Source organism: Streptomyces caeni (assembly GCF_042678285.1).
GTDB lineage: Bacteria > Actinomycetota > Actinomycetes > Streptomycetales > Streptomycetaceae > Streptomyces > Streptomyces caeni.
The window spans coordinates 13,411-71,081 of the sequence record NZ_JBHUDX010000002.1; the positions used below are offsets into that span (position 1 = coordinate 13,411).

The 57,671-nt window shown below is 72.3% G+C and carries 49 protein-coding genes and 4 pseudogenes (1 of these 53 running past the window's edge); 16 read left to right on the forward strand and 37 right to left on the reverse strand.

What is annotated here, in order from left to right; translation table 11 throughout:
• The coding region (locus ACFSL4_RS00675) for a GntR family transcriptional regulator (protein WP_381076928.1) at positions 1-269 on the reverse strand (269 nt) is incomplete at its 3' end.
• A gap of 70 nt (positions 270-339) precedes the next feature.
• Here ACFSL4_RS00675 and ACFSL4_RS00680 point away from each other — a divergent pair.
• Complete coding sequence (locus tag ACFSL4_RS00680; protein ID WP_381076930.1) at positions 340-1,269, forward strand: GNAT family N-acetyltransferase; 930 nt, start codon at positions 340-342, stop codon at positions 1,267-1,269.
• Positions 1,250-1,750, forward strand: a complete 501-nt coding sequence (locus ACFSL4_RS00685) for a ribonuclease FAU-1 family protein (protein WP_381076933.1) — start codon at positions 1,250-1,252, stop codon at positions 1,748-1,750. Before ACFSL4_RS00680 ends, ACFSL4_RS00685 begins: the two co-directional genes overlap by 20 nt.
• A 9-nt stretch (positions 1,751-1,759) precedes the next feature.
• On the opposite strand, the gene ACFSL4_RS00690 is transcribed toward ACFSL4_RS00685, so the two are convergent.
• Complete coding sequence (locus tag ACFSL4_RS00690; protein WP_381076935.1) at positions 1,760-2,398, reverse strand: class I SAM-dependent methyltransferase; 639 nt, start codon at positions 2,396-2,398, stop codon at positions 1,760-1,762.
• 137 nt (positions 2,399-2,535) lie between these two features.
• On the opposite strand from ACFSL4_RS00690, the gene ACFSL4_RS00695 reads away from it, so the two are divergent.
• The gene (locus tag ACFSL4_RS00695) at positions 2,536-2,670 is read left to right on the forward strand and encodes a hypothetical protein (protein WP_381076938.1); all 135 of its coding nucleotides are present in this window, start codon (positions 2,536-2,538) and stop codon (positions 2,668-2,670) included.
• A 37-nt stretch (positions 2,671-2,707) separates the two neighbouring features.
• On the opposite strand, the gene ACFSL4_RS00700 is transcribed toward ACFSL4_RS00695, so the two are convergent.
• The 3 genes from ACFSL4_RS00700 to ACFSL4_RS00710 form a co-directional block, all read right to left on the reverse strand.
• On the reverse strand, positions 2,708-3,181 hold the full coding sequence (locus tag ACFSL4_RS00700; protein WP_381076941.1) for a GNAT family N-acetyltransferase: 474 nt from the start codon (positions 3,179-3,181) through the stop codon (positions 2,708-2,710).
• A 207-nt stretch (positions 3,182-3,388) separates the two neighbouring features.
• Entirely contained in the window at positions 3,389-4,246 is an 858-nt protein-coding gene (locus ACFSL4_RS00705) for an esterase/lipase family protein (protein WP_381076943.1), read from the reverse strand.
• A 231-nt stretch (positions 4,247-4,477) separates the two neighbouring features.
• Complete coding sequence (locus ACFSL4_RS00710) at positions 4,478-4,924, reverse strand: MarR family winged helix-turn-helix transcriptional regulator (RefSeq protein WP_381076945.1); 447 nt, start codon at positions 4,922-4,924, stop codon at positions 4,478-4,480.
• A 107-nt stretch (positions 4,925-5,031) separates the two neighbouring features.
• Between ACFSL4_RS00710 and ACFSL4_RS00715 the strand changes: the two are divergent.
• A pseudogene (locus tag ACFSL4_RS00715) lies at positions 5,032-5,405 on the forward strand (cupin domain-containing protein).
• A gap of 57 nt (positions 5,406-5,462) precedes the next feature.
• Here the strand turns inward: ACFSL4_RS00715 and ACFSL4_RS00720 are convergent.
• The 4 genes and pseudogenes from ACFSL4_RS00720 to ACFSL4_RS00735 all read right to left on the reverse strand — a co-directional run bounded on the left by ACFSL4_RS00720 (position 5,463) and on the right by ACFSL4_RS00735 (position 13,115).
• Positions 5,463-8,912 carry a DNA polymerase III subunit alpha gene (locus ACFSL4_RS00720; RefSeq protein ID WP_381076948.1) on the reverse strand — a complete coding sequence of 1,150 codons (3,450 nt, stop codon included), beginning with the start codon at positions 8,910-8,912 and terminating at the stop codon, positions 5,463-5,465.
• A gap of 960 nt (positions 8,913-9,872) precedes the next feature.
• Complete coding sequence (locus ACFSL4_RS00725; RefSeq protein WP_381076952.1) at positions 9,873-10,778, reverse strand: S1 family peptidase; 906 nt, start codon at positions 10,776-10,778, stop codon at positions 9,873-9,875.
• A gap of 213 nt (positions 10,779-10,991) precedes the next feature.
• Positions 10,992-11,774, reverse strand: a complete 783-nt coding sequence (locus ACFSL4_RS00730) for a DUF1684 domain-containing protein (RefSeq protein WP_381076955.1) — start codon at positions 11,772-11,774, stop codon at positions 10,992-10,994.
• 146 nt (positions 11,775-11,920) lie between these two features.
• Positions 11,921-13,115, reverse strand: a pseudogene (locus ACFSL4_RS00735) (DUF5685 family protein).
• 288 nt (positions 13,116-13,403) lie between these two features.
• Here ACFSL4_RS00735 and ACFSL4_RS00740 point away from each other — a divergent pair.
• Positions 13,404-13,844 carry a cell division protein SepF gene (locus ACFSL4_RS00740; protein WP_381076957.1) on the forward strand — a complete coding sequence of 147 codons (441 nt, stop codon included), beginning with the start codon at positions 13,404-13,406 and terminating at the stop codon, positions 13,842-13,844.
• A gap of 39 nt (positions 13,845-13,883) precedes the next feature.
• Here ACFSL4_RS00740 and ACFSL4_RS00745 read toward each other — a convergent pair whose 3' ends face one another.
• The gene (locus tag ACFSL4_RS00745; protein ID WP_381076959.1) at positions 13,884-15,074 is read right to left on the reverse strand and encodes an acyl-CoA dehydrogenase family protein; all 1,191 of its coding nucleotides are present in this window, start codon (positions 15,072-15,074) and stop codon (positions 13,884-13,886) included.
• Positions 15,075-15,201: 127 nt separating this feature from the next.
• Entirely contained in the window at positions 15,202-16,815 is a 1,614-nt protein-coding gene (locus ACFSL4_RS00750) for an MFS transporter (RefSeq protein WP_381076961.1), read from the reverse strand.
• A gap of 260 nt (positions 16,816-17,075) precedes the next feature.
• Between ACFSL4_RS00750 and ACFSL4_RS00755 the strand changes: the two genes are divergently transcribed.
• Together ACFSL4_RS00755 and ACFSL4_RS00760 are read left to right on the forward strand one after the other, a co-directional pair.
• A complete protein-coding gene (locus ACFSL4_RS00755) occupies positions 17,076-18,242 on the forward strand; it encodes a glycosyltransferase family 39 protein (RefSeq protein ID WP_381076963.1) in 1,167 nt (388 codons plus the stop codon).
• Positions 18,243-18,482: 240 nt separating this feature from the next.
• On the forward strand, positions 18,483-19,502 hold the full coding sequence (locus ACFSL4_RS00760; RefSeq protein WP_381076966.1) for a phosphatase PAP2 family protein: 1,020 nt from the start codon (positions 18,483-18,485) through the stop codon (positions 19,500-19,502).
• A gap of 106 nt (positions 19,503-19,608) precedes the next feature.
• On the opposite strand, the gene ACFSL4_RS00765 is transcribed toward ACFSL4_RS00760, so the two are convergent.
• Positions 19,609-19,824: an I78 family peptidase inhibitor gene (locus tag ACFSL4_RS00765; protein ID WP_381076968.1), complete on the reverse strand. Its 216-nt coding sequence runs from the start codon at positions 19,822-19,824 to the stop codon at positions 19,609-19,611.
• Between the two features lie 434 nt (positions 19,825-20,258).
• Between ACFSL4_RS00765 and ACFSL4_RS00770 the strand changes: the two are divergent.
• Positions 20,259-20,469: pseudogene (locus tag ACFSL4_RS00770) on the forward strand (aa3-type cytochrome oxidase subunit I); the annotation flags it as partial.
• Here the strand turns inward: ACFSL4_RS00770 and ACFSL4_RS37615 are convergent.
• Positions 20,469-20,629 (reverse strand): annotated as a pseudogene (locus ACFSL4_RS37615) (DNA-binding transcriptional regulator); the annotation flags it as partial. The pseudogenes ACFSL4_RS00770 and ACFSL4_RS37615 sit on opposite strands and share 1 nt — an antisense overlap.
• Before the next feature lie 260 nt (positions 20,630-20,889).
• A complete protein-coding gene (locus tag ACFSL4_RS00775) occupies positions 20,890-21,564 on the reverse strand; it encodes a transglycosylase family protein (RefSeq protein ID WP_381076971.1) in 675 nt (224 codons plus the stop codon).
• Positions 21,565-22,104: 540 nt separating this feature from the next.
• Between ACFSL4_RS00775 and ACFSL4_RS00780 the strand changes: the two genes are divergently transcribed.
• The gene (locus tag ACFSL4_RS00780) at positions 22,105-22,878 is read left to right on the forward strand and encodes a hypothetical protein (protein WP_381076974.1); all 774 of its coding nucleotides are present in this window, start codon (positions 22,105-22,107) and stop codon (positions 22,876-22,878) included.
• Positions 22,879-22,975: 97 nt separating this feature from the next.
• Positions 22,976-23,359, forward strand: a complete 384-nt coding sequence (locus ACFSL4_RS00785; protein WP_381076977.1) for a hypothetical protein — start codon at positions 22,976-22,978, stop codon at positions 23,357-23,359.
• Positions 23,360-23,363: 4 nt separating this feature from the next.
• On the opposite strand, the gene der is transcribed toward ACFSL4_RS00785, so the two are convergent.
• The 16 genes from der to ACFSL4_RS00865 form a co-directional block, all read right to left on the reverse strand.
• Positions 23,364-24,842 carry a ribosome biogenesis GTPase Der gene (gene der, locus ACFSL4_RS00790; protein WP_381076980.1) on the reverse strand — a complete coding sequence of 493 codons (1,479 nt, stop codon included), beginning with the start codon at positions 24,840-24,842 and terminating at the stop codon, positions 23,364-23,366.
• 73 nt (positions 24,843-24,915) lie between these two features.
• The gene (locus ACFSL4_RS00795; RefSeq protein WP_381076983.1) at positions 24,916-25,563 is read right to left on the reverse strand and encodes a lysophospholipid acyltransferase family protein; all 648 of its coding nucleotides are present in this window, start codon (positions 25,561-25,563) and stop codon (positions 24,916-24,918) included.
• Complete coding sequence (gene cmk / locus ACFSL4_RS00800) at positions 25,560-26,252, reverse strand: (d)CMP kinase (RefSeq protein WP_381076986.1); 693 nt, start codon at positions 26,250-26,252, stop codon at positions 25,560-25,562. Before cmk ends, ACFSL4_RS00795 begins: the two co-directional genes overlap by 4 nt.
• Positions 26,253-26,411: 159 nt before the next feature.
• Positions 26,412-27,506, reverse strand: a complete 1,095-nt coding sequence (locus tag ACFSL4_RS00805) for a prephenate dehydrogenase (RefSeq protein ID WP_381076989.1) — start codon at positions 27,504-27,506, stop codon at positions 26,412-26,414.
• Positions 27,503-27,865: a chorismate mutase gene (aroH, locus tag ACFSL4_RS00810; protein ID WP_381076991.1), complete on the reverse strand. Its 363-nt coding sequence runs from the start codon at positions 27,863-27,865 to the stop codon at positions 27,503-27,505. The genes ACFSL4_RS00805 and aroH overlap by 4 nt, the downstream gene beginning before the upstream one ends.
• Positions 27,866-27,961: 96 nt before the next feature.
• Positions 27,962-28,981, reverse strand: coding sequence for an ADP-ribosylglycohydrolase family protein (locus ACFSL4_RS00815; RefSeq protein ID WP_381076993.1), 1,020 nt, complete (start codon positions 28,979-28,981; stop codon positions 27,962-27,964).
• Positions 28,982-29,710: an NUDIX hydrolase gene (locus tag ACFSL4_RS00820; RefSeq protein WP_381076996.1), complete on the reverse strand. Its 729-nt coding sequence runs from the start codon at positions 29,708-29,710 to the stop codon at positions 28,982-28,984. It lies immediately after the preceding gene.
• 115 nt (positions 29,711-29,825) lie between these two features.
• The gene (locus ACFSL4_RS00825) at positions 29,826-30,899 is read right to left on the reverse strand and encodes a pseudouridine synthase (protein ID WP_381076999.1); all 1,074 of its coding nucleotides are present in this window, start codon (positions 30,897-30,899) and stop codon (positions 29,826-29,828) included.
• Positions 30,899-31,570 (reverse strand): SMC-Scp complex subunit ScpB, encoded by a 672-nt coding sequence (scpB, locus tag ACFSL4_RS00830; RefSeq protein ID WP_381077001.1) that lies wholly within the window; start codon positions 31,568-31,570, stop codon positions 30,899-30,901. The genes ACFSL4_RS00825 and scpB overlap by 1 nt, the downstream gene beginning before the upstream one ends.
• Positions 31,567-32,637: a segregation and condensation protein A gene (locus ACFSL4_RS00835; protein WP_417819867.1), complete on the reverse strand. Its 1,071-nt coding sequence runs from the start codon at positions 32,635-32,637 to the stop codon at positions 31,567-31,569. The genes scpB and ACFSL4_RS00835 overlap by 4 nt, the downstream gene beginning before the upstream one ends.
• A gap of 356 nt (positions 32,638-32,993) precedes the next feature.
• Positions 32,994-33,569 carry a hypothetical protein gene (locus ACFSL4_RS00840; protein ID WP_381077007.1) on the reverse strand — a complete coding sequence of 192 codons (576 nt, stop codon included), beginning with the start codon at positions 33,567-33,569 and terminating at the stop codon, positions 32,994-32,996.
• Positions 33,554-34,687: a ParA family protein gene (locus ACFSL4_RS00845; protein ID WP_381077010.1), complete on the reverse strand. Its 1,134-nt coding sequence runs from the start codon at positions 34,685-34,687 to the stop codon at positions 33,554-33,556. The genes ACFSL4_RS00840 and ACFSL4_RS00845 overlap by 16 nt, the downstream gene beginning before the upstream one ends.
• A gap of 418 nt (positions 34,688-35,105) precedes the next feature.
• Positions 35,106-36,230, reverse strand: coding sequence for an alanine dehydrogenase (ald, locus tag ACFSL4_RS00850; RefSeq protein ID WP_381077013.1), 1,125 nt, complete (start codon positions 36,228-36,230; stop codon positions 35,106-35,108).
• 167 nt (positions 36,231-36,397) lie between these two features.
• Entirely contained in the window at positions 36,398-38,464 is a 2,067-nt protein-coding gene (locus tag ACFSL4_RS00855) for a tetratricopeptide repeat protein (RefSeq protein WP_381077016.1), read from the reverse strand.
• 355 nt (positions 38,465-38,819) lie between these two features.
• On the reverse strand, positions 38,820-39,446 hold the full coding sequence (locus tag ACFSL4_RS00860) for an NUDIX domain-containing protein (protein WP_381077019.1): 627 nt from the start codon (positions 39,444-39,446) through the stop codon (positions 38,820-38,822).
• A gap of 85 nt (positions 39,447-39,531) precedes the next feature.
• A complete protein-coding gene (locus tag ACFSL4_RS00865) occupies positions 39,532-41,199 on the reverse strand; it encodes a CTP synthase (protein WP_381077021.1) in 1,668 nt (555 codons plus the stop codon).
• A gap of 469 nt (positions 41,200-41,668) precedes the next feature.
• Between ACFSL4_RS00865 and ACFSL4_RS00870 the strand changes: the two genes are divergently transcribed.
• The 4 genes from ACFSL4_RS00870 to ACFSL4_RS00885 all read left to right on the forward strand — a co-directional run bounded on the left by ACFSL4_RS00870 (position 41,669) and on the right by ACFSL4_RS00885 (position 45,671).
• On the forward strand, positions 41,669-43,471 hold the full coding sequence (locus ACFSL4_RS00870) for a glycoside hydrolase family 15 protein (RefSeq protein ID WP_381077024.1): 1,803 nt from the start codon (positions 41,669-41,671) through the stop codon (positions 43,469-43,471).
• A gap of 140 nt (positions 43,472-43,611) precedes the next feature.
• Positions 43,612-44,352: a hypothetical protein gene (locus ACFSL4_RS00875; RefSeq protein WP_381077026.1), complete on the forward strand. Its 741-nt coding sequence runs from the start codon at positions 43,612-43,614 to the stop codon at positions 44,350-44,352.
• A 190-nt stretch (positions 44,353-44,542) separates the two neighbouring features.
• The gene (locus ACFSL4_RS37660; protein ID WP_465269745.1) at positions 44,543-44,860 is read left to right on the forward strand and encodes a TetR-like C-terminal domain-containing protein; all 318 of its coding nucleotides are present in this window, start codon (positions 44,543-44,545) and stop codon (positions 44,858-44,860) included.
• A gap of 481 nt (positions 44,861-45,341) precedes the next feature.
• Positions 45,342-45,671 (forward strand): DUF3817 domain-containing protein, encoded by a 330-nt coding sequence (locus ACFSL4_RS00885; RefSeq protein ID WP_381077031.1) that lies wholly within the window; start codon positions 45,342-45,344, stop codon positions 45,669-45,671.
• Between the two features lie 119 nt (positions 45,672-45,790).
• On the opposite strand, the gene ACFSL4_RS00890 is transcribed toward ACFSL4_RS00885, so the two are convergent.
• The 3 genes from ACFSL4_RS00890 to ACFSL4_RS00900 all read right to left on the reverse strand — a co-directional run bounded on the left by ACFSL4_RS00890 (position 45,791) and on the right by ACFSL4_RS00900 (position 48,968).
• Entirely contained in the window at positions 45,791-46,960 is a 1,170-nt protein-coding gene (locus tag ACFSL4_RS00890) for an IS630 family transposase (protein ID WP_381077033.1), read from the reverse strand.
• A gap of 241 nt (positions 46,961-47,201) precedes the next feature.
• On the reverse strand, positions 47,202-47,855 hold the full coding sequence (locus ACFSL4_RS00895) for a hypothetical protein (protein ID WP_381077036.1): 654 nt from the start codon (positions 47,853-47,855) through the stop codon (positions 47,202-47,204).
• A 39-nt stretch (positions 47,856-47,894) separates the two neighbouring features.
• On the reverse strand, positions 47,895-48,968 hold the full coding sequence (locus ACFSL4_RS00900; RefSeq protein ID WP_381077038.1) for a DNA polymerase III subunit beta family protein: 1,074 nt from the start codon (positions 48,966-48,968) through the stop codon (positions 47,895-47,897).
• A 169-nt stretch (positions 48,969-49,137) separates the two neighbouring features.
• Between ACFSL4_RS00900 and ACFSL4_RS00905 the strand changes: the two genes are divergently transcribed.
• Positions 49,138-50,511 carry an FAD-binding oxidoreductase gene (locus ACFSL4_RS00905; RefSeq protein ID WP_381077040.1) on the forward strand — a complete coding sequence of 458 codons (1,374 nt, stop codon included), beginning with the start codon at positions 49,138-49,140 and terminating at the stop codon, positions 50,509-50,511.
• Between the two features lie 217 nt (positions 50,512-50,728).
• Positions 50,729-52,369, forward strand: coding sequence for a PucR family transcriptional regulator (locus tag ACFSL4_RS00910; protein ID WP_381077043.1), 1,641 nt, complete (start codon positions 50,729-50,731; stop codon positions 52,367-52,369).
• A gap of 175 nt (positions 52,370-52,544) precedes the next feature.
• Here ACFSL4_RS00910 and ACFSL4_RS00915 read toward each other — a convergent pair whose 3' ends face one another.
• The 4 genes from ACFSL4_RS00915 to ACFSL4_RS00930 all read right to left on the reverse strand — a co-directional run.
• Positions 52,545-53,681 (reverse strand): glycosyltransferase family 4 protein, encoded by a 1,137-nt coding sequence (locus ACFSL4_RS00915; protein WP_381077045.1) that lies wholly within the window; start codon positions 53,679-53,681, stop codon positions 52,545-52,547.
• Between the two features lie 647 nt (positions 53,682-54,328).
• Entirely contained in the window at positions 54,329-55,093 is a 765-nt protein-coding gene (locus ACFSL4_RS00920) for a hypothetical protein (protein WP_381077047.1), read from the reverse strand.
• A 35-nt stretch (positions 55,094-55,128) separates the two neighbouring features.
• Positions 55,129-56,847 (reverse strand): DNA repair protein RecN, encoded by a 1,719-nt coding sequence (gene recN, locus ACFSL4_RS00925; protein ID WP_381077067.1) that lies wholly within the window; start codon positions 56,845-56,847, stop codon positions 55,129-55,131.
• A gap of 178 nt (positions 56,848-57,025) precedes the next feature.
• A protein-coding gene (locus ACFSL4_RS00930) for an NAD kinase (RefSeq protein ID WP_381077050.1) crosses the window boundary here: on the reverse strand, positions 57,026-57,671 show its 3' portion. 260 nt of this gene lie beyond the right edge of the window; 646 of the gene's 906 nt are visible here — the last part of the coding sequence; the start codon falls outside the window, past its right edge; its stop codon occupies positions 57,026-57,028.

Sequence of the window (57,671 nt, forward strand, 5' to 3'; positions counted from 1 at the left end):
GCGGCCGCCGCCTCGCGCTCCGCGGCGGAGCCGGCGGCGGCCACGAACGTTCCGTTGCGCCCGCGCGTCTCGATCACTCCGTCCGCCTCCAGTGCCCGGTACGCCTTGGCGACCGTGTTGGCCGCGAGGCCGAGGGACTCGGCCAGTCCGCGCACGGTCGGCAGCCGGTGGCCCACCGGCAGCACCCCCGACCGGGCCTGCTCGGAGATCTGCGCCCGTACCTGCTCGTAGGGCGGAGCGCTCGCGTCGATGTGAATCTTCAAGGTCACGGAGCGATTCTCCCGCACGGGCGGAAAATGAGAGGCACCCCCCGGCCCCGCCCGCGTAGGGTGCGCCGATATGACAGTGATCGTCCGCGACATGCGCGCCGGTGTCCGGGCCGACACCGAAGGATTCGTGCGGGTCCGGCAACGGGCCCTGCCGTTCATGGTGTACAGCCCCGAGGCCCTGGCTCACGACGCCGCCCACATGCACCCCGACGCCCGCTACCGGCCGCTCGTCGCCGAGGAGGACGGCGAGATCATCGGCACGGCCCAGGTCCACCTCGCCCATGACAGCCGGGAGCCCGGCCAGGGGAACGTCAACGTGTACGTGCACCCGGAGCGGACACGCCGTGGCGCCGGATCGCTCCTCGTCCGCGCCGCCGAGGAGCATCTGGCCGCCGTGGGCGCGACCAGGCTGCTGTCCTGGGTCCTGGACGAGCCCGACAACCGGGTTTTCGCGCAGCGGCACGGCTATCGGGCGAGCCGCTCCGCGCACTTCCTCCGCCTGGACCTGGCGAACGGCGTCCTGCCTCCGCTCCAGGATCCCCCGCCGGGCGTGGAACTGCGCACGGGCGCGGACTTCGCCGACGACCCCCGGCCCCTGTTCGAACTGGACGCGGAGACGGTGGCGGACGAGCCGAGCGACATCGACACGGAGTTCACCGACTACGAGGCCTGGCTCGAGGAGACCTGGCGGCATCCACTGTTCGACCCCGCGCTGACCACGGTCGCGGTGGCCGACGGGCGCCCCGCCGCCTTCACCCTGGCGCGTACCGACGGCGCCGCCGCCTACGCCACCGCGATGACCGGCACCGCCCGCGCCTTCCGCGGCCGCGGCCTCGCCAAGCTCGTCAAGAACCACTCCCTGCACCGCGCCCGCGCCGCCGGGTACACGCAGGCGTTCACGGGCAACGACGCGGGCAACGACGCGATGATCGCGGTCAACACCTGGTTCGGCTACGAGATCTGCGCGACGGAGGTGCGGTATGTCCGCGAACTCGGCTGAACCGGCTGCCATCGTGGAGGTCGTCCTGGTCAAGGCGGGCCGTACGAAGATCCGTTACCCCGCTGAGCTGGTCCACGACGACGGCACCCGGATCGTCGTGCGCGCCCCCTGGGCGGGTGAGGGCGTACGCGACTTCGGCTTTGTGCGGTTCGAGCCCGGTGACGTCTTCACCGAGTCCTACTGGCGGGACCGCTGGTACTCGGTGAAGGAGGTCCGCGACGGGAAGGGTGCCCTCAAGGGCTGGTACTGCGACATCACCCGCCCGGCCGCCCTCTCCGGCGCCGAACTCGTCGTCGAGGACCTCGATCTGGATCTGTGGCGCTCCGCGGACGGCTCGGCCGTGCTGCGCCTCGACGAGGACGAGTTCGCGGCGAGCGGCCTGGCGAGGACCGACCCCGACGCCGCCACAGCCGCCGTGCGGGCCCTCGACAGCCTCGAACTCCTCGCCCGCGAAGGCGGCTTCGAGGCGCTGCTGGTGTGAGCCGGGCGGTCAGTCCGCCGCCACCACCGCATACCGCTCGTCGTCCACCTCCCTCCCCCACAACCGGGCGTCGTCCGACAGCCGCTCGACGCGGACGTCCCCGGCGAGGGGGGCGAGGAGGGCGGTGAGGCGGTCGGCGGAGATGCCGACCGGGCTCGTGGTGCCCCACACGCCTTCGACCAGTACGAGGCGCCCGCCGGGGCGCAGCAGGCCCCTCCAGTGCCGCAGGGCCCGGCCAGGATCGGGCAGCGCCCACAGCAGGTGGCGGACGAGCACGACGTCGAAGCGCCGCTCGCCGACCGGTGGGGCCGCGGCGTCACCCACCAGGAACACGGCGTCACGGCCCGCCAGTTTGGCGCGGGCCAGCGCGATCATGGCCGCCGACAGATCCACCCCCGTCACCCGGTGTCCCCGCTCCGCCGCGAGGAGGGACAGGCTGCCCGTGCCGCAGCCCAGGTCGAGGACGTCGCAGGCCCCCCGGGGCAGCCACGCCTCCAGCCGCGCCGCCCACGCCTCGCGCACCACCGGATCGCGCAGCCCGTGGTCCGGCTCGTCGTCAAAGGTGGCGGAGGCGGCGTCCCAGTCCACCTCCTCGCTTGTGCCCGTCGAGGTTTCGGCCGCCTCGTTCCTGGTCATGTTCCTGGTCATGTCGCCAGGGTGACAGGCACCACTGACAGTCGAACCGTGACAGACGCCACAGACAGGCAGGGGCCGATGAGGAACCCTCGCCGAAAGGGTCTACCTCCGCACAGGCTGCGGTATCCGGTAGGCACAAGGAGGCAGCCATGCGCCGAGTGACCGTGCACAAGCCCCTGAAGAGGACCGATGCCCGCCGCGTGCGGGAGGAGTCCGACGAACGCCCCGCCGGGCGCCCTGAGGTGCGGAAGGACATCGCCCGCGTCTGGTGGCCGGAGGGCTGAGAGTGGCCCGCCCGTCCCCGCGGCGTCGCGAGGACGCTCACTCCAGCCGCTTGCGGTAGTGGAAGCGGTCGTACGGTCCGTCGACGCGGCGCTCCACGACCTCGTACCCGTACCTCGGATAGATCTTCTGGTTCTCCCACATCATCGCGTTCGTGTAGAGCCTGATCTCGGGCAGCCCGAGCGCGCGCGCACGCGCCTCCACGAAGGCGAGCAGCCGCCGCCCCACGCCCCGGCCGCGGGCGTCGGGGTGCACGGCGATGCTGTCGAGGAAGAGATGGTCCTCCAACGCCTCGACCACCACGAGCCCGTCCACGGGCTCCCCCGTCACGAACACACGCCCGGTGGCCACGTTCGCCGCGTGGTCCGCCTCCATGGGCTGCGGCACCACGCCGATGCGCTCGATGTAGGGGCGGTACGCCGCGTCGGTCACGGCCCGCACGGCCGGTATGTCCTCGGCGGCGGCCGGCCTGATCTCCTCGGTCGCCGTGGGCCGCGTCGTGAAGTCCGTCATGACCGCACGGTACGTACCCGAGCCCCGTCTCAGCACTCCCTTAACGCGGCCATAAGGATCCCCTCCGCCCGCCTCCGGCAGGCGATTTCACGGTTTCCTGGGGTGACTCGCCCGGCCTCCGTGGTCCGTCCGGCGGCTCAGGCCGGACAGACCACGGCGAGGGCCGCGGCGGCCGGGGGTCGCCGCGGCCGGGTGGGGGTGCCGGCGTCAGCTGAACGCCGAGGCGCAGGTGGTCGCGGTGGCGTGTGCCGGATCGAGCGCGTTCGCCACCTCGTGGAAGGCGATCCGGTCGAACAGCCCGATCGCCACGTGCTCGGAGAGGTCGAGCGCGCACAGATCCTGCAGCCGGACGTTGTGCACGTCGGATCCGCTCAGGAACTGCGAGCTGTACGGCGTGACCACCTCGTCGTACTTCGTCGCGATGACCGTGTAGTGGACGCCGGCCACGGTGTCGCCGCCCGCGTTGAGCTTCGTCAGGAACGCCGAGCCGGCCACCTGGTCGGCGAGCGCGGGAGTGGCGGTGGAGAGCAGGTTCTCGATGCCCGGGAAGTACGGCAGGAGCCGGGTGAGCCCGTCCAGGGTGGTGCCGTGGTTGCTGGGCGCGATGCCGACGAGGGCGTTCACCTTGGGAGCGCCGCCGAGGAACTTGAGGTAGTAGCGGGGCATCATGCCGCCCTGCGAGTGACCGACGATGTCGACCTTGGCGGCGCCGGTCGCGGCGAGCACCTTGTCGACGAAGACCTGGAGCTGCTCGGCGGACGTGGCGATGGAGCCGAGCCCGTAGAAGACGGGGACGCCCGGCAGTTGGCCGTAGTCGAGCGAGTAGACGCAGTAGCCGCGGTCCTCCAGGTAGGGGGCGAGGGACAGCCAGTTGTCGACGGAGTTCCCGAAGGTGCCGTGGACGAGGACGACGGGGCGGGAATGGGCCGCCGACGGCTTGCAGGTGTAGTCGTTCCAGCCGCTGCTCGGTGCGGCGGCGTGGGCGGTGGCGGCGGGGGCGACGGCGAGCGCGGCGGTCAGCAGGACCGCGGCGAGCGGTCTGAGCATTCGTTTCCAGGGCAGCATCGGGTGATCTCCTTGCGGCTCAGGGGAGGAGGAGGTGCGACGGCCGTGACGACGGCCGTGACGACGACCTTGACGACGCCTTGTGATCCGGATCACGAGGATGCTGTCTGTTCACCCATCAAGTTACGGGCGAGTAGTGAAAGCGTGAAGTTACGCGTCAGTAAAAACTTCCAGCGACGGCGGGCGACGCCATGCGCCCACTGATAAAGACCGGACGAAAGTGACGGCCCATCACCAGGTGGGCCGGATCGGCCCACAGGGTGCGATCCTGAGCAACTGCCGGAACAGCGAGCGGATCTCACGCTCACCCAGCAGTTCGGCCCACGGCCGTACAGCTTCGGCCGCGGCCTCCTCCGCGGCCCGCGCGCAGGCCCGGCCGCGCTCGGTCAGCACGACGAGCCGGGCCCGCGCGTCCTCGGGATGAGGCCGCCGCTCGGCGTACCCCTTGCGCACGATCTCCTCGACGAGCTGACTCGCGGCCTGCTTGGTGACCCCGAGGTGGGCGGCCAGGTCCGTGACGGTCGCACCGCCCGGGGCGAGCCGGGCGAACGCGAAGCCGTGCGCGGGCCGCAGCCCCTCGAAGCCACGCGCCTCCACACCGTGGTGGATGCGCCGGGTGAGTTCACCGGCGACGGCGAGCAGGGCGGCGGACAGGGCCATGGCCTCGGAGTTCTGCACGCAGGCATTGAAGCATCCTTGACAGACCGGTCAAGCACCTTGACCATAAGGGCACCGCAACTCAGTCAAGTAGCTTGACCATCTGAACCTGGCAGCCGGAGGCTCCCATGCCCGTCGTCCGTTCGTCCGAAGCCGTCGCCCACAAGATGCACGGCGCCCGTTTCGTCTCCTACGCCACTCCCCTGACGGGCAGCAGGGAACTGTGCGCATGGCGCGGTGAGATCCCCGGGGGGACCCGGGCCCCCTCCACACCGTCACCCGGGAGGAGATCTTCCACCTGCTCAGCGGCGAGCTGCTGAGCACGCTCGACGGCCGCACCGAGCGGATCACCGCGGGCAACACGGTGATCATCAACCCCGGCGCGGCCCTGGGTGTCGAGAACCCGGCGCCCGACACCGCCGTCTCGTGGGTCACCACGCCCATCGGCCTGGAGGCGGAACTGGCCGACGGCACCCGCGTCGCCCCACCGTGGGCCAACTGAGCCGCCGCGAAGGGACTACGCGGCCGGCACCCCGGCGTCACCGCCCGCGGAAGGCGGTCACCCCGCGCTCCCCGGACTCCGGTGCCACAGTCTCCTCCCGCCCGCCGGGCCCTCGCCGGCGGGACGCGTGTCGGCCCAGGGGTTCATCTCGTACCCCGTGGCCATCCGGATACGGCGGCCCTTCGCCGCGTCGCCGTCGGGCCGCTCCGGCACGGGCTCCGCCAGCCGTGCCGCCACCGCGTCGAGACCGCCCTCGGCACGCAGCTCGATCAGTTCGGCGAGGTTCCAGGCAGCGGCGCCCACCACGCTCAGGCTGCGCGGCCCGCGCCGCTGCACCACCCCGCGCACCAGCAGCAGCCAGGAGTGGAAGACGGTATGGGCGCACGCGTCGTGGGAGTCGTCGAAGAAGGCCAGGTCCACCAGGCCCGTGCCGTCGTCCAGGGTGCTGAAGATGACCCGCTTGCCGGAGCGGACCGGCGGGGTCTGGGTGGCCGCCTTGGCGCCCGCGACCAGTACCGTCTCACCATGCCCGGCTGCGCGCAGCCGGCGCGCCGGCACCACGCCCAGCTCGTCGAGGAACGCGCGGTGATCGTCCATCAGATGGTGCGAGGCATCCATGGAGAGCACACCCAGCTCGGCGCTGAGCCGCTCCGCCGGGGAGAGGCCGGGCAGCCCGGCGGACGCGGTCCCGCGCCCGCCGGCCAGGGGGAGCTGGTCCCCGACCGCGCCCCGGGCACCCCGGTGCAACTCGGCCAGGTGCAGCTGGAGGTCACGGCGGTTGGCGCCGAACGTGTCCAGCGCCCCGACCTGGGCGAGCCGCCCGGCGACGGGACGGCTCGGCCGCGCCCGCTCCCAGAAGTCGAGCAGCGAGGCATACGGCTGCCCGGCCTCGATCCGCTTCGCCTCGGCCTCGCCGATGCCGTGCACGTCGGACAGGGCGAGCCGGAGCCCCCACTGCGTCCGGTCCGGTCCGGGCGGCCCGCCGGACCCCCTTGATTCAGACACCAGTTCGATGCGATGGGCGACACCAGACGTGTTCACGTCCAGCGGCAGGATCGGCACACCCCGGCGCCGCGCGTCCGCCAGCAGCAGCCGCTTCGGGTACATCCCGGGGTCGTGCGTCAGCAGCCCCGCGTAGAAGGCGGCGGGGTGATGGGCTTTCAGCCACGCCGACTGGTAGGTCGGCACCGCGAACGCGACCGCGTGCGCCTTGCAGAATCCGTACGACCCGAACGCCTCGACGATCCCCCAGGCGCGCTGAATCGTTTCTGCACCGTACCCGTTCGCCGCAGCCCGCTGCGCGAACCAGATCCCGATCCGCCCCTGGGACTCCGGATCGGACAGACCCCGCCGCACCCGGTCCGCCTCGTCGCGCCCGCACCCGGTCATGATGTCCAGGATGTGGATGATCTGCTCGTGGAAGACGACGACGCCGTACGTCTCCTTCAGCGGCTCCTCCAGATCGGGGTGCGGACAGCGGACCGGAGCCCGCCCGTGCCGCGCCTCGATGAACGGCCGCACCATGTCGGCCGCGACCGGGCCGGGCCGGAACAGCGAGATGTCGACGACGAGGTCGTGGAAGCCGGCCGGCTGGAGCCGTCCCACCAGGTCCCGCTGGCCCGGCGACTCGATCTGGAAGCAGCCGAGGGTCTCGGTGGAGCGGATGAGGTGGTACGTCGCCGGGTCGTCCGGCGCGAGGGAGTCGATGTCGATCCGCTCCCCCGTCGTCCGCTCCACCTCCGCGACCGCGTGCGCCATCGCGGACTGCATCCGCACCCCGAGCACATCGAGCTTGAGCAGCCCGAGTTCCTCGACGTCGTCCTTGTCGAACTGGGACATGGGAAAGCCCTCGCCGCTGGTCGGCATGACCGGCGTACGGGCGAGGAGGGTGGCGTCGGACAGCAGGACCCCGCACGGATGCATGGCGACCGAGCGCGGCAGGGCGTCGAGGGTCTCGACCAGCTCCCAGAGCCTGCCGTACCGCTCCCGCTGTGCCGCCAGGGCCTTGAGCTCGGGCAGTTCGTCGAGGGCCGCGCGGGCGTCACGGGCGTGGATGTGCGGGAAGGACTTGGCGATCCGGTCCACCTCGGCCGGGTCCATGGACAGGGCCGCGCCCACGTCGCGGATCGCGTGCCGGACCCGGTACGTCTCGGGCATCGCGACCGTGGCGACCCGTTCGGTGCCGAACCGGCCGATGATCGCGCGGTAGACCTCGAGGCGGCGCGCGGACTCCACGTCGATGTCGATGTCGGGCAGGGCCACCCGGCGCTTGGACAGGAAGCGCTCCATCAGCAGCCCGTGCTCGACCGGGTCGGCGTGCGCGATGCCGAGGAGATGGTTGACGAGGGACCCCGCGCCGGAGCCGCGCGCGGCGACCCGGATCCCCATCGTCCGCACGTCGTCGACCACCTGGGCGACCGTCAGGAAGTAGGAGGCGAAGCCGTGGTGGGCGATGATGTCCAGTTCCTCGTGCATCCGCTCCCAGTAGGCGCGCCTGGTGTCGTAGCCGCGCAGCACCATGCCCGCCGCCGCCCGGGAGGCGAGCACGCGCTGGGCGGTGCGGCGGCCGGCGCCGACGAGGTGCGCCTCGGGGAAGTGGACGCTGCCGATACCGAGGTCGTCCTCGGGGTCGACCAGGCACTCGGCCGCGGTGGCCCGGGTCTGCTCCAGCAGCCGGCGGGCGCTCTCGCGCCGGTAGCCCGCGGCCTCGACGATCCGCTCGGCCGCTTCGAGCATGGCCTGGGGGCCCTTGAGCCAGGCTTCCCCGGAGTCCAGCTCCCCGGTGGGGTCGATGGGGACCAGGCGGCGGGCGGCGTCCAGGACGTCGGCGACGGGGCCCAGGCCCGGGTCGGCGTACCGGACGGCGTTGCCGAGCACGGGCCGGACGCCCTGCTCGGCGGCGAAGCCGAGGGTGCGGGCGGCCAGGCGGAGCGAGCCGGGGCCGGTGCCCGTACGACCGTGCCAGACGGCCTCCAGCCGCAGGGCGTCGCCGTAGACCTCCCGCCACGACGCGAGGAGCCCGGCCGCGCGGTCCGGTCGCCCGGCGGCGAGGGCGCGGCCCACGTCGGAGTCGGGGCCGAGCAGAACGGTCAGCCCGTCGGCGTGGTTGCCGGCCCAGGGCAGCAGGGGTGTGCCCTGGGACGAGGAATGGGCGGCGGTGACGAGCCGGCACAGGTCGGCCCAGCCGCGGGCGCCGTCGCGGGCGAGGAAGACCGCACGCGGCGCCGACTCGTCGACGAAGGCACCGCCGCGCACGGGGGTGCGGCGGTGTTCCCGCCGTACGGGTCCTGGCTCCTCCACCGCCAGGTCCGCCCCGAACAGGGGCCGGACACCGGCCGCCGCGCACGCCTTGGCGAACCGGACCGTGCCCGCGAGGGTGTCCCGGTCGGTGAGCGCGAGAGCCTCCATGCCCCGCTCACCGGCACACTCGGCCAGCCGCTCCGGGTGTGATGCGCCGTACCGCAGGGAGAACCCGGAGACGGTGTGCAGATGCGTGAAACCCGGCACACGCACCTCCAGCGCCCCTGAGCCCCAGGGGCTCTCTCATCCATTCAAGCTCTTCCACCTCCACCATACCCCTCACCATCGAACGCTTGTCCGATACAATTCGGGCACCCTCGTGCTCGTCGCAGTGCTGCCTGTATTCGCTCGGGGCATGGCGAGGTGGTGTTCGTTCCAGATCAAGGTCCGGTCGAAGGACGCGGTGGCTGACACCACCGTGCAGGAGCCGGGACCGTGGCCGACGAGATGCCGTCGGCATCGGAGGGCCTGCGTGCGATCAAGACGCCGTCGCCGCCGGGACGGGGCCGCGACTTCCGCCTCGGTCTCACCGTCCACCCCGAGGGCGCCGACTCCGCAGCGAGGTCACGGACCGCCGCCCACCCGACCCCCTCCGGCGGCCCGCACCGGACGCGGGGTCGGGCCGCGGGCTGCTCCCCGCCGGGGCGCTGGCCCCCGCCGGGGGCGGCGTGCGGCACCCCGTACACCAAGCGGGTCCAGCGCGAGGTCGCCCTCGCACGAATGCCCACCTCCAGGTTGCGGGCCCGGCCCGTCAGCATGGCGGCCGAGTCGGGGATCCCCGTCGTCGCGGTCGATCCCGCCTACACGTCCAAGTGGGGCGCGCAGCACTGGCGCAAACCACTCACCAGCACGAAACGGGCCACCACGCGGCACGACACCGCGAGTGTGATGGCCATCGGCAGGCGCGCCCCGGGCACCGTATCCGGCGACGGACGGCACCGCCCCGTACCCACCGGAGTGATGGGTACGGGCATCGGACCGCCCAGGCCGGACACGGCGCCCGGGGCGCGAGGAAAGCCGCCCCGCATTCCCGGACCACGGACACGATCCGATGGCGCCGGGCGCGGAGCGAAAGCGGCCGGCCGGTGTGCCCGACACCGTTCGGGGCACACGGCCGGGCATGAGTCCTGGCAACAGGACTCACTCCCGCTCAGTCCTTGGGAACGGTCAGTAGACGTGGACCCCGTAGGCGCTGAGGGCCTCGGTGACCGGCTGGAAGAAGGTCGTGCCGCCGGAGCTGCAGTTGCCGCTGCCGCCGGAGGTCAGACCGTAGGCGACGCCACCGCTGGAGTACAGCGGGCCGCCGGAGTCGCCGGGCTCGGCGCACACCGTGGTCTGGATGAGGCCGTAGACGATGTCGCCACCGCCGTAGTTGACCGTCGCGTTGAGTGCGGTGACCCGGCCGCTGTGGATGCCGGTCGTGGAACCGCGGCGGTAGACGGTGGCGCCGACCGAGGGCGTGGCCGCCCTGGTGATGTCCACGCTGCCCACGGTGCCCGGCTTCGAGACCGAGCTGTTGGTGTACCGCACGATGCCGTAGTCGTTGCCGGGGAAGCTGGAGCCGGCCGTGCTGCCGAGGGTGGTGGAGTGCGACGAGCTCGACCACCAGGTGCCCGCGCCGTCGGTGCAGTGGCCGGCCGTCAGGAAGTAATAGTTCCCGCTGCTGTCCTGGACGTTGAAGCCGAGCGAGCAGCGCCAGCTACTCGCATAGATGGCGTCGCCACCGGAGACCAGCTTGTTGAAGGTGCCCGGCGTGCGCTTGATGGTGAGGGCGTCGGAGTTGCCGCCGGCCGCCTTCTTGATCTTCGCGATCTCGGCCTGGGAGACCGTGCTGTCGACGGTGACGACGACACGGTTCGTCGTCGGGTCGACGGCCCAGGCGGTGCCGGCGACATCGGACTTGAGCACCGAGTCGCTCGCCTTGCTGAGCTGGTTCGCACTGAAGGTGTGTGCGTCGCTCGCGTTCGCGGTGGGGACGGCGAACGCGGCCGCGGCCACGAGTCCGGCGGCCACGGCGATCAGCCGGGTCCGTCTCGCGAGTCCGCTCGTGGGGGTGGTGCGCTTGATCCTCACTTGTCGTTCCCCTCCAAGGGAAGTCGGGGGCCCACGTGGGGGAGATGGGGCCCGTGAGTCGCAGTCGAGGGCCAGGACGTCCGGATTCCGAACATGCCGTGCCCCTGACAAGCGCTGAAGGGGAGTATTCGGCCGTCGGCTTGCCCGCGCAAGAGCGCCTTTCGGCCGTGCCGTCTTCAACATGCCGATGAACCGGCGCCGATGACGGGGCCGCTACGCCAGTCCCCGCTCCCCCGCCTCGATCGCGAGGCCCAGCGTGTTGCCCGGCGGGGGGAGGGGGCAGTGGAAGTGGTCCGCGAAGGCGCACGGCGGAAGCAGCGCACGGTTGAAGTCCACCGTCGTGTCACCCACGGCGTCGGGCGCGGGCGGGCGCAGGAACCGGAAGCGGTGACTGGTGTACCCGCTGGTGGCGTCGGCGAAGACCGCCCACAACGAACCGTCGCGCCGGACCGACACCTGCAGGGTGAGATCCTGCCCGTCGAGGGTGAAGGCGAGCACCCCGCCCAGACCGAGCCCGCGGTGGCGGCCGTCGGCGCTCTCGACACGTACGGTGCGACGCTCGCCGTAGGGGGTGAAGTGCCCCTCCACCGACCAGCGCGGGTCGTGGGGCGTGGCGTCGATGCCCTTGAAGCCCCGGCGCGCGGGCGCCGCCGGGTCGTAGTCGCGTACGCCCCAGGCCCCCTCGCGCTCCAGGACGACCAGGCGGCGCTCACCGGCCTCGACGCGGGACGCGGTCACGGGCCCGGGGTCGGCGGCGAGGCGGGTCTCACCCGTGAAGGGCTTCCCGTCGACGGTCAGCCCGTCGCCCTCACCGGCCGTCAGCACCACCGCGTCACCGTCGGCCGCCCACTGCCCGGGGATGTCCGGAATTCGCCCCTCCGGATAGCCCTCCAGCCAGTGGGTACCCGTCAGCGCAAGAGGCCCGTAGGGCGCCGACACCCGCGCCGTGCGGCGCTCGTGCCACCGCTTCCACTCGTCGGATGCGTCGGTCGTCATGCACTCAACCCTCGCATACCGGACACGGCATCCCGAGGTGCAGAGCGCCGTGTGCTCCCGGTATTCACCGGACGGCCAGAGCTGCACCCGGATCTGGTCCCGCGTCAGAAGGACGGCACCGTAAGACGGACGCCGTACGGGCCACCTCAGCAGTCGCAGCCGCAGTCACACCCGTCGCAGCAGCATCCGTCACAGTTGCCGCAGCAGTCGCAACAGTCACAGCAGCCACTGCAGTCACCGCGGTCGCCGCAGAGCCCCTCCTTGCGCTCGCGGCTCCACGGGTCGTCGTATGTGCCGCAGCACAGCCGGCAGGTGCAGGCGAGCCCCATCCACACCGCGCAGCCCGCGATCAGTCCACGCCGGTCACGGCGGGGCGGCTGCGGGGGCGGGGGCGGGGGCGGGGGCGGGGGCGCACCGGCCGGATTCCCGGGAGCACCGGGCGCGTACGGCCCGGACGCGCCGAGCGGATGCGGCGGGTGCGCGCAGGAGGTCGCGCCGACGGAACGGTCCACGGAGGTCCGCAGTTCGTGCGCGAGCAGCACATGCGCGAGCCGCCCGTCGGTGAAGCCGACCTCCCGCAGCGCGAGCCGTATCCCGTGCAGCGCGTCGTCGGCGAGGCGGCGGGCCCGAGCCAGGGAGGTGCCGGTGGCCGCCAGCGGGTTCCAGGCGCCCGACGCGGCGTCAGCTTCCCTGTCCTCCACGGCTCCAGCAGATGCGCGAGCCGCCCGAAGAGCCGGCCGGCCTCCGCGAGGGGCTCGGCGTTGCGGGGCCGTCCCGCGAGGACCGCCGTGTGTGCGAAGGCGGCGGCGGTGGCGGTCTCGGCCGGTTCGGTGACCGCGAGGATCGGGGTGCCGAGTCCGGCGACCGCCTCGATCCCCAGCTGCCGGTCCACGGCGTCCACCAGCATGGCGGTGTCGAATCCGACGTCAAAGCCGGTACGGGCACCGGCCCGGTCCCAGCTCATGGCGACCCGGCGCGCCGCCGACGCCACCGGCCGACGCGCCAACAGCCCGTCTCCGTCGGCCAGATGGTCGCGCACCTTGGCCGAGGCGAGCACCAGGGAGACCGCGGCGGCGAGCCGTGCCCCCTCGCCCCGCGCGACCGAGACGGTGCGCATGCCGCGCAGCGGGCAGGGTCCGGCGGTGCGCCGCCCTCCTGCGGCCGACTCGGCCTGAGCCTCCGTCAGGAAGGAGATGAGGAGACCGTCGTGGTTCGTGACGACCCGGGCGAGCTGCCCTGATCCGCGCGCAGTGCGAGGCAGAGCCCGCACAGGTGCGCCGTCCACTGGGGCCGCAGGCCCTCACTCAGCCGGTGCCGACAGGGCCGGTCCATTCCGAACACGATGTTCCCCCGCGCTTCGTACGACGTTGAGCCGCGGCACCGTATCTGCCACCTCGTTCACTCGTACGCACCACCCGTCACCCATACGCCGTCGCAGATAATATTTCACTCTCAGTCAGCAGTCCTATACGGCAGGACCCTTGGGGTACACGGGCTCTCGACGGGCGCGCTGTGCACCAGTACCGTCACAAACCCCCCGCGCGGCGCCTATCCCCTTGGCGCGACATCCGCATCATGGACGACCATGGGGATGCGGACGGCCGGAGACCGCTGTGAGAGGAGGCGTCCATGGGATCGGTGCGCAAGGCGAGTGCCTGGCTTGGCCTCGTCGACGACAACAACGATGACGAGCGCTACTACGACGACGATTACGCCGAGGGCCAGGAGCAGGGCGATGCCTGGGTGACCGACCCGCGCGTGAAGGTCGCGTCCGACACTGCGGAGGGTACCGGCCGCAGGATCGGCACGGTCACGCCGGACAGCTTCCGGGACGCCCGGGCCATCGGCGAGCTCTTCCGGGACGGCGTACCCGTCATCATGAACCTCACGAACATGGAGCCGGCCGACGCCAAGCGCGTGGTCGACTTCGCCGCCGGTCTGATCTTCGGCCTGCGTGGCTCGATCGACCGGGTCTCCACCCGTGTCTTCCTGCTGACCCCCGCGGACACCGAGATCGTCAGCGGCGATGCCGCGAGCCAGCGGGCCGACGGCTTCTTCAACCAGAGCTGAGGCAGGGCCGTCCACCGGCCCTGCCCGCTCCACGGGCCGTCACCGGAAGGCGTCGAGCCCGGTGAGCGCCTTGCCCAGCACGAGCTGGTGCATCTCGACGGTGCCCTCATAGGTGAGCACCGACTCCAGGTTGGTGGCGTGCCGCATCACGGGGTACTCCAGGGAGATCCCGTTGGCGCCGAGGATCGTACGCGCCGTGCGGCAGATCTCGATGGCCTCGCGCACGTTGTTGAGCTTGCCGAAGCTGACCTGTTCGGGACGGAGTCGTCCCGCGTCCATACGCCGCCCCAGATGATGGGCGAGCAGAATCCCCTTGTGCAGTTCGACCGCCATGTCGGCGAGCTTGGCCTGGGTGAGCTGGAACCCCCCGATGGGCCTGCCGAACTGTTCCCTGCTCTTCGCGTAGTCCACCGCGGTCTCCAGGCACGACCGGGCCGCGCCCATGGCCCCCCACACGATCCCGTACCGGGCGTGGGACAGGCAGCTGAGCGGTCCCTTGAGCCCGACGGCACCGGGCAGCACGGCGTCCGCGGGCAACCGCACGTCGTCGAGGACCAGTTCACTGGTCACGGAGGCCCGCAGGGACCACTTGTGCTTGATCTCGGGGGCGGAGAAGCCGGGGCTGTCGGTGGGGACGACGAATCCTCGGATCCCCTCGTCGGTCTGCGCCCACACGACGCCGACGCCCGCGACGGACCCGTTGGTGATCCACATCTTGCGGCCGTTGAGGATCCAGTCCCCGCCGTCCCGCTTGGCGTGGGTGCGCATCGAGGCCGGGTCGGAGCCGTGGTCGGGTTCGGTGAGCCCGAAGCACCCGATGACCTCGCCTGCGGCCATGCGGGGCAGCCACTGCTGCTTCTGCTCCTCGCTCCCGAACCGGTGAATCGCGTACATGGCGAGCGACCCCTGCACGGAGACCAGGGACCGGATGCCGGAGTCGGCGGCTTCCAGCTCCAGACAGGCGAGGCCGTACTGCACGGCACTGGCCCCCGCGCACCCGTACCCGCTGAGCGACATGCCGAGAGCACCGAGGGAGCCCAGCTCCCGGGCCAGCTCGCGGATCGGGGGCAGCTCGCCCTTCTCGTACCACTCGGCGATGTGCGGCAGTACGCGCTGCGCCGCCCAGCCGCGCACGGTGTCGCGGATGGCGAGGTCCTCGGCGTCCAGCAGGTCGTCGATCCCGAGCGGGTCGGCAGGATCGAAGGACGGCGACGTCGGGGACGCGGACATGGAAGCCTCCGTGACACTGAAAACTAGCAGCGCTAGTCAGGATGGGACGGGCCGACGGTACGACGTGCCGCGCCGGGCGTCCAGTACCGGCGGCCCCGGACGCGGGACCGGTCGTGCCGAGACCTGGTCATGCCGAGACCCGGGAGTCCGCGACCTCGCGCGGGGCGGGGACCGCCGTGGCCGAGCCCGCCGGAGGCTGCTCGCAGTGCATGACCCGCGGCAGCCGCAGCGCCATCACCGCGCCCAGCAGCAGCAGACCGGCGCTGACCAGGAGCGTCACATGCAGACCGTGGACGAAGGAGTCCCGGGCCGCGCGGCGCAGGGCCTCGCCCCGCACACCGCCCAGCCGGCCGGCCACCTCGTACGCCTCTCCCAGCGAATGGCCCGCGGCCCTGGACGCCGACGCCGGAACGCCCGGCACCGACGCCGGGCCGGGCGCGTACGCCGCGTTCATCACGCTGCCCAGCAGCGCGATTCCGATGCCCGCACCCAGCTGGTAGGAGGTCTCGCCGATGGCCGCCGCCCCACCGGACTGCGCGGGCGGAGCCTCGCTGAGCATCGACTCGTACGCCCCGAACAGCGTCGTCTCCAGGCCGAAGCCCAGCAGGACGAAACCGAACAGCAGCAGCCCCGGGTTGTCGTGCCCGCCCATCGCGGTCAGCGCGACCACCGATCCCGCCGTGAGAGAGAAGCCGAAGACGACCATGCGCCGGGGGCCGAAGCGGTGCAGCACGTTCGAGCCGACCAGGCCCGCCGCCATCGCAGCGAACGTCAGCGGCAGCAGCCGCAGCCCCGTCTGAAGCGGCGAGAGGTCCAGCACCAGCTGCAGATACTGCGCCGCGATCAGTTCCAGGCCGACCAGCGCCAGCATCGCGAGCACGATGCACCCCACCGAGGTACTGAACGCGGGCCGCGCGAACATCCGCAGGTCGACGAGCGGGTGCGCGCGGCGGCGCTGGCGGCGCACGAAGCCGGCCACCAGGGCGGCGCCCGCCGCCAGGGGCAGCAGCGTGCCGGGGCCGAGCGGCGCCTCCCCGCCGCCGAGCCGCTTCACGCCCAGGACCAGCCCGAAGAGGCCGGCCGCCGCCATGAGCGCGCCGACCACGTCCCAGGGACCGTCGCGGTCCCCCTTCGACTCCGGCAGCAGCAGCCACCCGACCGGCAGGCTGACCAGCATCAGCGGAATGTTGATCAAGAAGACGGAGCCCCACCAGAAGTGCTCCAGCAGGAAGCCGCCCAGCAGCGGGCCCACCGCCGCGCCCACCGCGGCCACGGCGCTCCAGATGCCGATCGCCAGCGCCCGCTCGCGCCGGTCGGGAAAGACCTGGCGCAGGATGGACAGCGTCGCGGGCATGATCATCGCGCCGCCCACGCCGAGCAGCGCCCGCGCCGCGATCAGCACCTGGGCGTCCTGCGCCAGGGCGGCGACACCGGACGCGACCCCGAAGAGGCCGTATCCGAGCAGCAGCACCCGGCGGCGGCCTATCCGGTCGCCCAGCGTGCCGAACAGGATGAGCAGCGAGGCGCAGACGAGCGGATAGGTGTCGACGATCCAGAGCAGCTGGATTCCGCCGGGCCTGAGGTCCTCGGTGACGGCGGGCATCGCGACATGCAGCACGGTGGCGTCGAGCGCGACGAGCAGCAGGCTCACGCACAGGACGACGAGGACGACCCAGCGGCCCGCTCCGTCCCCGGCCGCCCGGCGGCGCAGCGCAGCGGCGGCCGTGGTCGTCCCGGACATGTACGTACCTCCCAGGTGGTCCCTCACTTCGGCGGAAACGCGGGGTGGGGACGCCCCCGCGACGGCGACCGGGAGGAGCGGTGCTCCCGGGGCCCACGCAACGAAGCGAGTGAATCGCCAGCGTACGCGAGTCCCGGCGGCCGTCGCGCGGCGGACCCCTCACGTTCCTCCAGGAGGGGGTGTGGCATGCGCCACTCCTCCCCCGGTCCAGCACGTCGGAGGGGCCCGTCCGGTTCCGTACGGCGCCGATAATCGGGCGCGTGACCGATCTTGCGACGCGCTCGGCGCCGCCCAGCGACGGCGCGGTGCGCCGGGCCGCACCCGCCCTCGCGGGGTACGCGGCCGTCCGCGCCCTGGGCCTGGCCGTGCTGGCGCTGTGGAGCGCGGCGCGCGGCACCAGCCCGCACACCCTGCTGGCGGCCCGCTGGGACTCGCTCTGGTACACCCGCGTCGCCGCGCTCGGCTACGGCCACGAGGTGCGCCTGCCGAACGGCGACGTGCACTCCGACCTCGCCTTCTTCCCCCTGCTGCCGTGGCTGGAGCGACTGGGCGCGGCGCTGACCCCGCTGCCGTACGCCGACGCGGGCCTCGTCGTCTCGGCGCTCGCCTCGCTCGCCGCCGCCTGGGGCGTCTTCGCCGTCGCGGAGCGGGTGTACGACCGCCGGGTGGGCGTGTGCCTGGTCCTGCTGTGGGCGGCGCTGCCGGTCGGGATCGTGCAGTCGATGGCGTACAGCGAGTCCCTCTTCACGGCGCTCGCCGCCTGGGCGCTGTACGCGGTACTGACCGGCCGATGGGTGACCGCGGGCCTGCTCGCCTCGCTGGCGGGTCTGACCCGGCCGGTGGGAGCGGCCGTCGTCGCGGCCGTATGGGCGGCGGCGGTCACGTCGTACGTACGGGACCGGCGGGCGTCCCCGGCCGGCGGTGTGCCGCGCGCCCGCCGTGTCCTCGGCACACTCCTCGCACCCCTCGGCGCCGCCGGCTACGTCCTGTGGGTCGGCCACCGCACCGGCAGGGGCCCCCTGGGCTATCTCGACGTCCAGGCGGGCTGGCGCAACGGCTTCGACGGCGGCTACGCCTTCGCCCGCTTCATCGGGGCCACGTTCACCTCCCTCCCCTCGGTCCTGGCCGGAGTGGCGCTGACCGCCGGGGTCGCGCTGGTCGCCGGGCTCTGCGTGGCGTGCGTGCGGCAGGGGCAGCCGCTGCCCCTGCTCGTGTACGCGGGAGCCGTCACCGCGCTCGCCCTGGGCGCGTCGAGCTACTTCGGCTCGAAACCACGGCTGCTGCTGCCCGCGTTCCCGCTGCTGCTGCCCTTCGCCGTGGCCCTCGCGCGCGCCCGTCCCTCCAGGTCGGCGGCGGTCCTCGGCGGTGTCGCCATGGTCTCGGCCCTCTACGGGGCGTTCTGGCTGAACGGCTCCGGCCCGCCATGATCGGCACCGTGACCGTCCGTGAGCGAACGGGGAATTCCACGCCGGCATTCGGTGAACGAATTGACAAGCGCGATTAAAACGGCGACCGGGCGCGATCGATGAAATTACCGATCGAGCCCCGTCGCCATGAGGGAATCCATGGAAATCGGCGTTCCGTTGAGAGGAATCCCACATCACATCGTCATCACAAAGCCGGTGATTCGGGTGGGCATCGAGCTCACTCGCTGTAACGTCGATTGAGTGCGTACCGAACCAAAGCTGAGGCGTCTGGACCGGGTCTTCGCCCGGCTGGACCGTGAGCCGGAACGGCCGGCCCACATCGACGTGCCCAGGATGAGCCGGCACCGAGTCGTCCTCTTCTCGGGAACCCTGGCCTTCTACGCGGCGATCGTGTGGGCCGTCGTCGTCTCCTCATGGCTGGTCCGGCTCGACTGGCAGGTCATGTTCTTCCGGCCGTACCAGCAGTGGCCGCAGATCCACGCGTTCCTCGACTACTACGTGGTGCTGGGCCAGCGCGGGCCGACCGCGGTGATGGTCGCCGCCTGGCTGGGCTGGCGCTCGTGGCGGCAGCACACCCTGCGCCCGCTGCTCACGCTGGGCACGGCGCTGCTCCTGCTGAACATCACGGTGGGCGCCGCCAAGTACGGCATGGGCCGCCTCGGCCCGCACTACGCGACGGTCATCGGGTCGAACGAGATGTGGCGCGGCGGGGATATATTCCCCTCCGGGCACACCGCGAACGCCGTCGTGACCTGGGGCATCCTGGCCTATCTGGCCTCGACGCCACGGGCCAGGCGCTGGCTGTCCGCGCTGTCGGCGGTGACCTCTCTCGGCGTCGGCCTGACCACGGTCTACCTCGGTACGCACTGGCTGAGCGACGTGCTCCTCGGCTGGGCCGCGGGCCTGCTGATCCTGCTGGCGCTGCCCTGGTTCGAGCCGCTGATCGCCCGCGCCGAGACGGCCATCCTCGCGGTGCGGGACCGGCGTCGCAGCCGCCGCGCCGTCCCGGTGCCCGTCCCGGTCCCGGTCGACGCGCCAGTCCCCACCCTCTCCCCGGTCGCGGCCGCGGAAGGGGAGACAGCACCGGCCCGGGAGCCGGTGGGCGCCGCCCGCGCGCCCCGGGCCCCGGTCTATCTGGCCCCCGGCCCGCACACCACCCGCGCGGAACGCACCCCGGTCACTCCGGTGGGCAGCCGCCGCCCGCCGCACTCGGACCGGGTGCGCGGCACCGCCTCCGCCCGGCCCATGGCGGGCGGCTGAGCGGCCGGCCCAGGGGGAGCGGTACGCACTCAGCCTCCCCGCACGGTGCAGGCCCCGGCTCGGCAGGAGCCGGGGCCTTCGTCATGGGCTGACGGGCCGCAGCCCGTCAGCCCTTCCAGCAGCGCGTGACCCTGCCGCCGTCGACCTCGAAGTTCAGCCGTCCGAAGCGGTACTCCATGGTGATGATGGTGCCCGGCGGCAGCGAGCGGACCGTGCGCCAGCCGCGCTCGCGGGCGAGCCGCTCGGCGCGGTGCGCCTCCAGGCCGACGTACTCCTCCGGGGAGTCCTCGGGTTCCGTGCCGGGGGTGGGAATGGGTGCCATGCGGCCACGTTAGGCCGCGGGGCGCGGCCGTGGAAGTCCGGGCGGTCACTCCTGCCCCACGTCCCTCTACGGTCACGCTTCTGTCACGGATCCACGACACCCTTTCGCCCCAACGGCGTCACACGATCGAGCGGTTCTGCAAGCCCCACGCGCCAGGCTGGGCGGAATTCGACAGAAGCTTGATCATCATTGTTCAGGGGTCCGGACAACCTGCCCCGGAAAACCCGGCGCACAGTTCACGCCGCCCTTTCTCATTTCTTTTTCCCGATGCCCTGCAGCTGACTGCGCATAAGAAATACACGGCTTCGGCACAGAATCCCCGCACACACCCTGTCGGAGGACGGGACGGTGCGCGCATCACGGCGTGAGCCCACGGGACCGCCGCGCCGTGGGCTCCAGCGGGCCCGGGGCGCGACGAGCGAGGGGGGCGAGCGATGGCGACGGGCACCGCGCAGGTGACCAGCCGGACCATGCGGAGCAGGCAGCCGGGGCGCGGGGCGACTGGTCGTCGACCGGCCGACCACCACGGACCACAAGAAGACCGGGCACCTCTGTCTGATCACGTCGTTCGCGTTCTTCCTGGTCGGCGGGGTCATGGCACTGCCGATGAGGGCCGGGCCGGCCCGGCCCGGGCTGCAGCTCGTGAGTGTGCGGCGGGACGGGGTGCTGCTGCGGCCCCGTAGTCCAGGCGCAGTCGCTCCGCGTCCCGGCGCAGATGGGCGAGTTCGGTGAGGACGGCCGGGTCGGTGGCGGAGGGCCCGGGGCCGCGCGGCATCGGCACGGTGAACCGGTTCGTGCCTCCGATCCCGCAGGCGTTGTGTATCAGGAAAGAGATGTGCATGCGCCCCTGGATCCCCTTGTCCGTCCCGCGTGCGTGCCGATTGGACCCGGGGCGCGCCGGCCGGCCGGGCGCCGGGGCCATGTTGCGGCGCAACGGTTGTCGCCTTGGCAGGCGACGACGGGAACCTTTCGGCAGGAAGGGGCACCAGGGCGCCCTTGGGGGCATGGCCGCATGCGTGGGGCCCTGCCGTCGCAGGGGACGGCAGGGCCCGGGGAGGAGCGCGGTCAGACGTCGAGTCGCTGTCCGGGCATGATCAGGTCGGGATCGGCTCCGATCACCGCCTTGTTGCGTGTGTAGAGCCGCTGCCAGGTGGTGCCGTGCCGTTCGGCGATGCCGCTGAGGGTGTCACCGCTGCGCACGGTGTAGTCGCCGCGGGACACACCGCGCGCGGTGTGTCCCGCCGAGTGCTCCGGCGCCTTCGGCACATGCTGATGCCTCGACGGAGTGGACTTGGCTGCGGACCCGGTGGTGGCCGAACCCGAGGACGGGCGGGTGGCCGCGCGGGTCCCCGATGCCGCGGGTGCGCTTCCGTGGGCTCCGGCGCGGGCCGAGCAGACGGGCCATGCCCCCCAGCCCTGCGCGTTCTGCACCTTGGTGGCGACGGTGATCTGTGCCTGCTTGGATGCTTTGTCGGCGGTCGGGGCGTAGGCGGTGCCGCCGTACGCGCGCCAGGTGCCGGCGGAGAACTGCAGTCCTCCGTAGTAGCCGTTGCCGGTGTTGATGTGCCAGTTCCCGCCGCTCTCGCACCGGGCGATGCGGTCCCACACTCCGCTGTCGGCCGCGGCGGCGTTGCCGGTCGCGGCGAGCAGTCCGAGCGGGGCGAGCAGGGCCGCGCCGGCGAGGACCGCCGTCGTACGGGTCGTACGGGCCTTACGGGTGCCATCGGCACATTCGGACATGTAATTCCCTTTCCACGAACCCGGGATCCCCCAGGGCGGGGCGCGTCGGCCTGCGCGTGGGGCGCGGTCGTCGCACGCCGCCCCGTCCGCCGGAGGTGGTGCTGCGCGCCGTCGGTGCGGCGCGACCGGTGGACGTTCCCGGGCGGTGCTCGTTGCACACGGCGGAGGAATCTAGGCAGGTGGGCCGTCCGATATCAACCAACTCCTTGTCATTCCAGGCCAGTTCGATGTTACCGACGGTATCAGCGCTTTTCGGCCACCCATTTCATTCGCTGATTTCCGGATTTGTCGACCAAGGCACTCGGCGATCTGTGAGTCACCTCACGAAACCAACTCCCCTCTCATTCCCGGAGGTTGGCATGGAGTGACGCATTCCGCGCGCGTGCTCACCCTGCGCATCGGATGGTTCGATTCCGTTCGCTTGCGGGCGTGACTCCGGCCACAGATCGCCCGTTGTCTTCTGCATGAGCCGGGGACCCCCGGGCTCATGGGCCGGGAGCCACCCGGCACGCCACGTATCGCATCCCGAGGGAGCCACCCGTGCCGCGCATGCTCGACGTCAGCGACGCCGTACGCGCCGAGATCGGCGACGAAGAAGCCGACCGGCTGCTCACCGGAGAGAACGCCCCGGGCAGTTACGACTGCACGTCCTGCCGCACCCCGGGCGACTCCGAGCAGGAGCGCACCAGCACCGTCCTGTTCGTCGGCGAGGAGACCGCCGTCCTCGCCTTCGCGCACGCCACCTGTCTGCCGTCCCAGGTCGTCCAGGTCACCGAGGAGCAGTTGCAGGGCGCCGTCCGCTCCATCACCGCCGACGAGGACCTCGCCAAGGGGGCTCCCGAGCAGGCAGTGCTGGGCGTCACCAGCGGACTCGTCCTGATCGCCGGGGAGTTGCACCCGGCGCTCGTCGTGGAGCCCACCGCTCCCATCGCGCGCCCGGGCTCGTCAGGCGTCGACGACGACTTCCTTCCCCTGCTCATCGAGCAGGGCTTCACGCCGCTGACCGAGATCGCGTCGGTGCCGTCGGTGCTGCACGGCTGGTCCGTGCTGCTCGCCATGGGCCAGTTGCACGCCGTGCTGCAGCCAGGTGCCAACGGCGGCCAGCCGGTGGCCTGGTGGCAGGCGCACCAGCCGCTCCAGGTCACCGAGGGCTGGCGGGCGGCCGCCAACAAGCACCAGCAGGTGCTGGTGTTCGCGGCCCCGGTGGGTTCTATCGGCCGCCAGCCGCGGGAGGACCTGCTGCGCGACGCACTGGACAAGGCCGCGGCGAACGGGAAGCTCGTGGCCGCCGCCCTGCCGCTGGCGGGCACCTGAGCCCGGCCTGCGGGCACACCGCCCGACGAGGCGCCTGACCTGCAAGGGCTGCGTACTCGACCCGCATCCTGCGGGCGGCGGGGTCGTTGGCACCTACGTGCACGCATATGACGTCCCCCGCCGCCCGTCCCCTCAGCCGATCCCCGCCGCGAGGTCGGCCCAGGACCTCTCCGACGGCTCCTCGGCCACGCCGATCTACGACGCGCTCTACGCCGAGTACGTCCGGTCCTTCCGGGCGTGCCCGGGCGACCGCAGCGGCGAGGAGGACCTCGGCTTCGTCGCCTTCTCCCACCCCTCCCACCGCACCGGCTCGTACGGCGCGGGGACGTACGGCACACGTCACACCCCGCAGCACGCGGTCGGCCGGCAGACCGCCCCGCACGAGCAGACGGCCACGGCGACCCTCTGGGAGCAGGTGGCGCGACAGGCCACGGGGCATCATCTCCCCGCGCTGCCCCCCGCACCGCGCAGGGGGCTGTGAGCGCCTACTTCTTCTTGCCGCGCTTCTCGCGCACGCGGACGGAGATATGGATCGGGGAACCCTCGAAGCCGAACTCCTCGCGCAGCCGCCGCTCGATGAACCGGCGGTAGCCCGCCTCGATGAAGCCGGAGGCGAAGAGCACGAACCGCGGCGGCTTGGTGCCCGCCTGGGTGCCGAACAGGATGCGCGGCTGCTTGCCGCCGCGGACGGGGTGCGGGTGGGCGGCGACCAGCTCGCCGAGGAAGGCGTTGAGGCGGCCCGTGGGGACACGGGTCTCCCAGCCCTCCAGGGCGGTCTCGATCGCCGGGACCAGCTTCTCCATGTGCCGTCCGGTGCGTGCCGAGACGTTCACCCGCGGCGCCCACTGCACCTGGGCGAGCTCGGTCTCGATCTCCCGCTCCAGGTAGTAGCGGCGCTCCTCGTCGAGGGTGTCCCACTTGTTGTAGGCGATGACGAGCGCGCGCCCCGCCTCCACGGCCATGGTGACGATGCGCTGGTCCTGGACCGAGATGGTCTCGGAGCCGTCGATCAGCACGACGGCGACCTCGGCCTTCTCGACGGCGGCGGCGGTGCGCAGTGAGGCGTAGTAGTCGGCGCCCTGCTGGAGGTGGACCCGCTTGCGGATGCCCGCGGTGTCGACGAACTTCCAGGTCTTTCCGCCGAGTTCGATCAACTCGTCGACCGGGTCGCGGGTGGTGCCGGCGAGTTCGTTCACGACGACGCGCTCCTCGCCCGCGACCTTGTTCAGCAGCGAGGACTTGCCGACGTTCGGGCGGCCGATCAGCGCGACACGGCGGGGGCCGCCGACCGAGGTGCCGAAGGTCTGGGCGGGCGTCTCCGGCAGGGCCTCCAGGACGGCGTCCAGCATGTCGCCGGTGCCACGGCCGTGGAGCGCCGAGACCGGGTGGGGCTCGCCGAGGCCCAGGCTCCACAGATACGCCGCGTCGGCCTCACCGCTCGGGCCGTCGACCTTGTTGGCGCACAGCACCACGGGTTTGCCCGCCTTGCGCAGCAGCCGTACGACCGCCTCGTCCGTGTCGGTCGCGCCGACCTTGGCGTCGACCACGAAGACGACCGCGTCGGCCGCCTCGATCGCGTACTCGGCCTGCGCCGCCACCGAGGCGTCGATGCCGAGGACGTCCTGCTCCCAGCCGCCGGTGTCGACGACCTTGAAGCGGCGGCCCGCCCACTCCGCCTCATAGGTGACCCGGTCACGGGTCACGCCCGGTTTGTCCTCGACGACCGCCTCACGGCGGCCGATGATGCGGTTCACCAAGGTCGACTTGCCGACATTGGGGCGGCCGACGACGGCGAGCACGGGCAGCGGGCCGTGTCCGGCCGCCCCGATGGCGCCTTCGACGTCCTCCAGGTCGAAGCCCTCTTCCGCGGCGAGCTGCATGAACTCCGCGTACTCGGCGTCGCCGAGTGCCCCGTGCTCGTCCTCGTGCGCGGCCGAGCCCTCGGGCCTGCTGTCGTCGTTCATGAAGTCCGTACCTCGTTCATCGTGGTGATCGGTGGAGCACCGCGGCCACGGTGATCCACTACTGAAGTGTCGCTCAGCGCCCGGTGAGGCGCCTGGCGTTTTCCAGGTGCGCGGTGAGCTGCTTCTGGATGCGCTCCGTGGCCTCGTCGAGCGCCGTGCGCGTACGCCGCCCCGTGCCGTCGCCCGCCTCGAACGGGTCACCGAAGACGACGTCGATCCGGCTGCGCAGCGGCGGCAGCCCCTTTATCAACCGCCCGCGCCGCTCGGAACTTCCCAGCACCGCGACCGGCACGATCGGCGCCCCCGAGCGGACCGCGAAGTACGCGAGTCCGGCGCGCAGCGAGGCGAAGTCGCCCTCGCCGCGGGTGCCCTCGGGGAAGATCCCGAGGACTCCCCCCTTCCCCAGCACGCCCAGCGCCCGGGTCACGGCCGTGCGGTCGGTGCTGTGGCGGTCGACCTCCAGCTGGCCGATGCCGCGCAGGAAGGGGTCGAGCGGGCCGACGAACGCCTCCTTCTTGATCAGGAAGTGCGTCGGCCGGGGCGCCACGCCCATGACCATGGGACCGTCGATGTTGTGGGAGTGGTTGACCGCGAGGATCGCCGGGCCGCTCGCCGGAACCCGCCACGCGCCCAGGACGCGCGGCCTCCACAGCCCGTACATCAGGCCGACACCGATCCGCCGGCCGACGTCGGCGCCGCGTGGCGAAGGAACCTCGGTCACTTTCCGGCCCGCTTCTCCTCGACGAGGGTGACGACGCACTCGATGACCTGCTGCAGCGTGAGGTTGGTGGTGTCCACCTCGACGGCGTCGCCGGCCTTGGCGAGCGGGGACGTCTTGCGGGTGGAGTCGGCCGTGTCCCGCTTGATCAGGGACTCGCGGGTGGTGTGCAGGTCCGCGCCCTTCAGCTCGCCGTGGCGGCGGGCGGCGCGCGCCTCCGGGGACGCGGTGAGGAAGATCTTCAGGTCGGCGTCCGGCAGCACGGTCGTGCCGATGTCGCGGCCCTCGACGACGATGCCGTGCTCCGAGGCCGCGGCGATGGAGCGCTGCAGCTCGGTGATCCTGGCCCGCACCTCGGGGACCGCGCTGACCGCGCTGACCCTGGAGGTGACCTCCTGACCGCGGATCGGAGCGGAGACGTCCACGCCGTCCACGGTGATGGTGGGCGCGGACGGGTCGGTGCCGGAGACGATCTCCGGCTTGCCCACCACCGCCGCGACCTCCGAGGGATCGGTCGTGTCGATGCCGTTGTTCACCATCCACCAGGTGATCGCCCGGTACTGGGCGCCGGTGTCCAGGTAGCTCAGCCCGAGCTGCGCCGCCACGGCCTTCGAGGTGCTCGACTTGCCCGTGCCGGAGGGGCCGTCAATGGCGACGATCACTGGCGGGGCGGTCCGGGCGCCGTTTTCCACGGGGGGACACCTTCCTGGTGCGGGGTGGCGGATGGGCGGGACGCGAGGGCGCCCCGCACAAGGTTACTGGCTCTGCGGAGCCGGTATGACGGGCCTACGGCCGGGCCCTCCCGCCGTACGGGCACCCCGTCGCCCCGCCCGCCTGCCGGATCCCCCGCCCTACTGGCGGATCGCCCAGCCACGCTTCCGCAGCGCCGCGCTCAGCGTCGGGGCCGCCTTCTGCTCCACCATGAGCTGCACGAGACCCGCCTGCTGCCCCGTCGCGTGCTCGATGCGGACGTCCTCGATGTTGACTCCCGCCATGCCCGCGTCCGCGAAGATGCGGGCCAGCTGCCCGGGCTGGTCGTCGATGAGGACGGCCACCGTCTCGTACGCCCGCGGGGCGCTGCCGTGCTTGCCGGGCACCCGGACCTGGCCGGCGTTGCCGCGGCGCAGCACGTCCTCGATGCCGCCGGCGCCCTCGCGCCGCTTGGCCTCGTCGGAGGACTGGAGGGCGCGCAGGGCCCGCACCGTCTCGTCGAGGTCGGCGGCCACCTCGGACAGGAGGTCGGCGACCGGCCCCGGGTTCGCGGACAGGATGTCGATCCACATCCCCGGGTCGGAGGCCGCGATGCGGGTGACGTCCCGGATGCCCTGGCCGCACAGCCGTACCGCCGCCTCCTCGGCGTGCTCCAGACGCGCGGCGACCATGCTGGACAGCAGGTGGGGCATGTGGGAGACGAGGGCGACCGCCCGGTCGTGGGCGTCGGCGTCCATGACGACCGGGACGGCCCTGCAGTGCGAGACCAGTTCCAGGGCGAGGTTCAGTACCTCGGTGTCGGTCTCCCGGGCCGGGGTCAGCACCCAGGGGCGGCCCTCGAAGAGGTCGCCGGTGGCAGCCAGCGGGCCGGACTTCTCACGGCCCGCCATGGGGTGCGTGCCGATGTACCCCGACAGGACGGCCGGGTCAAGGCCGAGTGCCTCCAGTTCACGGCGCGGGCCGCCCTTGACGCTGGCGACGTCGAGGTAGCCCCGTCCGAGGCCGCGCCGCATGGCGTCGGCCAGCGCGGCTGCCACATGCGCGGGCGGGGCCGCGACGATCACGAGGTCGACGGGCCCCGCCGGCGCCTCGTCGGTGCCGGCGCCGAGCGCCGCCGCCGTGCGGGCCTGCTCGGGGTCGTGGTCGGCGAGGTGCACGGTCACCCCCCGCGCGGCGAGCGCCAGGGCCGCCGACGTGCCGATCAGTCCCGTGCCGATGACGAGTGCGGTCCTCACTGGGCGATGTCCTTGCGGAGGGCGGCCGCGGCGCCGAGGTAGACGTGCGCGATGTCGGCGCGCGGCCGGTCGGACTCGATGTGGGCGAGGACGCGGACGACCCGGGGCATCGCGCCCTCGACGTCCAGTTCCTGCGCACAGATCAGCGGCACGTCGACGATGCCGATCTTGCGGGCGGCGGCCGCCGGGAAGTCGCTGTGCAGATCGGGCGTGGCGGTGAACCAGATGCTGATCAGTTCGTCGGCCGTCAGGCCGTTGCGCTCCAGGATGGCGGTGAGCAGGGCTCCGACCCGTTCGTCCATGTGCCCGGCCTCGTCCCGTTCCAGTTGGACGGCGCCCCGGACCGCTCGTACCGCCACGGTGATGCTCCTCGCCTGTGTGCCGAAACGTCTGCCCCCAGGGTAGTCAGGCCGGAACGCCCCGGTGTGCACCGCCCGCCTGGCGAGACGTCCCGCTCAGGCGTCCCAGAGCGCCCCCAGGGCCTGCAGCTCGCCCCCGTACTCGATCCGGTCGGTCCACTTTCTCGGCCAGGCCCCGGCGCCGAGGCGGGCACCCGCGAAGGCGCCCGTCAGGCAGGCGATCGAGTCGGAGTCGCCCGAGGTGCAGGCGGCCCGGCGCAGGGCGGCGAGGGGCTCGTCGGGGAAGAGCAGGAAGCACAGCAGACCGGTCGTGAGGGCCTCCTCGGCGATCCAGCCCTCGCCGGTGGCCAGGCAGGGGTCGGTCTCGGGCGAGACGGTCCGGACGGCCGCCCGGAGGCGTTCGAGGGCCTCCAGGCACTCGTCCCAGCCGCGGGCGATGAAGTGCTCGGGCGAGGGGTCCTGGGCGTGGGTCCAGAGATCTCCGAGCCACCGCTCGTGGTAGCGGGAGCGGTTGTCGTACGCGTAGGAGCGCAGCAGGCCCACCAGGCCGGTCGGCTCGGCGCCCTGCGCGAGCAGGCGTATCGCGTGGGCGGTCAGGTCGGACGCGGCGAGCGCGGTGGGATGACCGTGGGTAAGGGCGGCCTGCAACTGGGCGGCGCCCGCGCGCTGTTCGTCGCTCAGGCCGGGTACGAGGCCGACGGGCGCCACACGCATGTTGGCCCCGCAGCCCTTGGAGCCGGTCTGGCTGGCCCGCTGCCAGGGGCGGCTCTCGTCCCTCAGCAGGTTGCAGGCCACCAGGCAGGTCCGGCCGGGCGCCCGGTTGTTGTCCGGGGACTGGTACCAGTCGACGAACTCCTCGCGGACCGGCCGCTGCATCCGCGCCGGCGTCAGGGTCCCGCGGCCCATGGCCGTGCGCAGCCCGCGCCCGAGCGCCAGCGTCATCTGTGTGTCGTCGGTGACGATCGCCGGCCGCGGCAGCTCCATCTCCCGCCAGGGGCCGCACTTGGCGAGGATCGACGGCACATCGTTGAACTCGGTCGGGAAGCCGAGCGCGTCACCCAGGGCGAGGCCGAGCAGGGATCCGGTGGCGGCGCGCTTGGCGAGGGCGGTGGTCATTCAGGGCCGTCCTTCCGTGGTGGGGCGGAACAGGGGCGGGTGCAGGGCGGCAGCGCCGCCGGCGCGGTAGAGGGCGGCGGGCTTGCCACGACCTCCGGTCAGCCGGGCGGCGCCCGGGACAGGTTCGACGAATCCCGGGGCGGCGAGGACCTTGCGCCGGAAGTTCGGCCGGTCCAGCGCGGTGCCCCAGACGGTCTCGTAGACCTGCTGGAGCTCGCCCAGGGTGAACTCGGGCGGGCAGAACGCGGTCGCGAGGCAGGTGTACTCGAGCTTGGCGCCGACACGGTCGTGGGCGTCGGCGAGGATCCGGTCGTGGTCGAAGGCGAGCGGCCCGGCAGTGGCGCAGGGCAGCCAGCGGGCCTGCGCCGCGTCGCCGCCGCCGTGCGGCTCGGGAGGGTCGGGCAGCAGCGCGGCGAAGGCGACGGAGACGACCCGCATACGGGGGTCGCGGCCGGGGTCGCTGTAGGTGCGCAGCTGCTCCAGATGGAGCCCGGAGACGTCCGCGAGGCCGGTCTCCTCGGCGAGTTCGCGCCGGGCCGCGTCCTCCGCGGACTCGCGGGGCAGCAGGAAACCGCCGGGGAGCGCCCAGCGGCCCGCGTACGGCTCCTGACCGCGTTCGACGAGCAGCACGTGCAGTGCGCCCGCGTGGATCGTGAGGACGGCGAGGTCGACGGTGACGGCGAAGGGTTCGTAGGCGTACTTGTCGTAGTCCTGGCCGGTGCCCTGCATACCCCCCCTTTAATAGTCGCATTGACTATAAACGGCGGCGGTCCCGCACAACAAGACGGCCGGCCCCCGCCGTCGCGGGAACCGGCCGCTGCGAAACGGTCCTTGAGGAAAAGGCCTAGAGATCGACTTCCTTCATCAGCATGCCGACCTCCGTGTTGGACAGGCGGCGCAGCCAGCCCGACTTCTGGTTGCCGAGGGTGATGGGCCCGAACGCCGTGCGCACCAGCTTGTCGACGGGGAAGCCGACCTCGGCGAGCATGCGGCGCACGATGTGCTTGCGGCCCTCGTGCAGGGTCACCTCCACGAGGTAGTTCCTGCCGGTCTGCTCCACCACCCGGAAGTGGTCCGCGCGCGCGTACCCGTCCTCCAGCCGGACGCCCTCCTTCAGACGCTTGCCCAGGTCGCGCGGGATCGGACCGACGATGTGCGCCAGGTAGGTCTTCTTGACGCTGTACTTCGGGTGCGTCAGCCGGTGCGCGAGCTCGCCGTGGTTGGTGAGCAGGATGACGCCCTCGGTCTCGGTGTCGAGCCGGCCGACGTGGAAGAGCCGGGTCTCACGGTTGGTGACGTAGTCGCCGAGGCACTGACGCCCGTCCGGGTCCTCCATGGTGGAGACGACACCGGCCGGTTTGTTGAGCGAGAAGAACTGGTACGACTGGGTGGCCACGGTCAGCCCGTCGACCCTGACCTCGTCCTTCTCCGGGTCGATGCGCATGCCCTGCTCGATGACGATCTCGCCGTTGACCTCGACCCTCGCCTGCTCGATCAGCTCCTCGCAGGCGCGCCGCGAGCCGTACCCCGCGCGCGCGAGCACCTTCTGCAGCCGCTCGCCCTCCTGCTCGGCGCCAGGGAAGGTCTTGGGCGGGCTGATCTGCTTCCTGCCCGCGTACCGCTCGCGGTTGCGTTCCTCCGTCCGCGCCTCGTACTCACGGGAGCGCGCCGGAGTCGTGCGGCCGCGGCCGCGCTCCTGGGACTGCTTAGGGCCACCCTTGGCACCGCCGCGCGCGGAGCCCCCGCGCCCCGACTTCGGGCCGTCCTGCGGAGCACCCGGCGCCACGTCGTAGCGGCGCTCCTCGGGACGGGGCTTGCGGGGGCGGCCCTGGCCCTGCTTCTGGTCCCTGTTGTCACCGGCACCGCGGTAGTTGCCCCGCCCGCCGTTCCTGCTGCTGCCGCTGCCGCTGCTTCGCATCAAAGTTCCGTCGTCGTGTTCGTCGTGTGATCGCCGTCTGCGTCCGGAGCATCGGGAGCGTCCGGGTCGAACGACAAAGCACCCTCCTGGGTCTCGGCCTCGATCGCCTCCGCCTCCGGGAGGAAGGGCGCGAGCTCCGGAAGCTCGTCCAGGCCGCGCAGGCCCATCCGCTCCAGGAAGTAGTTCGTCGTCCTGTACAGGATCGCACCTGTTTCGGGTTCCGTGCCCGCCTCCTCGACCAGAGCGCGCTGGAGGAGGGTGCGCATGACACCGTCGCAGTTGACCCCGCGGACCGCCGAGACCCGGCTGCGGCTGACCGGCTGGCGGTAGGCGACCACCGCCAGGGTCTCCAGCGCGGCCTGGGTGAGCCGGGCCTGCTGCCCGTCGAGCACGAAGCGCTCCACGGCGGGGGCGTAGGCGGCACGGGTGTAGAAACGCCAGCCACCGGCGACGAACCGCAACTCGAACCCGCGCCCCTGCACGGTGTACTCGTCGGCGAGCTCGCGCAGCGCGTCGGCGATCTGCCGCGGGGGCCGCTGAAGGATCTTCGCCAGGTGTTCCTCGGTGGCGGGCTCGTCCACGACCATGAGGACGGCCTCCAGAGCGGGCTTGAGGTCGAGCCCGGCCACGGTGTCCGGGCCGGCCGGAATCCCGGCGGTCTCCTCGCTCACACCTTCTCCTCCGTCTTCGTGCCGTTGCTGCCGGGCTCCTCGGGCGGCCGGTCGAACTCGTCCGTGACCACCGGCGTCTCGTCCCCGTCCCCACCGGTCCAGCGCACGACCAGCTCACCCAGCGCGGCCTCCTGCTCCAGCGCCACGGCCTTCTCCCGGTACAGCTCCAGCAGCGCGAGGAAGCGCGCGACGACGGTGAGGGTGTCGTCGGTGTCCTCCACGAGGACACGGAAGCTGGCCTCGCCGAGTTCCCGCAGCCGCGCCACCACGATCCCGGCCTGTTCCCGCACCGACACCAGCGGGGCGTGGATGTGGTCGACGTACACCTGCGGCTTGGGCCTGGGCTGCATCGCCTTGACCGCGAGGCGGGCGAAACCCTCGGGGCCGATGCTGATGACGACCTCGGGCAGCAGCTCGGCGTGGTGGGGTTCCAGGCCGACGGTACGCGGGTGACGCCGGGCCTCGTCCTCGGTGCGCCGGCTGAAGATCTCGGCGATCTGCTTGTAGGCGCGGTACTGAAGGAGCCGCGCGAACAGCAGGTCCCGGGCCTCGAGCAGCGCGAGGTCGGCCTCGTCCTCGACCTCGGCGGCGGGCAGCAGCCGGGCCGCCTTGAGGTCGAGCAGTGTCGCCGCGACGACGAGGAACTCGGTGGTCTGGTCGAGGTCCCAGTCCGGGCCCATGGCGCGGATGTACGCCATGAACTCGTCGGTCACCTTGGACAGCGCCACCTCGGTGACGTCCAGCTTGTGCTTGGAGATCAGCTGGAGGAGGAGGTCGAAGGGCCCCTCGAAGTTGGCGAGCCGGACCGTGAAGACACCGTCACCGGCTTCCGCCTCGCCCGGGGCCGCGGCGGAAGAGCCGGCGGCGGAACCCGCGTCCGCCACCGGCGCGGACGCCGGGGAGGCGACACCCTCCGCCCCGGCCGCCCTCACGAGCACCGCAACGGCCCCCTGCTCGGCCACGGCCCCCGCCCCACCGGACACGACTCGCGGTGCACGGCCCGGCCCGGCTGCAACCGCCGCGTCGGCCGCAGTCCCCGGCTCACCACCCGGCCCGGCGGCCGCCACCCCGCCAGGGGTCGAGGTGTCGCTGCCCTCGCGTGGCGCAACCGGCTCGTGTCCCGGCTCGGTGGGGGCGCCGGGGCCGTCGGTCGTCGGCGCGGTGGAGACGGTTCGCCCACCACCTCCAGCGCCGACTGGGGTCCGCGCGGGCGCGGACTGCGCGGCTGCCGTGGGCAGCCGGGGCACCGACCGCGGCGCGCCGTCCTGAGACCCAGGCACCGACCGCGGCGCGTCGTCGTGGGGCCTCGGCTCGACCGGGGGCGCGGCCCCGGGCCCACGCCCCAGCGTGCGCCGGCGGCCGGCGGAGCCGGTGGCGGGAGGGGAGCCGTCGTACGAGGTCATGGCCGTCGCAGGCTACCTGCTCAACGCCCCCGAAGCCGACGCACGAGGATGCTCGCGTCCCCGCGGGACTCCAGATCCGCCAGGACCACGGCGACCGCCTCGCGCACGATCCGCCCGCGGTCGACCGCGAGCCCGTGCTCGCCCCGGAGCACGAGACGCGCGTGCTCCAGGTCCATGAGCTCCTCCGCGGACACATAGACGGTGATCTTCTCGTCGTGCCGCTCCCGCCCGCTGGGCCGCCGCCCGGCCGCGCGCCCCCGCTTGCGCGGCTGGGCCCCGGAGGACCCGCCAGAACCTTCCTGCGGCGCCTGGCGCCGCGCGGGGCGTTCGGCGGTGGCCGCCCGCGTGCGGGACTCCCCGGTCTCCGACTCCGCGGGGTCCGCCGCGACGTGCTCGTCGCCCTCCCCGTCGCCGCCCTGCACGGGCACCGACGGCGGTGCGTCCTCCGCCGCGGCCGTCGGATCGCTCTCGCCCGCGGGGGCCGGCACCCGGGCCTCGCCGTTGGCCTGGCGCCTCGGGGTGGACGCCTGGAGCGCCATTCCCCCGGTGGTACGGAACAGTTCGTCGGCCCCCGGCAGACTCACTCGGCGTGACACCGGGCGAGCACCTCCCTGGCGAGCTGGCGGTAGGCGGCGGCACCGACGGAGTTGGAGGCGTAGGTGGTGATGGGCTCACCGGCGACGGTGGTCTCCGGGAAGCGCACGGTCCGGCCGATCACCGTGTGGTAGACGTGGTCGTCGAACGCCTCGACGACCCTCGCGAGGACCTCACGGCTGTGCACGGTCCGGGAGTCGTACATCGTGGCGAGGATGCCGTCGAGCTCCAGCTCCGGGTTGAGCCGCTCCTGCACCTTCTCGATGGTCTCGGTGAGCAGTGCGACACCGCGCAGCGCGAAGAACTCGCACTCCAGCGGCACGATCACTTTGTGCGCCGCCGTGAGGGCGTTCACGGTGAGCAGGCCGAGCGAGGGCTGGCAGTCGATGACGATGTAGTCGTAGTCCGGCATCAGCGGCTTGAGTGCCCGCTGGAGCGTCGACTCGCGCGCGACCTCCGACACCAACTGGACCTCGGCCGCCGACAGGTCGATGTTGCTCGGCAGCAGGTCCATGTTGGGGACCGCGGTCTTCAGCAGGACCTCGTCCGCGGACATGCCCCGCTCCATGAGCAGGTTGTAGACGGTGAGGTCGAGTTCCATGGGGTTGACGCCGAGGCCCACGGACAGCGCGCCCTGCGGGTCGAAGTCGACGAGCAGCACCCGGCGCCCGTACTCCGCGAGCGCGGCGCCCAGGTTGATGGTCGACGTGGTCTTGCCGACGCCGCCCTTCTGGTTGCACATCGCGATGATCTTCGCGGGGCCGTGGTCGGTCAGCGGGCCCGGGATCGGGAAGTACGGCAGCGGACGGCCGGTGGGGCCGATGCGTTCGCGGCGCTGGCGGGCCGCGTCGGGCGCGAGCGTGGCCGCGTACTCGGGATCCGGCTCGTATTCGGCGTCCGGGTCGTAGAAGTGCCCGTCGGGCAGTTCGTCGTAGTCGGCGAAGTGGTCGTGGACCTCGCCACTTCCGTTGCCGGCCATGGCGTTCACGTGTTGGCCATCCAAGCTCTGGTGTGCTGTCTGAGCCAGGTGGGGGCGCCGGCTCTGGTGGGCAGCGAAGGTACGGACAGCGACGGAGCCGACAGCCTCGAGCCCCGTGGGACCCGCGCCCCGCGTAGGCATTCCTGGTTGACCACCCCCGGGAGTAAATGTCGACTCATTCACAAGTCGTCTTACCTCCTTGGTGACCAGGTAACTTCTAGATAGGTCAGCGTGGCACCATGCCGACGGTTGGCGACTCTATGGCGTGTCGGCGGTCCGCAGCAACACAATCCGCCGGACCCGGCCCGATGTGTCGGCAATGAAACATCCCCCTGTCAAGGGTGTCCGGGCATCGTTCGCCAGGTTTCACCGGTGTGCGAAACGGTTGAAGGGTTACGTTCGAGGCGAGTTGAACGAGTGCCGCAAAGTGACCATACACACAGCCGGCCGGACCTTGTCGGGCAAGGTCCGGCCGGATTCGCCGTGTTGACGAGGTGAGTTGACCTGTCGCCTTGTGGCCACGGCCCGTCGGAGCGGGCCGGCGGCCGCCTGGCCGGGCCTAGCCGATCAGGGACTCCAGGTCCACGTGCGGCAGACCGTGCGCCTCGGCGACCTCCTTGTAAACCACCTTGCCGTCATGGGTGTTGAGACCCCTGGCCAGTGCGGCGTCACGGCGCAGCGCCTCGGCCCAGCCGCGGTTGGCGAGTTCCACGATGTAGGGCAGGGTGGCGTTCGTCAGCGCGTAGGTGGAGGTGTTGGGCACCGCACCCGGCATGTTGGCGACGCAGTAGAAGACCGAGTCGTGCACCCGGAAGGTCGGCTCGGCGTGCGTGGTCGGGCGGGAGTCCTCGAAGCAGCCGCCCTGGTCGATCGCGATGTCGACAAGGACACTTCCGGGCTTCATCCGGGAGACCAGCTCGTTGGTGACCAGCTTCGGGGCCTTGGCGCCCGGGATGAGCACGGCGCCGATGACGAGGTCGGCCTCGAGGCACGCCTTCTCCAGCTCGAAGGCGTTGGAGACGACCGTCTGGATCTTCGTACCGAAGATCTTGTCGGCCTCCTTGAGCTTGTTGATGTCCTTGTCGAGCAGGGTGACGTGGAAGCCCATGCCGATGGCGATCTGGGCGGCGTTCCAGCCGGAGACGCCACCGCCGATGACCACGGCCTTGCCGGCCGGCACGCCCGGGACGCCGCCGGGCAGCACACCCCGGCCGCCGGCCGCGCGCATCAGGTGGTAGGCGCCGACCTGCGGGGCCAGCCGGCCCGCGACCTCGGACATGGGCGCGAGCAACGGCAGGGCGCGGTTCGGCAGCTCCACGGTCTCGTACGCGATCGCCGTGGTGCCGGACTCCAGCAGCGCGTCCGTGCACTCCTTGGACGCGGCCAGGTGCAGATAGGTGAAGAGCGTCTGGTCCTTGCGGAGCCGGTGGTACTCCTCGGCGACGGGCTCCTTGACCTTCAGCAGCAGGTCCGCGGTGGCCCAGACCTCGTCCGCGGTCTCAAGGATCCGCGCCCCGGCCGCCACGTACTCCTCGTCCGGGATCGAGGAGCCGACGCCGGCGTTCCGCTCGATGACCACCTGGTGGCCGTGGCGCACCAGCTCGTGCACGCCGGCAGGGGTGATGGCCACCCGGAACTCGTTGTTCTTGACCTCGCGGGGAATGCCGACCTTCACGTCGATCACGGTCCTTGGCTCAGAGGGTTCTGGGGCTGTGCATGCCCAGGGCGGCACATGCCCGGTCATTGCATGTCATGCCGGGACACAAGGGAGCGCACCGGGAGACACCGCTGGAGAACCGGCGGCGGAACCAGTCTAATGAAGGATTTCTAGCTGTCTAGCCTTTCATTACTTTAATCTTCGGCGGATGTACTGCGGATTTCGCAGGCGTTAGCGTGGTGTTCCCGGGTCGGGGCGCTCTCCTCACACCCGTCTCCCAGCATGCGCTCGGCCACGCCCCGGTGCAGCCGGGCGGCCGCCGGGTCGCCGAGGCGCTCCAGGGTGTCGGCCATCCGCAGCTGCAGCGCCGCCTGCAGCCGGGCGTCCTCCGCGCGCCGCGCCCATTCGACCGCCTGCTGGCAGGTGTGCAGCGACTCCTCGAGCCGGCCCGCGTACTCCTGCACCCTGGCCACTTCGCTCAACGCCCGCGCGTGGGCGGCGACATCGCCGCTCCTGCGGTGCAGGGCGATCGCGGCGCGCCAGTTGCGCAGCGCCTCGCCGTAGCGGCCCGCGTAGGTGTGCGCGGCGGCGATGCGGCCGTAGAGCCGGGCTGCGTCCGCGTCCTCGTCGCGGGCGAGCCGCTGGACCAGGGCGCGGCCGTACCAGTCGGCGGCCCGGTCGTAGTCCCCCGTCTGCTGGTGGGCACCGCCTACGGATTCCATCGCGCGGCCCGTCGCGTACGGGTCGTTCGCCTCCCGTCCGGCGTCCAGGGCGGCCCGGTAGCGGGCCAGCGCCTCCGTCGTGCGGCCGGTCTGCGCGTCCAGGTCCCCGAGGTTCAGCAGGGCCGCCGCCCGCTCGCGGGGCAGGTCGCGCCGCTCGGCGATGTCGAGGACGAGCCGGTGGACGCCGTACAGCTCCGGTGCGGCGGCCCGGGCGCCGAAGTGGGCGACCATGGCCCTCACCAGCGCGGCCAGCAGGCGGCGGGCCAGCGTGTCCAGCTGACCGTCCAGGACCGCGAGCCGGGCCGCCGCCAGCAGCGCGGGCTGCCGGGCGCGCAGCCAGTCCTCGGCCGCCCGGGGGCTCGGGAACCGCAGGGACCGGGGCAGCGCGGCGAGCCTCTCGCGGGCCTGCGGGCTGTCGGTCTCGGTGATCACGCGGCAGGACTGCAGCAGCCGTACGGTCCGCTCCAGCATCCGGGCGCGGGCCAGCTGCAGTTCTCCGGGCCGGTCCTGGCTCTCGGCGAGGGTGCGGACCATGGGCAGCAGACAGCCGGGGACCTCGTACTGCGGCAGCGGCGAGCCCAGGCGCCGCAGGAAACCGAGGGCTGCCAGGTCGTCGAGGACGGTGCGGGCGTCCTCGACCGAGCAGCCGGCCAGTGCGGAGGCGGTGTGCGGGTCGGCGAGGCCGGCGGGGGCGAGGGAGAGCAGACGCAGGAGGCGCCGGGCGGTGCTCGGCAGCCCCTCGTAGGAGAACCGGAAGACGCGGACCAGAGGGGGTCCGTCGTCCCCGGCCCGCAGTTGCTTGGCGAGGTCGGCGACGGCGGCCTTGGGACGGGCGGCCAGCCATCCTCCGGCGAGTACGAGCGCGGCGGGCTGGCCCGCGCACTCCTCGACCAGCCCCTCGGCGGCCAGGGGGTCGACGGTGATGCGCACGGAGCCGGTGTGACGGGTGAGCAGTTCCAGGGCGGACTTGGTGTCGAGGCCGCCAAGGGTGCAGGGGCGGACGTCCGCGATGCCGGTCAGGGGGCCTTCGGACACGGCCACGGCGAGGCAGTCGGGCGAGTCCGGCAGCAACATGTCGACCTGCTCGGCGGCCACCGCGTCGTCGAGCAGGAGCAGTACGCGGCGACCGGCGAGGGCCTCGCGCAGGATCTGGGCCAGTTCGTCCTCGTCGGCGCCGGCCGGGCTGGGCAGGCCGAGGGCGGTCAGCAGCTCGCGGACGGTGCGCTCGACCGGTACGGGCGTCCCGTCGGGTTCGCTGAGACGGGCGCGCAGCACGCCGTCCCCGTAACGGTCCGCAACCTGGCGTACCAGCTCCTCGGCGAGCGCGGTGCGGCCGGATCCGGGCCGGCCCGCGATGAGCAGTACCCGGGCGCGGGGCGCCTTGCGGCCGGCGATGGTGTCCAGTCCGGCACGCTCGATGTCGGCGCGGAGTTCCTTCAACTCCCTTGTACGTCCAAGGAAATGATTCTCCGTGGCGGCGGGAGGCAGCTCGCTCCCCGGCAGCTCGCCGCCGCCTGTGTCCACCGCCTGATCCGTCACGGGCCACACTCCCGTCCCACTGCGCACACGGGCCCGCCGGGCCTAGGGCGGGTCGTTGATCAGAGCCTAGTTCACGCTCTGCGACGATCCCGGCGGAGCATGGCGGGCATATCCCTCGATCGGATCACCTGATGGTACGACCGGGGGTGTCGTGTGGCGGTGCGATCCGCACCGGGCGGGCGGGGCCCGATCCCGCGTCCTCGAAGGGACAGGGCGACGCCGGGTCCGGTACGCGGTCCCGACGGCTCCCGGTACACGGCCCCGGCGGCTCCCGGCGCGCGGTCCCAGACGCCGAAGGGGCGCGCAGGCCCGGCGGCTCCCGGTACACGGCCCCGGCGGCTCCCGGCGCGCGGTCTCAGACGTCGAAGGGGCGCGCAGGCCACGGCGCCCCGGCCGGGCGCAGCGCGTCCAGCCCGTCGCCGTTCCGCGCCGCGACCAGCGAGAGGACACCCACCACCAGGCAGTTGTTGTGCAGGTCGCCCCCCAGGACGCCGCCCACCAGCTCCTGGAGCGGAACGCGGGCCACCTCCATGTCGGCCTCCTCGTCCTCGACCTCGAAGCGCTGCCCGTCGGCCTCCGACAGATCACGGGCCAGGAAGATGCGCACGGCCTCGTCGCAACCGCCGGGCGTCGTGTAGACGTCCGTGAGCACACGCCAGTCCTCGGCCTTGACGTGCGCCTCCTCGTACAGCTCGCGCTGAGCGGCACGCAGCGGATTCTCGCCGGGGACGTCGAGCAGGCCGGCGGGGATCTCCCAGAGCTTGTGGCGCACGGGATGGCGGTACTGCCGGATCACCAGCACACGGTCCTGGTCGTCGAGGGCGAGGACGGCCACCGAACCGGGGTGCACCTGGTAGTCGCGGCGGGCCACCGTGCCATCGGGCATGACCACGTCGTCGGTGCGGACGGAGGTCTTGTTGCCGACGAACGGGGTCTCGCTCGCCCTGACCTCCCACTCCTCGGCGGTGTCCTTGATCGTCATGTCGCCCTGTTCCTCCCACGCCCTCACGCACACCGGGGCACGCCTCCCGAAGGGCGCGCGCCCCGGCCACCGTACAGCCCCGGTGTCACTCGCCGTTCTTCCGCCGCACGGCCGCCCCGACCAGGCCGGCGAACAGCGGGTGCGGCCGGGTCGGGCGGGAGCGCAGCTCGGGGTGCGCCTGCGTCGCCACCAGGTAGGGGTGCACATCACGCGGGTACTCGACGTACTCGACGAGCTTGCCGTCGGGGGACGTGCCGGAGAACACGAGCCCCGCCTTCTTCTCCAGATCGGCGCGGTAGGCGTTGTTCACCTCGTAGCGGTGGCGGTGGCGCTCCTCGACGTACTCCTTGCCGTCGTACACCTCGCGTACCAGGGAGCCCTCCGCCAGCTTGGCCGGGTACATGCCCAGACGCATCGTCCCGCCCATGTCGCCCTCACCCGCGACGATGTCGAGCTGCTCGGCCATGGTGGAGATCACAGGATGGGCGGTGGCCGAGTCGAACTCGGTGGAGTTCGCGTCCGGGATCCCGGCGAGGTTGCGCGCGGCCTCGATCACGATGCACTGCAGGCCGAGGCAGAGGCCGAGCAGCGGGACCCGGTTCTCGCGGGCGTACTGGATGGCGCCGACCTTGCCCGCGACCCCGCGGTCGCCGAAGCCGCCCGGGATGCAGATCCCGTCCACGTCGGCCAGTTGCTTCCTCGCGCCCGCCGGAGTCTTGCAGTCGTCGGACGTGACCCACTTGATCTTCACCCGGGCCTTGTTGGCGAAGCCGCCCGCGCGCAGCGCCTCGATCACCGACAGATAGGCGTCGGGCAGGTCGATGTACTTGCCGACCAGGGCGAGGGTGACCTCGTGCTCGGGGTTGTGGACGCGGTCGAGCAGGTCGTCCCAGGTCGTCCAGTCCACGTCGCGGAAGGGGAGGTCGAGCTTGCGGACGACATACGCGTCCAGGCCCTCGGTGTGCACGACCTTCGGGATGTCGTAGATCGAGCGGGCGTCGGGGCAGGCCACCACCGCGGCCTCGTCGACGTCGCACATCAGGGAGATCTTGCGCTTGATCGCGGTGGGGACCTCGCGGTCGCAGCGCAGGACGATGGCGTCCGGCTGGATGCCGATGTTGCGCAGGGCCGCCACGGAGTGCTGGGTCGGCTTGGTCTTCAGCTCGCCGGAGGGACCGATGTAGGGCAGCAGCGAGATGTGCACGACGAACACGTTGTCGCGGCCGACCTCGTGACGGACCTGTCGGACGGTCTCCAGGAACGGCAGCGACTCGATGTCGCCGACCGTGCCGCCGACCTCGGTGATCACGACGTCCACCTCGTCGGTGGCCATGCGCCGGATGCGATGCTTGATCTCGTTGGTGATGTGCGGGATGACCTGCACCGTGTCGCCCAGGTACTCGCCGCGCCGCTCCTTGGCGATCACCGTCGAGTAGACCTGGCCGGTGGTGACGTTGGCGGAGCCGTCCAGATCGCGGTCGAGGAAGCGCTCGTAGTGGCCGATGTCCAGGTCCGTCTCGGCGCCGTCGTTGGTGACGAAGACCTCACCGTGCTGGAAGGGGTTCATCGTGCCCGGATCGACGTTCAGATACGGGTCCAGCTTCTGCATGACCACGCGCAGTCCCCGCGCCTTGAGCAGCATGCCGAGGCTGGAGGCGGTCAGGCCCTTGCCGAGCGAGGAGGCGACACCCCCGGTGACGAAGATGTGCTTGGTCGTCGTGGCTGTGCTGTTTCGAAAAACAGTGGGCGGCATGGCCAAGAGGGGGCTCCCGTGGTCGCGGTATGGGGTGCGATACGAATCACCCCCCAAAGGGTTTCCGGGGGTGCCGTCGCTGCGGTTCGGGGGTTTCGTGCCCACCGGTCCACGGGCTACCAGGGTATCAGCGCCTCGGCAGGGGCGCTCCCGGCCACGCTCCGCACATGCGTCACCACGTATCCGCGACGGGTCACCCGTGCCCCACTCGTTCGGACCAGTCTCGTTGCCCGGAGCGGCACGCGGATCCCCCACGTGCGTCGTATCCTGCTCGGACACTCACTGCCGAGCGGTCCCGGAAAACGGCACCACCCCCGCACGTGCCGGAACAACAAGGGCTCGTCAGTTCGTTGAACATCGACTGCACCATTTACGAATGGGTCGGTGGGCAACGCGTTTCCCACACACCCCATGACCGCAAGACCGACCGCCCCTGCCAGGGCGACATGGCCGTTCGACTGGAGTTGCATTGGCCGGGCGTATCGAGGACTACGCACTCATCGGAGACATGCAGACCGCGGCGCTGGTCTGCCGGGACGGCACCGTGGACTGGCTGTGCCTGCCCCGTTTCGACTCCCATGCCGTCTTCGCGGGCCTGCTCGGCACGGAGGAGCACGGGTTCTGGCGCCTGGGGCCGGCCCACGCGGCGGACGCCCGGCCGCCGGCCGCGACCCGGCGGACCTACCGCGGTGAGTCCCTGATCCTGGAGTCCGAGTGGGACACCCCGCGCGGCACGGTCCGGATCACCGACTTCATGCCGCCCCGCGACGGCGCCCCGCAGCTGATCCGGATCGTGGAGGGCGTCACCGGCCGGGTGCCCATGCGCTCCGCGCTGCGGATGCGGTTCTCCTACGGGCGGGTGGTGCCCTGGGTGCACCGGCACGAGGGGCGCACGGTCGCCGTCGCCGGGCCCGACTCCGTGTGGTTCGACACCCACGCCGAGACCTACGGAAAGTCGCTGACCACGTACGCGGACTTCACGGTCGCGCCCGGTGACCGGATCGCGTTCACGATCTCGTGGCAGCCCTCGCACAAGGAGCCGCCGCCGCTGCCGGAGCCCGAGCAGTCGCTGGAGGCGACCGAGGACTTCTGGCGCGAGTGGGTGGAGCAGTGCACGTACCACGGCCCCTACCGCGAGGCGGTCATCCGCTCCCTGATCACGCTCAAGGCCCTCACCTACGCGCCGACGGGCGGCATCGTGGCGGCGCCCACGACCTCGCTGCCCGAGGAGATCGGCGGCGTCCGCAACTGGGACTACCGCTACACATGGCTGCGCGACGCCGCCATCACCCTCTCCTCGCTGCTGCGCACCGGCTACCGCGATGAGGCCCGCGCCTGGCGCGAGTGGCTGCTGCGCGCCGTGGCCGGCGACCCCGAGAACCTGCAGATCATGTACGGCATCGCCGGGGAACGGGAACTGGGCGAGGCGGAACTCGACTGGCTGCCCGGCTACGAGCAGTCGGCACCGGTGCGCGTCGGCAACGGCGCGGCGCACCAGCTGCAGCTGGACGTGTACGGAGAGGTCACCGAGGCCCTGCACCTGGCCCACATGACCGGCCTGGCCCGCAACGACTACGCGGCCCTGCTCCAGCTCAAGCTGATCCGCTACCTGGAGCAGCACTGGGACGAGCCCGACGAGGGCATCTGGGAGGTGCGCGGGCCTCGGCGCCACTTCGTGCACTCCAAGGTGATGGCCTGGGTCGCGGTCGACCGCACGATCAAGCTCATCGAGTCCGGGGACGCGGACGGCCCGCTGGAGAAGTGGCGCGACCTGCGCGACGAGATCCACCGGGACGTGTGCGAGAAGGGCTACGACAAGGAGCGCAACACCTTCACTCAGTCGTACGGGTCCAGGGAGCTGGACGCCTCCCTGCTGCTGATCCCCCAGATGGGCTTCCTGCCTCCGGACGACAAGCGCGTGATCGGCACCATCGAGGCGATCCAGCGGGAGCTGTCCACCCCGGACGGCTTCATCCTGCGCTACCCGACCTCCGGGGAGGAGGAGGGCGTGGACGGGCTCCCGGGCGACGAGGGCGCGTTCCTCGCGTGCTCGTTCTGGATGGCCGACGACCTCGCGATGATCGGCCGCGTGGACGAGGCCCGCAAGCTCTTCGAGAAGCTGCTGGCCCTGCGCAACGACCTCGGCCTGCTCGCCGAGGAGTGGGACCCCCGCCTGCAGCGACAGGTCGGCAACTTCCCGCAGGCGTTCAGCCACGTCCCGCTGATCGACACGGCACTGCGGCTTACGGCTTCGGGGGCTTACGGGGGCTGAGCGGTGTGCAGGTTCCCCCAACGCGTGGCCACTTCCCATCAGTGGTGGCCACCGCGTGGCCCATGGGACACGGGGATGGAAATCATGCTCCGTGGACGAGTGGTTTCCCCTCTTCGTGTACAGGACAGGGACAGGAGCCGATGCTGCCTTCTCACAAAAAGGATCACGTCCGGGAACGCCTGCTCGACCTCGCCAGGACCGACAGTTCCGTCACAGGCGCCGCACTCACCGGTTCACACGCTGCCGGGCAAGGCGACGACTGGTCGGACATCGACCTGGTCCTCGCCGTCCGCGGCGATCTCGCTCCGGAAGTCGATTCCTGGACCAAACGGCTCTACGACGAGTTCGGTGCCCTGCACCACTGGGACCTGGCATCGCCGCCCAGCACCATCCGGGTCTTTCTCCTCCCCGACTGGCTGGAGGTCGACCTCACCTTCTCCCCGGAACCCGCGTTCGGCCCGCGCGGCCCTCAATGGCACACGGTCTTCGGCCGGACAGCGGACCTCGACCCCTTCGCCACACCCGACCCGGACACGCTGATCGGGCTGTCCTGGCACCACGCGCTGCACGCCCGGACCTGCATCGAAAGAAGCCGGAGCTGGCAGGCCGAGCACTGGATCAGCGCCTTGCGCGACCACCTGATCACCCTGACCTGCCTCCGCCTGGGCCACCCCGCGTCCTACGCCAAGGGCGCCCATCTGCTGCCCGATGACCTGACAGCACCTCTGGAAGCGACACTCGTCCACTCGCTGGCCGAGCAAGAACTTCGCAGGGCGCTCAAGGCGGCAGTCAGCCTGCTCACAGCTGAGATCGAACTCTGGGACACCGCACTCGCGCACCGGCTCCGACCGTCTCTCACGCAGCTCACGGAGACCGAGTGAACGGGACAGCCCGGAGGAATCACACCCGTGGGGCAGAACCGTGGACAGACCGTCGGGACCAGCGTCGGAACCCCCAGGCAGTGGGGAGTCAGTGGCCAGCGGCGAAGGGAACCGTGCATGACATTCATGCTTTGGGTGTTGATCTCTGTCGCCTCCTGCTCCAGCCGCGTCGGCGAATCCCAGCCTCGCCCTGTTCCGTCACATCGGCGCCAACACCGATCTGTATCAGGCGCTGGCCAGAGGACGCGGCCTGGCCCTGTTCCTGAGCGCGCTGCACGACGAGCTGACCGCCCTGTTCGCCGAGCGCATGGCCGCCCGCGTTCCGCCCGCCTTCACGCCTGCCGTGCCCTTGCCCCTGCTGGCCGCGATGATCGCGAGCATGATGATCACCGCCATCCGCACCTGGATCGAGGGCGGACTCGCCGAGCCGGCCGAGACGATCGACCGTGCGTTCAACCTGGTCGCCGACGCGGCCATGCAGGCCGGCCTCCGTCCGGCGGACAGCTGACCCCACCACAGGGCGGGGGAAGCCGTCGAGGATCTCTTCGCCCTCAATTTGCAGGCGGGCGGCGCTGCGTGAGCAGTCGGAGGCGGCCGAGTCAGAGGTGTCCCGGCTGGCGATCACCGGCGGTCGGTTGGGGGAGGTGCCGACTTGCTCCGTGTGGGCGCTGGTCCGGCCGGGCCGACCGACAGGCGGCATTGCGGGGGCTGCGGGGGCCGTGCCGCCGGGCGCGCGGGCTGCGGACCGAGGGCCCATGTGTACGGGGCTGCGTGCGGCCCGCATAGGCGTCCCCCCGATCAGGCTCGATGGGGACGGGGTCACCTGCACCCGTCAACCCGGGCAGGGCAGGGTCCGCATACGACCGCTCTGCGTAGTCGTAGTCGCCGGCCGTCTTCCGGGACCTGGTGGGTCGGGCGCCTCCACCGGTCGCTATGGTGACCGAACAGCTGTGCCGGTGGGAGGGATGGGAGGGAACGGGCCGTTCGAGATGTCCACATACAGCGCGCGGCTCTTCGCCGTACTGCAGATATTCCGGCTGGTGGCGGTCGCCGAGGGGACCTTGCTGCCCGCTCTCCTGGTGCTGGTCCTGGTGCGTTACCTCACCGGTGCCGGCGCGTCCGCGGTCGCCGTGATCGGTGCGACGCACGGCACCGTCTTCACCGTCTATCTGCTCCTCCTGCCCCTCGTGCGCAGGGCGCTGGACTGGCCGTGGCGAACGGTGGGGATCGCCTTCATCGCCTCGCTGGTGCCTCTCGCACCGTGGGCTCTCGAGCGCCAGTTCCGGACTGAGATACGCAGCTACGCCGAGCGGCGGTAGCGCGACCCTCTACGCCTTCCGGCCGTGCGTGCGTGAGCCGGCGGCCCGCTCCTCGGGCGGCCGGTAGGGGGCTGCCCGCCCGGCTAAGTGGTCGACTCTCGAAGTCCTTCGGGGGTTGATCAGGTTGCCAGGGCGACGGAGGATTCTTCTTGTCGGTCGACTGGTGTGTGTCGGTCGAGCCGGGCCAGCAGATCGTCCAGGTCGGAGGTGGTGAACTTCCACTGGAACGGCTGTGCCGTGGCGTTGTAGCGGTCTTCGAATGCTCGGAGCCGGTCTCGGACCTGGGTGAGGTCCGTGAAGTCGTTGGGTTGGACGACCTTGCGCTGGACGATCGAGAAGAAGATCTCGATCTGGTTGGTCCAGGAGGCGTGTAGAGGGGTGTGGACCATGACCGCGTTCGGAAACGCCTTGGTCAGGCGGTCGACGGCCTTCTTCCCCCGATGGGAGGAGCCGTTGTCGACGATCCAGAAGACGCGTCCGGCGCTCGCGTAGGGCTCGGTGGTCATGACCTGGGTGACCAGGGCCATGAAGGGGACGATGCCGGTCTTCGGCTCGCAGCGGCCGAAGACCTTCGCGCGGTGGACGTCGTAGGCGGCCAGGTAGGCCAACGCGCCGCCGCGGCCGTACTCGTGGTTTACGCGCATCGCCCTGGCCCGGCCCGGAGCCAGGGTCGGATGGCAGCGGCAGCGCGCCTGGACGGAGGTCTTCTCGTCGCTGGAGACGACGTACTCGTCCTCGCCCAGCGGGACACCCTCGAACGTGCGGGCGTACAGGTCCAGGACACGCTGGGCCTTGACGCGGAAGTCCGGGTCACGGATGAAGATCCAGGACCGGTACTGCCAGGGCTTGAGCGCGTCCTCGCGCAACCAGCAGCGCACCGTGGACGCGGAGACGGTATCGGTAATCCCGCGCGCGGTCAGCTCGGCGGCCAGCTCTGGGCAGGACCAGTGCGACAACGGCACGCCGGTCTCGGCGGGCAGCTGGCAGGCCAGCGCCTTGGCCTCGGCGACCTGCACGGGGGTGAAACGGGCGGGGCGCCCGGAGTGCTTGCGGTCGGCCAGGGTCGGCAGCCCGCCGTGGGCGAACCGGCCGCGCCAGGTCCGGACCGTGTCCACGTGCAGGTGGGTCTCGGCAGCGATCCTGGCGTTACTCCGGCCACGTGCCGCAAGGAGGACGACTGCGGCACGCTGCCGGGCTTGGTGTGGAGTCTTGTGCCCGTAAGCCATCTTCTTCAGTCGGTGGCGCTCGGCGGCGGTCAGCACCACCGTCACGGCAGCGAGTATGGCCACGTGCCTGTCCCCCGGATCCTGCGGCAGGCTGATGAGCCTGAATGATTTCGACGGCCCCCGCTCTTCCTTCCGCTTCGTTGGATCTTCAAGGAGGCAGGAAGAGCGGTAGTGACCGGCATGTTGATGGCCCGCCGACCGTCAGGTCGGCGGGCCATCGTGATTGTTGAAGGTTCGTCGGCGCCCCGGAAGGCGGCCGGTGGCCTACGCTCGGGGCTCGCGTGTCACCGAGGATCGGGGGCGTTCACGCGGCGGACCGGCTCTTGATCGCGTGGCTGAGGGCGGCCTGTTCTTCGTCGGGAAGGCGACGCTCGGCGTGGAGCATGCGCAGGGCGGTGGTGATGCGTTCCTCGTCCTCGGGGGTGCCGAGGCTGCCCATGTACGGGGGCAGCAGCAGGCTCAGGGCTTCGAGGTCCGTGCGCGTGCAGAGCGTGGTGAGGAGTTCACGGACCGGGTCTTCGTGCTGCTGTGGTGCGGGCCGGGCGGTGGCACGCAGCCCTGCGGCGATGCGGTAGCGGAGCCATTGCTGGTGGGGGCCGGCTGGGACGTCGTCGATGTGCTTGGCGGCGGACTCGAAGTGTTCGCGGGCCTGCTCGATCTGGCCCAGGTCCCGGTGGGCCCGGGCCATGTTGCCGTGAAGGGACGCGTAGAAGCCGCGGACACGGTCGTCACCGACCTTGTCGGCCCGGGTCAGGCATTCCTGGTTCCAGCGCAGAGTCTCCTGCGGGGTCGGCTGGTGCCGGGCGAGGTAGTGCGCGGCGATACAGGCGTCGTAGTGGTCCTCGGCCGCTTCCCAGGCTTGAAGGAACAGGTCCCGTGCTCGGACGTCTCGTCCTTCGGCCTCGGCCTGCATACCCTGCGTGCACAGCTGCACGACGATGTTCTCGGGGACGGTCACGGTTCTCCTGAGGTGATGGGGGTGCGGTGGTGAGGAGGATCAGCTGGAGGTGTTGAGGGCGACGGGCATGATCAGCGTGGTGAAGCTGCCTTGGTCCGCGGAACGCACCACGACAGGCCGATCGACGGCGGAGATCTCCAACAGGACGTCGGGCCCGACACTGGCCTCCAGCGCGGGGGCCAGGACGGCAGGATCGAAACCGATCCGCTGGGGCAGGTCTTCATGGCAGACTGCGGGCAGGGTGGCGGCGTTGGAGTGGTCGGCCAGAGAGACGACCAACTCGTCGCCCGCGAAGTTCAGAGCGATGCGTGCAGCGTCGCCGTGACTGCTGACCGCGTCACGCAGGGCCAGGCGATCCACGATCACGCGGTATTCGGGCGGGGCCAGAGCCGAGAGCATCTCGCGGTAGGCAGGGAACAGGTCATCGGTCGTCACCAGGACACGGGACTCTGCCGTACTGCGTGCGCGGGCGCCGTCCGGTCCGACCTGGATGGTGACGTCGTGGACTCGCGCCGCCCATTGCCCGAACTCGATCAGGTCAGCCGCGTGCACCAGCAGGCGGCAGGGCCCTCCGTCGAGCGCCGCCGGCCTCAAGACTCGCATCGACAGGCGATAGCGATCGGTAGCCACCAGACGCACCTCGTCCTCATCGATCTCGATGAGGACGCAACCCAGCGCAGGGAGTGCAACGTCGGAAGCCGCGGCCGGCACCACCTGGCGGACAGCGCTGGCCAACTCCACGCCGCCGATTCGCGCTTCCGTCATGCTTTCGGCAGTCGAGAGGGAACGCAGTGCCACGGCGATGGCGACCTTGGCCCTCTGCGTCTGGTCCCGCATCCTCTCCAAGTGCCGCTCCAGCACCTCTCGGCCCTCGCGCTCGGGCCCGTCGAGCACCACGGTGACCTCAGCCAGCGGCAGTCCCGCTTCTCGCAGACTGCGCAGGAGAGCGGCACGGGCCTCCTGAGCAGGACTGTAGAAGCGGTATCCCGTCGCCCCATCGACCCACGCCGGCCGCAGGACGCGGCAGTCGTCGTAGAAGCGCAGGGCGCTCGGAGCGAGACCAACCCGCCGCGCGAAGGCGCTGATGCTGAGTAGTTCCGTGGTGCCGTCCATGGCCCCGATTGTCGACGTTCATCCAACTTGAAGGTCAACTCGCCCTTCGGCCGGGTTCCACGCCACCACCTGGCACGGGAGCTCCCTCAGCGTCAACCCCCGAAGGACTTCGAGCGCCGACCACTAAGCTGGAGGAAGTCCTGTCCCCGGCTGGAAGGGGGCGGCTGCCATGGCCCCCCTTTCGACGGCGGGCGCGGCGCTCGCCGCGCTCCGCGCGGACCTGGCGGGCGACGTCCTCGCGCCCGGTGATCCGGGCTACGACCTGGCCCGCACTGTCTTCAACGCGCTGATCGACCGCCGTCCGGCCGTGATCGCGCAGTGCGCGGGAACGGCCGACGTCGTCCGGTCCGTGCGCTTCGCCAGGGACCTGGACCTGAAGATCGCCGTCCGCGGCGGCGGCCACTGCATCGCGGGCATGGCGGTCAACGACAACGGCGTGGTCGTGGACCTGCGCCGGATGCACCGGGTCGCGGTCCGTCCCGGCTCCGCCTCGGCACGGGTCGAGGGCGGCACCCCGACCGGCCATCTGGACCGCGTCACCCAGCCGCACGCCCTCGCGACCACCGGCAGCCGCTACTCGGCAGCGGGGGTCGCCGGCTTCGTCCTCGGTGGTGGCAGCGGCTGGCTGGACCGGGCCTTCGGGCCGGCCGTCGACAACCTGCTCGATGTCGAACTGGTGACCGCGGACGCCACCACCGTCCACGCGAGTGCCGAGGACGACCCCGAGCTGTTCTGGGCCCTGCACGGCGGCGGCGGGAACTTCGGCGTCGCCACCGCGCTCACGCTGAGGCTCCACGAGCTGCCCGAGTTCTGCGTCGCCCTGGTGCTGGTGAGGCCCGAGGCGGGCCCGGAGGCGATCCGGGTGCAGCGCGACCTGATGGCCACCGGGCCGCCCGAGGCGGGCGGCGCCGCGCTGTACCTGACCGGGCCGCCCGAGCCGTTCGTCCCCGACCATCTCGTTGGGACGCTGCTGTGCGCCGTGCTGGTCACCTACGCCGGCGGCCGGGCCGCCCTGCGCGAGCTCGTCCGGCCGCTGCTGGCGCTGCCGCACGAGGCGGAGGTGGTGGCCGCCGTGCCGTACGCCGACGTGCAGTGCATGCTCGATGATCCGCCCGGGCTGCGGAACCACTGCCGGGCCGGGTATCTGACCGGCCTGCCCGACGAGCTGATCGACGCCTTCTGCGCCCGGGCGCGCACGATGCCCGTCCCCACGGCCTGCCGGCAGATGCTGTTCCCCCTCGGCGGCACGGGATGCCCCGGCTACCCGGTCCCCCACCAGGGCGCGGCCTGGGCCGTGCACGCGTGCGGCGTCTGGGAGAACCCGGCGGACGACCTGCGGGTCCTGCAGTGGGCCGGGGACCTGCGCGACGACGTCCGGCCCTGGCGCACCGGAGCGGTCCGCGTGAGCCTGGTCGGTGACGAGGGCAGGGACCGGGTGGTGGCCGGCCTCGGCACCGGAAACCTCAACCGCCTGGCACGGGTCAAGCGCCGCTACGACCCGGACAACGTGTTCCGCTACAACCACAACATCGCGCCGGCCTGACATGGAGAGGGCAGGAGGGAGTGGGGGACGGGGCAGTGTCCGGTGCGGTCGGTCGGTGCAAGGCGCCGGAAGGTCCTCGTGGCGGAGCTGTCAGGACCTCTCGCCGGACGCCGCGGGCGGCCGAACCGGGCCTTGCGGCACTGCCCCCTCCCGCTGCCCGGGGCGTCACCGGGGCCGGCGGGTGTGCTCGGGGCATCCGCGCAGGTAGCGTCACCGCATGGACAGCCGTTTCGACCCCCAGGGCGCCCCGGACAGCGGGATCACCGTGCAGCGGGCGCTGGAGCTGCCCGGGCTGCGCAGCGGGCTGCCGGAGGTGGTGGCCGCCGCCGACCGGCTGCACCGCACGGTGCGCTGGGTGCACGCGGGCGAGGTACCGAACATCGCCTCGCTGCTCAAGGGCGGCGAGTTGCTCCTGACCACCGGGTACGGCCTGGGCACCCGCCCCGCCGACCAGCGCGCGTTCGTGCGGACGCTGGCCGAGCGGGGGATCGCCGCCCTGGTCGTGGAGCTGGGCCCGCGCTTCACCCGGCTGCCCGCCGCCTTGGTCGAGACGGCGCGGGCGGCCGGTCTGCCGCTGGTGCAGCTGCATCGCCAGGTGCCGTTCGTGACGGTGACGGAGGAGATCCACACCGAGATCGTCAACGGCCACTACGCACTGCTCCAGCGGGCCGAGGAGGTGCACCGCCGCTGCACGGAGGCGCTGCTGGGCGGGGGCGGGGTGCCCCAGGTGCTCGGGATCCTGGCCGACTTCAGCGGCAACCCGGTGTTCCTGGAGACCGCCGACGGACGGCTGCTGTACGCCGCCGGATCCGGTCCGGCGGACACGGACCCGCTCCAGGTGTGGGAGGGCCTGCGCGGCCAGCACAAGGACGCGCCCCCGGCGGGCACGACCCTGGTGGACGTGCCCGGAGGCGGAGCCGGCGCGAGTGCCGTGCGGGCCCGGCTCGTGCTGCTGCCGGTCAGCGCGCCCGTGGCCCCGGTGCACCGGATCGCCGCCGAGCGGGCCGCGGGCATCCTCGCCGTGGTGCTGATGCAGGCCCGGCAGGAGGAGGAGCTGGCGGCGCGCGGACGCGGCGACTTCCTCACTGACCTCGCCGAGGGCCGCATCGCCGCGGAGGACGCGCCCGCCCAGGCCGGGGTGCTGGGTTTCAAGCCCGGCAGGAGCCCTCTGCTGCCGGTGGTGATGCGGCTGGCGGACGGTCTGTCCCCGGCCGGCGGTGGCTGGGCGGTGCTGGCGCGGGCGGTGGCCGAGGAGCTGAGCTCGGTGGGCGTGCCCGTCCTGCTCGGCGTACGACCGGTGGAGGGCCGGGTCCCGCTGCTGCTGGGCCTGCGCTCGGAGTCGGAGCGCTCCGCGGTCGCCGACCGGGTGGCCGGGGCGCTGCGGGCGGGCGTGGAACGGGCCGGGATGCGGCGGCAGGGCGCGCCGCCGCCGGTCGTGGTGGTCGGTGTCGCGGGCGGCTGGGCGGCGGCCTCGGCGGGCCTGCGGCACGCGGCGGAAACGGCGACGGCGGCGCAGGGGCTCCCGGAGCGGCCCTGGTACGACGCCCGTCGCCTCGACATCGACCTCCTGCTGTGGCGGCTGCGCGACCATCCGGACCTGGCGGCCTTCGTGGACCGCGCGATCGGCCCGCTCCTCGATCACGACCGCCGCTCCCGGCCGCCGCTGCTGCCCACGCTGGAGACGTATCTGGCGCACGCGGGCCGCAAGGCGGAGACGGCCCGCGAACTGCACCTGAACCGGCAGACCCTCTACAACCGGCTGGCCCGCATCGGCGAGTTGCTGGGCACGGACCTCGACGACCCGCAGGCGGTGCTGGCCTTGAGCCTGGCGCTGCGGGCGCGCCGGCACGTGCCCTGAGCGCTCCGCGGGACGTCCGGTGCTTCATCTGCGGGTGCGATGCGGGTGCCCTCTGCTCGAACGTGGCTGAGGGCTCGGGGGAGACCGGCCGCGCCCGCACGGCGCAGCCGCATGTCGACACCGCCCCGGGCCCCTACGGGCGCCGGCGGACCGCACCGGACCTCGCCGGACCCGCTCAGACGATGGGCCGTGCCTGGGTCAACTCGTCATATACGCTGAGAACTTGGGCCACGGTCTCGTCCTCGGTCGGCCAGCCGGCGGCCTGGCGTGTGCCCTTGTCGCGCAGCAGCCGGCGGCGCTTCGGGTCGTCCAGCAGCCGTACCACGGAACGGGCCAGTGCCTGTGCGTCACCGTACGGGACGAGTTCGGCGGCGTCGCCGACCAGTTCCCGGGTGCCGCCGACGTCGGTGGCGACGAGCGGGACGCGCGCGTGCAGGGCCTCCTGGGCCAGTACGGACCGGGACTCCCAACTGCTCGTCAGCAGCGCGATGTCGGCGGCTGCGAGCAGGTCGGCCACGTCCTCGCGCCGCCCGACCAGCCGCACGGGCAGCTCCTCGACCTCGATGCGCCGCTGCAGCACCGTCCGCAGCGGCCCCTCCCCGGCGATCACGACCAGGGGCAGCGGGTCGAGGCGGCGCCAGGCGCGGGAGGCGTCGAGCAGCACGTCGTACCCGCGGTGCCGGTCGAGGGTACCGACGGTCATGAGCAACGGACGGCCGGTGGCGCCGAGTTCGGCGAGGATCTTGGGGTGCCTGCGTTCGGGGTCGTCGTGCTCGGCCGGGGTGCGCGGCACCGGGAGGGAGACGGCGGCGAGCCTGGCGTCGCGGGCGCCGCGACGGCGGGCCCGGTCGACGAGGTCGGAGGAGGTGCCCAGCACGACCGACGCGGCCCGGGCCACCCGGCGTTCGAGGAGGCGCACCAGATGGGCGCGGGCGCCCTCGGCGTGCGCGCGGGTGTGCCAGGTGACGACGAGCGGGGTGCGCAGGCCGCCGAGGGCCAGCGCGGCGCGCAGAGCCGCGTGCAGTCCGTGGGCGTGCACCAGGTCCGCGTCACCGCAGGCGAGGCGGAGCGCGGCCAGGGAGGCGGGGTCCGTGCTGCGGGGCACGGGCACGTGCAGCGCGCCGACGCCGGAGAACCCGTAGGTGCGTTCGGCCTCGGTGGGGGCGCACACGGTCACGCTGACGCCCCGGGCCACCAGGCCCGAGGCCAACGAGCGCACGTGCCCGCTGCTGCCCGCGCTGCCGCCGCCGAGCACCTGCACGGTGCGCAGCGGCGGCCGGCCGTGCGGTGAGTGGCTGCTCGCAAGGCTCACGTGGCCGGGGCTCCTGGTTCGGCGTCTGGACGGTCACGAAGAAACGTACAGAAGGTTCACGCGGTGGACTGGACCGCGCGAGGTGCTCGGCGGATGACTCAAGGATGCCAGGGCGCGCGGGTGTTGCGGCAACGGCGGACGTGCGCGCCGACGGCGGACCGGGCGCCCGGAGGCGGACACGGTCACTCACTCGGGTGAGGGACGGAGGGGATTCGGGTGGCGTCCGGGCGGGTGGGACCGGCGGGGACCAGCGGGACCCGTGGGACCGGCCGGACCGGCCGGAACCAGCGGGACCCGTGGGACCGGCCGGACCTGCCGGAACCAGCGGTACCGGCCGGACCGGCGGGACCCGTGGGACCGGCGGGACCCGTGGGACCGGCGGGACCCGTGGGACCGGCCGGACCTGCCGGAACCAGCGGGGCCCGTGGGACCGGCCGTGGGACCGGCAGGACCCGTAGACCGGCGGGACCGGCCGGACCGGCGGGACCCGCGGGAACCAGCAGGAACCAGCGGTACCGGCCGGACCGGCCGGACCGGCGGGACCCGTGGGACCGGCGGGACCCGCGGGAACCAGCAGGAACCAGCGGTACCGGCCGGACCGGCCGGACCGGCGGGACCCGTGGGACCGGCGGGACCCGTGGGGCGGGTCACCCCGTGCCCCACGACCTGGCCGCCTCGCTCACCTTCTCCCCGTACACCGCCGCGGCCGTCAGCGCCGCCGCGTGGGCGAGAAGTCCGGCCCGGCCCGCTCCGGTGACGATGGCGGTGCCGAGAAGGGCGCCGAGGGCGTGCGCCCCGGTGTCGCCGAGCATCGCACGCTCCCCGAGATCGTCGGGGAGGACGGCGCCCGCGGCCCCCATCGCGGCGGCGGACAGTTCCCCGGCCGGTCCCTTCCGCACCAGCCCGGGGGCGCCCAGCGCGAGAACGGTACCGGCGGCGCGTCCCGGCCGTACGTCCACGAGGTTGACGAGATGGGCGGCCCCCGCGATCACGACACCGGCAAGCACCTTGTCCAGCGGCCGCTGCTTGAGCGCGGCCCCGGCGACGAGCGCCCCGGCCGAGATCCCGAACAGCTTCACCGCGCCGCTGGTGACTTCGCCGTGCCCCAGTGCGGACAGATGTGCCCGGAACCCACGCCGCGGGTCACCGGCGCCGGCGATGTCGTCGTAGGCGCCGCAGGCCCCGGCGACGAGCACGGCGGCCGCGGCGGCGGGGTGGACGCGTCCCGCCGCGAGCACGGCCGCCGCCGCCACGGCGGGCCCGGAGTGGAGCCCAACGGTCCGCCCGGCGTGGTTCGTCCGCTGCCAGCGTCCGTCACCGCCCGGCGCGACGGCGCGCAGGCCGGCCGTCGCGGCCCGGGCGACGGTCGCGGACAGGGCGAACGAGACGGTCCGGCGCATACGGCTGATCATCCCGTCACCCTACGGCAGCCCCTGTGCCGCCCCTCCTACAGGTCCGCCCTGGCCGTCGCCAGCAGTTCCTCCGCGTGGGCCCGGGCCGTCTGGGAGTCCTCCTGGCCCGCGAGCATCCGGGACAGTTCACGGATCCGCTCCTCGCCCTGAAGGACCTTCACCCCCGAGCGCGTCACCGATCCGTCGTTCGTCTTCTCCACCAGCAGCTGCCGGTCGGCGAACGCCGCCACCTGGGGCAGATGGGTGACGACCACCACCTGCGCGGTCTTCGCGAGCCGGGCGAGGCGGCGGCCGATCTCCACGGCCGCCTTGCCGCCGACGCCCGCGTCGACCTCGTCGAAGAGGTAGGTCGGCACGGGGTCCGTGCCCGCGAACACGACCTCCACCGCGAGCATCACGCGCGACAGCTCACCGCCGGACGCGCCCTTGGCGACGGGCCGGGGCGGCGCGCCGGGGTGGGGTGCGAGGAGCAGTTCGACCTCGTCGACGCCCGAGGGTCCGTACGCGACCGTACGTCCGCCGATCTCGACGCCGTCGGGATCGTCCGTCTGCCGGATCGCGAACGACACGCGCGCGTGCGGCATGGCGAGGGAGGCCAGCTCGGCGGTGACGGCGGCGGCGAAGCGCTCGGCGGCCTCCGTCCGCGCGTCCGTCAGTTCTCGGGCGTAAGCGCCCAGTTCGCCGCGCAGCGCGTCCCGCTCGGCGGTCAGCTCCTCGATCCGCTCGTCGTCGCCGTCGAGTTCGGTCAGCCGCGCGGCGCTGTGCTCGGCCCACGCCAGCACGGCGCCCACGTCCTCGCCGTACTTGCGGGTCAGCGCGTTGAGGGCGGCCCGCCGCTCCTCGACGGCGGCCAGCCGCAGCGGATCGGCGTCCAGGTCGTCGGCGTACCCGGCCAGTTCCCCGGCCACATCGCCCAGCAGGATCCCGATCTCCCCGATCCGGTCGGCGAGTGAGGCCAGCGCCGGGTCGTGCGAGCGCACCGCCTCCAAGGCCCGGTGCGCGCCGGCGACCAGCGTGGCCGCGTCGACGCCCTCGGGATCCTCCGGATTGCCCGCCAGCGCCGCGTGCGCGGCCGTCGCCGCCGACGCGAGCGCCTCCGCGTGCCCGAGCCGCTCGGCTTCCTCGGCCAGTTCCACGTCCTCGCCGGGCCGCGGCTGAACGGCGGCGATCTCGTCGAGTCCGAAGCGCAGCATGTCGGCTTCCTGCGCCCGTTCACGCGCCCGCGTGCCGATCTCCTCCAGCTCGGCGGCGACCGTCCGCAGTCGGCGGTACGCCTCCCCGTACTTGGTGAGCGGCACCGCGACGGCGTCGCCGGCGTACCGGTCGAGCGCCTGCCGCTGCCGGGACAGTTTGAGCAGGCCCTGCTGGTCGGTCTGCCCGTGCACGGCGACCAGTTCGTCGGCCAGTTCCGCGAGCACGCCGACGGGCACGGAACGCCCGCCCAGGTGCGCCCGCGAGCGCCCCTCGGCGGAAACGGTGCGGCTGACGAGCAGCGCACCGTCGTCGAGTTCCGCCCCGGCCTCCTCGGCGCGGACGGCGGCGGGGGCGCCCTCGGGCATGGCGATCCGCCCCTCCACGACCGCGTTCTTCGCACCGATCCGTACGAGCGCCGGGTCCGCGCGACCGCCGAGCAGCAGGCCGAGACTGGTGACGACCATGGTCTTGCCCGCGCCCGTCTCACCGGTCACGGCGGTGAAGCCGGGCGACAGCTCGACGACCGCGTCGTCGATGACTCCGAGCGACCGTATCCGCATCTCCTCCAACACGGACACGACCTTACGAGGTCGGGGCGCGGATGTGCGACGGCCCCCGGTGCGCCGGTGCGAAGCGGCAGGTGACAGAAAGGCGCCGAGGGTCCAAATCACCCCCGGGAGGGACGCCGCGCGCGGCACCGGCACCCCCCGCGGGGGCCGGTGCCGGCTCCTGCGGCGGTCAGTGCGGACGCCCGCGCCATCCCGACACCGGCAGCGCGAACTTGGCCACCAGCCGGTCCGTGAACGAGGCGTGGTGCAGCCTCGCCAGCCGCACCGGCACCGCGCCCCGCCGCACCTCGACCCGTGCCCCCTGCGGCAGCTCCACCATGCGCCGCCCGTCGCACCACAGCACCCCGTGCGAGGTGTCCGGCTGCACCTCCACGGCGAGCACGGAGTCCGGCGAGGTCACCAGCGGCTTGGCGAACAGCGCGTGCGCGCTGATCGGCACCATGAGCAGCGCCTCCACCTCCGGCCACACCACGGGCCCGCCCGCGGAGAAGGCGTACGCGGTGGAGCCGGTGGGGGTGGCGCACACGATGCCGTCGCAGCCGAACCCGGTCACCGGCCGCCCGTCGATCTCCAGGACGACCTCCAGGAGCTTCTCGGCGGAGACCTTCTGCACGGCCGCCTCGTTCAGCGCCCAGTCGGTGTGCACGATGTCGCCGTTCCTGTGCACGACGACATCGACCGTCATGCGCTCCTCGACCTCGTACGCCTTCATCACCACCCGGTCCACGACCCGGTCGAGGTCGTCGCGCTCGGCCTCGGCGAGGAAGCCGACCCTTCCGAGGTTGACGCCGAGCATCGGGACCCCGGAGGCGCGG

Coding starts and splice junctions, on each gene's coding strand:
- ACFSL4_RS00875 (WP_381077026.1), top strand. CDS start 43,612: ATGCTGCCTTCTCACAAAAAGGATCACGTCCGGGAACGCCTGCTCGAC.
- ACFSL4_RS00695 (WP_381076938.1), top strand. CDS start 2,536: ATGCGCCGAGTGACCGTGCACAAGCCCCTGAAGAGGACCGATGCCCGC.
- ACFSL4_RS00765 (WP_381076968.1), bottom strand. CDS start 19,824: ATGGCACCCATTCCCACCCCCGGCACGGAACCCGAGGACTCCCCGGAG.
- ACFSL4_RS00705 (WP_381076943.1), bottom strand. CDS start 4,246: ATGCTGCCCTGGAAACGAATGCTCAGACCGCTCGCCGCGGTCCTGCTG.
- ACFSL4_RS00910 (WP_381077043.1), top strand. CDS start 50,729: ATGGACAGCCGTTTCGACCCCCAGGGCGCCCCGGACAGCGGGATCACC.
- ACFSL4_RS00900 (WP_381077038.1), bottom strand. CDS start 48,968: ATGGACGGCACCACGGAACTACTCAGCATCAGCGCCTTCGCGCGGCGG.
- ACFSL4_RS00775 (WP_381076971.1), bottom strand. CDS start 21,564: ATGTCCGAATGTGCCGATGGCACCCGTAAGGCCCGTACGACCCGTACG.
- ACFSL4_RS00905 (WP_381077040.1), top strand. CDS start 49,138: ATGGCCCCCCTTTCGACGGCGGGCGCGGCGCTCGCCGCGCTCCGCGCG.
- ACFSL4_RS00750 (WP_381076961.1), bottom strand. CDS start 16,815: ATGTCCGGGACGACCACGGCCGCCGCTGCGCTGCGCCGCCGGGCGGCC.
- ACFSL4_RS00860 (WP_381077019.1), bottom strand. CDS start 39,446: ATGACGATCAAGGACACCGCCGAGGAGTGGGAGGTCAGGGCGAGCGAG.
- ACFSL4_RS00845 (WP_381077010.1), bottom strand. CDS start 34,687: ATGCCTACGCGGGGCGCGGGTCCCACGGGGCTCGAGGCTGTCGGCTCC.
- recN (WP_381077067.1), bottom strand. CDS start 56,847: ATGCGGATACGGTCGCTCGGAGTCATCGACGACGCGGTCGTCGAGCTG.
- ACFSL4_RS00815 (WP_381076993.1), bottom strand. CDS start 28,981: ATGACCACCGCCCTCGCCAAGCGCGCCGCCACCGGATCCCTGCTCGGC.
- ACFSL4_RS00685 (WP_381076933.1), top strand. CDS start 1,250: ATGTCCGCGAACTCGGCTGAACCGGCTGCCATCGTGGAGGTCGTCCTG.
- ACFSL4_RS00820 (WP_381076996.1), bottom strand. CDS start 29,710: ATGCAGGGCACCGGCCAGGACTACGACAAGTACGCCTACGAACCCTTC.
- ACFSL4_RS00825 (WP_381076999.1), bottom strand. CDS start 30,899: ATGCGAAGCAGCGGCAGCGGCAGCAGCAGGAACGGCGGGCGGGGCAAC.
- ACFSL4_RS00680 (WP_381076930.1), top strand. CDS start 340: ATGACAGTGATCGTCCGCGACATGCGCGCCGGTGTCCGGGCCGACACC.
- ACFSL4_RS00865 (WP_381077021.1), bottom strand. CDS start 41,199: ATGCCGCCCACTGTTTTTCGAAACAGCACAGCCACGACGACCAAGCAC.
- ACFSL4_RS00920 (WP_381077047.1), bottom strand. CDS start 55,093: ATGATCAGCCGTATGCGCCGGACCGTCTCGTTCGCCCTGTCCGCGACC.
- ACFSL4_RS00690 (WP_381076935.1), bottom strand. CDS start 2,398: ATGACCAGGAACATGACCAGGAACGAGGCGGCCGAAACCTCGACGGGC.
- der (WP_381076980.1), bottom strand. CDS start 24,842: ATGAACGACGACAGCAGGCCCGAGGGCTCGGCCGCGCACGAGGACGAG.
- ACFSL4_RS00730 (WP_381076955.1), bottom strand. CDS start 11,774: ATGACGACCGACGCATCCGACGAGTGGAAGCGGTGGCACGAGCGCCGC.
- ACFSL4_RS00740 (WP_381076957.1), top strand. CDS start 13,404: ATGGGATCGGTGCGCAAGGCGAGTGCCTGGCTTGGCCTCGTCGACGAC.
- ACFSL4_RS00745 (WP_381076959.1), bottom strand. CDS start 15,074: ATGTCCGCGTCCCCGACGTCGCCGTCCTTCGATCCTGCCGACCCGCTC.
- ACFSL4_RS00700 (WP_381076941.1), bottom strand. CDS start 3,181: ATGACGGACTTCACGACGCGGCCCACGGCGACCGAGGAGATCAGGCCG.
- ACFSL4_RS00885 (WP_381077031.1), top strand. CDS start 45,342: ATGTCCACATACAGCGCGCGGCTCTTCGCCGTACTGCAGATATTCCGG.